The sequence below is a fragment of the Ralstonia flaminis genome (genome assembly GCF_958415495.1).
Lineage (GTDB): Bacteria > Pseudomonadota > Gammaproteobacteria > Burkholderiales > Burkholderiaceae > Ralstonia > Ralstonia flaminis.
Window position 1 is genome coordinate 1 of record NZ_CATZLL010000015.1, and the last position, 55,187, is coordinate 55,187.

General features: G+C 63.4%; 55 protein-coding genes, 1 tRNA gene and 2 riboswitches (1 of these 58 running past the window's edge). Of the genes, 26 read left to right on the forward strand and 30 right to left on the reverse strand.

Going from position 1 to position 55,187, the window contains the following annotated elements; all coding sequences use genetic code 11:
* Positions 1–453 (forward strand): hypothetical protein (locus R2N11_RS20430; protein ID WP_316682199.1); only part of this gene is annotated, 453 nt, incomplete at its 5' end.
* Positions 454–497: 44 nt separating this feature from the next.
* Here R2N11_RS20430 and R2N11_RS20435 read toward each other — a convergent pair.
* Positions 498–1,646, reverse strand: a complete 1,149-nt coding sequence (locus R2N11_RS20435; RefSeq protein WP_199031066.1) for an NAD(P)H-dependent flavin oxidoreductase — start codon at positions 1,644–1,646, stop codon at positions 498–500.
* Between the two features lie 215 nt (positions 1,647–1,861).
* A riboswitch (TPP riboswitch) is annotated at positions 1,862–1,963 on the forward strand.
* 92 nt (positions 1,964–2,055) lie between these two features.
* Here R2N11_RS20435 and thiC point away from each other — a divergent pair.
* The 6 genes from thiC to R2N11_RS20465 all read left to right on the forward strand — a co-directional run bounded on the left by thiC (position 2,056) and on the right by R2N11_RS20465 (position 7,926).
* Positions 2,056–3,951, forward strand: coding sequence for a phosphomethylpyrimidine synthase ThiC (gene thiC, locus R2N11_RS20440; RefSeq protein ID WP_233176988.1), 1,896 nt, complete (start codon positions 2,056–2,058; stop codon positions 3,949–3,951).
* A gap of 13 nt (positions 3,952–3,964) precedes the next feature.
* Positions 3,965–5,110 (forward strand): FAD-dependent oxidoreductase, encoded by a 1,146-nt coding sequence (locus R2N11_RS20445; RefSeq protein WP_316682200.1) that lies wholly within the window; start codon positions 3,965–3,967, stop codon positions 5,108–5,110.
* A complete protein-coding gene (thiS, locus tag R2N11_RS20450; RefSeq protein WP_199031064.1) occupies positions 5,107–5,322 on the forward strand; it encodes a sulfur carrier protein ThiS in 216 nt (71 codons plus the stop codon). The genes R2N11_RS20445 and thiS overlap by 4 nt, the downstream gene beginning before the upstream one ends.
* 9 nt (positions 5,323–5,331) lie before the next feature.
* On the forward strand, positions 5,332–6,168 hold the full coding sequence (locus tag R2N11_RS20455) for a thiazole synthase (RefSeq protein ID WP_199031063.1): 837 nt from the start codon (positions 5,332–5,334) through the stop codon (positions 6,166–6,168).
* A complete protein-coding gene (locus R2N11_RS20460; RefSeq protein ID WP_199031062.1) occupies positions 6,165–7,319 on the forward strand; it encodes a thiamine phosphate synthase in 1,155 nt (384 codons plus the stop codon). The genes R2N11_RS20455 and R2N11_RS20460 overlap by 4 nt, the downstream gene beginning before the upstream one ends.
* Before the next feature lie 127 nt (positions 7,320–7,446).
* Entirely contained in the window at positions 7,447–7,926 is a 480-nt protein-coding gene (locus R2N11_RS20465; protein WP_199031061.1) for a VOC family protein, read from the forward strand.
* Positions 7,927–7,991: 65 nt separating this feature from the next.
* Here the strand turns inward: R2N11_RS20465 and R2N11_RS20470 are convergent, their stop codons facing one another.
* The 9 genes from R2N11_RS20470 to R2N11_RS20510 all read right to left on the reverse strand — a co-directional run bounded on the left by R2N11_RS20470 (position 7,992) and on the right by R2N11_RS20510 (position 17,976).
* On the reverse strand, positions 7,992–8,345 hold the full coding sequence (locus R2N11_RS20470; protein ID WP_316682201.1) for a DUF4369 domain-containing protein: 354 nt from the start codon (positions 8,343–8,345) through the stop codon (positions 7,992–7,994).
* Between the two features lie 14 nt (positions 8,346–8,359).
* Positions 8,360–9,271, reverse strand: a complete 912-nt coding sequence (thiD, locus tag R2N11_RS20475) for a bifunctional hydroxymethylpyrimidine kinase/phosphomethylpyrimidine kinase (protein WP_316682202.1) — start codon at positions 9,269–9,271, stop codon at positions 8,360–8,362.
* A gap of 128 nt (positions 9,272–9,399) precedes the next feature.
* A complete protein-coding gene (locus R2N11_RS20480; RefSeq protein ID WP_316682203.1) occupies positions 9,400–10,620 on the reverse strand; it encodes an MFS transporter in 1,221 nt (406 codons plus the stop codon).
* A 1-nt stretch (position 10,621) separates the two neighbouring features.
* Positions 10,622–12,193 carry a carbamoyltransferase C-terminal domain-containing protein gene (locus R2N11_RS20485; RefSeq protein ID WP_316682204.1) on the reverse strand — a complete coding sequence of 524 codons (1,572 nt, stop codon included), beginning with the start codon at positions 12,191–12,193 and terminating at the stop codon, positions 10,622–10,624.
* Position 12,194: 1 nt separating this feature from the next.
* Complete coding sequence (locus tag R2N11_RS20490; RefSeq protein ID WP_316682205.1) at positions 12,195–13,292, reverse strand: SagB/ThcOx family dehydrogenase; 1,098 nt, start codon at positions 13,290–13,292, stop codon at positions 12,195–12,197.
* 71 nt (positions 13,293–13,363) lie between these two features.
* On the reverse strand, positions 13,364–13,525 hold the full coding sequence (locus tag R2N11_RS20495) for a hypothetical protein (protein WP_316682206.1): 162 nt from the start codon (positions 13,523–13,525) through the stop codon (positions 13,364–13,366).
* 795 nt (positions 13,526–14,320) lie between these two features.
* Positions 14,321–15,016, reverse strand: a complete 696-nt coding sequence (locus R2N11_RS20500; protein WP_316682207.1) for a hypothetical protein — start codon at positions 15,014–15,016, stop codon at positions 14,321–14,323.
* 81 nt (positions 15,017–15,097) lie between these two features.
* Positions 15,098–16,492 (reverse strand): alkaline phosphatase, encoded by a 1,395-nt coding sequence (locus R2N11_RS20505; RefSeq protein ID WP_199031057.1) that lies wholly within the window; start codon positions 16,490–16,492, stop codon positions 15,098–15,100.
* A gap of 17 nt (positions 16,493–16,509) precedes the next feature.
* On the reverse strand, positions 16,510–17,976 hold the full coding sequence (locus R2N11_RS20510) for an alkaline phosphatase (RefSeq protein WP_316682209.1): 1,467 nt from the start codon (positions 17,974–17,976) through the stop codon (positions 16,510–16,512).
* Between the two features lie 213 nt (positions 17,977–18,189).
* Here R2N11_RS20510 and R2N11_RS20515 point away from each other — a divergent pair, with 213 nt between their 5' ends.
* Positions 18,190–18,939, forward strand: coding sequence for an AAA family ATPase (locus R2N11_RS20515; protein WP_316682210.1), 750 nt, complete (start codon positions 18,190–18,192; stop codon positions 18,937–18,939).
* A gap of 38 nt (positions 18,940–18,977) precedes the next feature.
* On the opposite strand, the gene R2N11_RS20520 is transcribed toward R2N11_RS20515, so the two are convergent.
* A complete protein-coding gene (locus tag R2N11_RS20520) occupies positions 18,978–19,250 on the reverse strand; it encodes a hypothetical protein (RefSeq protein ID WP_199031054.1) in 273 nt (90 codons plus the stop codon).
* 265 nt (positions 19,251–19,515) lie between these two features.
* On the opposite strand from R2N11_RS20520, the gene R2N11_RS20525 reads away from it, so the two are divergent.
* Genes R2N11_RS20525 through R2N11_RS20540 form a run of 4 tightly spaced genes read left to right on the forward strand, consistent with a single transcriptional unit; the run spans position 19,516 to position 21,602 of the window.
* Positions 19,516–19,851 (forward strand): hypothetical protein, encoded by a 336-nt coding sequence (locus R2N11_RS20525; protein WP_199031053.1) that lies wholly within the window; start codon positions 19,516–19,518, stop codon positions 19,849–19,851.
* 18 nt (positions 19,852–19,869) lie between these two features.
* Positions 19,870–20,421, forward strand: a complete 552-nt coding sequence (locus tag R2N11_RS20530) for a PAAR domain-containing protein (RefSeq protein ID WP_316682211.1) — start codon at positions 19,870–19,872, stop codon at positions 20,419–20,421.
* 3 nt (positions 20,422–20,424) lie between these two features.
* Complete coding sequence (locus tag R2N11_RS20535) at positions 20,425–21,153, forward strand: M35 family metalloendopeptidase (protein WP_199031051.1); 729 nt, start codon at positions 20,425–20,427, stop codon at positions 21,151–21,153.
* Positions 21,141–21,602, forward strand: a complete 462-nt coding sequence (locus R2N11_RS20540; protein WP_199031050.1) for a hypothetical protein — start codon at positions 21,141–21,143, stop codon at positions 21,600–21,602. Before R2N11_RS20535 ends, R2N11_RS20540 begins: the two co-directional genes overlap by 13 nt.
* Before the next feature lie 40 nt (positions 21,603–21,642).
* On the opposite strand, the gene R2N11_RS20545 is transcribed toward R2N11_RS20540, so the two are convergent.
* Positions 21,643–21,969: a hypothetical protein gene (locus tag R2N11_RS20545; RefSeq protein ID WP_199031049.1), complete on the reverse strand. Its 327-nt coding sequence runs from the start codon at positions 21,967–21,969 to the stop codon at positions 21,643–21,645.
* A gap of 23 nt (positions 21,970–21,992) precedes the next feature.
* On the opposite strand from R2N11_RS20545, the gene R2N11_RS20550 reads away from it, so the two are divergent.
* From R2N11_RS20550 to R2N11_RS20570, 5 genes are all read left to right on the forward strand, one after another.
* On the forward strand, positions 21,993–22,766 hold the full coding sequence (locus R2N11_RS20550; protein WP_199031048.1) for a hypothetical protein: 774 nt from the start codon (positions 21,993–21,995) through the stop codon (positions 22,764–22,766).
* A gap of 177 nt (positions 22,767–22,943) precedes the next feature.
* Positions 22,944–23,018, forward strand: a riboswitch (S-adenosyl-L-homocysteine riboswitch).
* A gap of 121 nt (positions 23,019–23,139) precedes the next feature.
* Positions 23,140–24,564, forward strand: a complete 1,425-nt coding sequence (gene ahcY / locus R2N11_RS20555; RefSeq protein ID WP_199031047.1) for an adenosylhomocysteinase — start codon at positions 23,140–23,142, stop codon at positions 24,562–24,564.
* A gap of 64 nt (positions 24,565–24,628) precedes the next feature.
* A complete protein-coding gene (locus tag R2N11_RS20560; RefSeq protein WP_199031046.1) occupies positions 24,629–24,976 on the forward strand; it encodes a phage holin family protein in 348 nt (115 codons plus the stop codon).
* 10 nt (positions 24,977–24,986) lie between these two features.
* Positions 24,987–25,817 carry a methylenetetrahydrofolate reductase [NAD(P)H] gene (gene metF, locus R2N11_RS20565; protein ID WP_199031045.1) on the forward strand — a complete coding sequence of 277 codons (831 nt, stop codon included), beginning with the start codon at positions 24,987–24,989 and terminating at the stop codon, positions 25,815–25,817.
* A gap of 32 nt (positions 25,818–25,849) precedes the next feature.
* Positions 25,850–26,311: a TfoX/Sxy family protein gene (locus R2N11_RS20570; protein WP_199031044.1), complete on the forward strand. Its 462-nt coding sequence runs from the start codon at positions 25,850–25,852 to the stop codon at positions 26,309–26,311.
* A gap of 4 nt (positions 26,312–26,315) precedes the next feature.
* Here R2N11_RS20570 and R2N11_RS20575 read toward each other — a convergent pair whose 3' ends face one another.
* Positions 26,316–26,930: a pyridoxamine 5'-phosphate oxidase family protein gene (locus R2N11_RS20575; RefSeq protein ID WP_199031043.1), complete on the reverse strand. Its 615-nt coding sequence runs from the start codon at positions 26,928–26,930 to the stop codon at positions 26,316–26,318.
* A gap of 19 nt (positions 26,931–26,949) precedes the next feature.
* Positions 26,950–27,555, reverse strand: coding sequence for a 5-formyltetrahydrofolate cyclo-ligase (locus R2N11_RS20580; RefSeq protein ID WP_316682212.1), 606 nt, complete (start codon positions 27,553–27,555; stop codon positions 26,950–26,952).
* A 42-nt stretch (positions 27,556–27,597) separates the two neighbouring features.
* Here R2N11_RS20580 and R2N11_RS20585 point away from each other — a divergent pair, with 42 nt between their 5' ends.
* The 4 genes from R2N11_RS20585 to R2N11_RS20600 all read left to right on the forward strand — a co-directional run bounded on the left by R2N11_RS20585 (position 27,598) and on the right by R2N11_RS20600 (position 32,966).
* Positions 27,598–29,559 (forward strand): lytic transglycosylase domain-containing protein, encoded by a 1,962-nt coding sequence (locus R2N11_RS20585; protein ID WP_316682213.1) that lies wholly within the window; start codon positions 27,598–27,600, stop codon positions 29,557–29,559.
* A 208-nt stretch (positions 29,560–29,767) separates the two neighbouring features.
* Positions 29,768–30,772, forward strand: coding sequence for a complex I NDUFA9 subunit family protein (locus R2N11_RS20590; RefSeq protein ID WP_199031040.1), 1,005 nt, complete (start codon positions 29,768–29,770; stop codon positions 30,770–30,772).
* A gap of 218 nt (positions 30,773–30,990) precedes the next feature.
* Positions 30,991–31,680, forward strand: a complete 690-nt coding sequence (locus tag R2N11_RS20595) for a glutathione S-transferase family protein (RefSeq protein ID WP_199031039.1) — start codon at positions 30,991–30,993, stop codon at positions 31,678–31,680.
* Entirely contained in the window at positions 31,677–32,966 is a 1,290-nt protein-coding gene (locus R2N11_RS20600) for a multifunctional CCA addition/repair protein (RefSeq protein ID WP_316682214.1), read from the forward strand. The genes R2N11_RS20595 and R2N11_RS20600 overlap by 4 nt, the downstream gene beginning before the upstream one ends.
* Before the next feature lie 6 nt (positions 32,967–32,972).
* On the opposite strand, the gene R2N11_RS20605 is transcribed toward R2N11_RS20600, so the two are convergent.
* Positions 32,973–33,530: a TetR/AcrR family transcriptional regulator gene (locus R2N11_RS20605; RefSeq protein ID WP_316682215.1), complete on the reverse strand. Its 558-nt coding sequence runs from the start codon at positions 33,528–33,530 to the stop codon at positions 32,973–32,975.
* An 89-nt stretch (positions 33,531–33,619) separates the two neighbouring features.
* Between R2N11_RS20605 and R2N11_RS20610 the strand changes: the two genes are divergently transcribed.
* Positions 33,620–34,957, forward strand: coding sequence for a protoporphyrinogen/coproporphyrinogen oxidase (locus tag R2N11_RS20610; protein WP_316682216.1), 1,338 nt, complete (start codon positions 33,620–33,622; stop codon positions 34,955–34,957).
* A gap of 24 nt (positions 34,958–34,981) precedes the next feature.
* Here the strand turns inward: R2N11_RS20610 and R2N11_RS20615 are convergent, their stop codons facing one another.
* The 15 genes from R2N11_RS20615 to def all read right to left on the reverse strand — a co-directional run bounded on the left by R2N11_RS20615 (position 34,982) and on the right by def (position 50,752).
* Entirely contained in the window at positions 34,982–35,887 is a 906-nt protein-coding gene (locus R2N11_RS20615; protein ID WP_316682217.1) for a glutamate/aspartate ABC transporter substrate-binding protein, read from the reverse strand.
* Positions 35,888–35,968: 81 nt separating this feature from the next.
* Positions 35,969–36,811 carry a beta-keto acid cleavage family enzyme gene (locus R2N11_RS20620; protein WP_199032855.1) on the reverse strand — a complete coding sequence of 281 codons (843 nt, stop codon included), beginning with the start codon at positions 36,809–36,811 and terminating at the stop codon, positions 35,969–35,971.
* The gene (locus R2N11_RS20625; RefSeq protein WP_199032856.1) at positions 36,808–38,163 is read right to left on the reverse strand and encodes an aspartate aminotransferase family protein; all 1,356 of its coding nucleotides are present in this window, start codon (positions 38,161–38,163) and stop codon (positions 36,808–36,810) included. Before R2N11_RS20625 ends, R2N11_RS20620 begins: the two co-directional genes overlap by 4 nt.
* 16 nt (positions 38,164–38,179) lie before the next feature.
* Positions 38,180–39,100: a MurR/RpiR family transcriptional regulator gene (locus R2N11_RS20630; RefSeq protein WP_316682218.1), complete on the reverse strand. Its 921-nt coding sequence runs from the start codon at positions 39,098–39,100 to the stop codon at positions 38,180–38,182.
* Positions 39,101–39,282: 182 nt separating this feature from the next.
* Positions 39,283–39,588 (reverse strand): hypothetical protein, encoded by a 306-nt coding sequence (locus R2N11_RS20635; protein WP_039597220.1) that lies wholly within the window; start codon positions 39,586–39,588, stop codon positions 39,283–39,285.
* A 286-nt stretch (positions 39,589–39,874) separates the two neighbouring features.
* A tRNA-Phe gene (locus R2N11_RS20640) sits at positions 39,875–39,950 on the reverse strand.
* A gap of 71 nt (positions 39,951–40,021) precedes the next feature.
* On the reverse strand, positions 40,022–40,735 hold the full coding sequence (locus tag R2N11_RS20645; protein WP_199032859.1) for a response regulator: 714 nt from the start codon (positions 40,733–40,735) through the stop codon (positions 40,022–40,024).
* A 36-nt stretch (positions 40,736–40,771) separates the two neighbouring features.
* Positions 40,772–43,219 (reverse strand): ATP-binding protein, encoded by a 2,448-nt coding sequence (locus R2N11_RS20650; RefSeq protein ID WP_316682219.1) that lies wholly within the window; start codon positions 43,217–43,219, stop codon positions 40,772–40,774.
* Entirely contained in the window at positions 43,216–43,986 is a 771-nt protein-coding gene (locus tag R2N11_RS20655) for a DUF4390 domain-containing protein (RefSeq protein WP_199033044.1), read from the reverse strand. The genes R2N11_RS20650 and R2N11_RS20655 overlap by 4 nt, the downstream gene beginning before the upstream one ends.
* A gap of 13 nt (positions 43,987–43,999) precedes the next feature.
* The gene (rsmB, locus tag R2N11_RS20660) at positions 44,000–45,331 is read right to left on the reverse strand and encodes a 16S rRNA (cytosine(967)-C(5))-methyltransferase RsmB (RefSeq protein WP_316682220.1); all 1,332 of its coding nucleotides are present in this window, start codon (positions 45,329–45,331) and stop codon (positions 44,000–44,002) included.
* Positions 45,332–45,446: 115 nt separating this feature from the next.
* Positions 45,447–46,307: a zinc metalloprotease HtpX gene (gene htpX / locus R2N11_RS20665; RefSeq protein ID WP_199033045.1), complete on the reverse strand. Its 861-nt coding sequence runs from the start codon at positions 46,305–46,307 to the stop codon at positions 45,447–45,449.
* A gap of 120 nt (positions 46,308–46,427) precedes the next feature.
* Positions 46,428–47,093 (reverse strand): LysE family translocator, encoded by a 666-nt coding sequence (locus R2N11_RS20670; RefSeq protein WP_199033046.1) that lies wholly within the window; start codon positions 47,091–47,093, stop codon positions 46,428–46,430.
* A gap of 50 nt (positions 47,094–47,143) precedes the next feature.
* Positions 47,144–48,139, reverse strand: a complete 996-nt coding sequence (gene fmt, locus R2N11_RS20675) for a methionyl-tRNA formyltransferase (protein ID WP_316682221.1) — start codon at positions 48,137–48,139, stop codon at positions 47,144–47,146.
* Between the two features lie 62 nt (positions 48,140–48,201).
* Entirely contained in the window at positions 48,202–50,226 is a 2,025-nt protein-coding gene (locus tag R2N11_RS20680; RefSeq protein WP_316682222.1) for a glycosyltransferase family 39 protein, read from the reverse strand.
* Between the two features lie 10 nt (positions 50,227–50,236).
* Positions 50,237–50,752, reverse strand: coding sequence for a peptide deformylase (def, locus tag R2N11_RS20685; RefSeq protein ID WP_199032882.1), 516 nt, complete (start codon positions 50,750–50,752; stop codon positions 50,237–50,239).
* A gap of 262 nt (positions 50,753–51,014) precedes the next feature.
* Between def and R2N11_RS20690 the strand changes: the two genes are divergently transcribed.
* The 4 genes from R2N11_RS20690 to R2N11_RS20705 all read left to right on the forward strand — a co-directional run.
* Positions 51,015–52,199: a LysM peptidoglycan-binding domain-containing protein gene (locus tag R2N11_RS20690; RefSeq protein WP_316682287.1), complete on the forward strand. Its 1,185-nt coding sequence runs from the start codon at positions 51,015–51,017 to the stop codon at positions 52,197–52,199.
* 22 nt (positions 52,200–52,221) lie between these two features.
* Positions 52,222–53,430 carry a DNA-processing protein DprA gene (dprA, locus tag R2N11_RS20695; RefSeq protein WP_316682223.1) on the forward strand — a complete coding sequence of 403 codons (1,209 nt, stop codon included), beginning with the start codon at positions 52,222–52,224 and terminating at the stop codon, positions 53,428–53,430.
* Positions 53,431–53,480: 50 nt separating this feature from the next.
* Complete coding sequence (locus R2N11_RS20700; protein WP_316682224.1) at positions 53,481–53,870, forward strand: thioredoxin family protein; 390 nt, start codon at positions 53,481–53,483, stop codon at positions 53,868–53,870.
* A 242-nt stretch (positions 53,871–54,112) separates the two neighbouring features.
* Positions 54,113–55,187: the beginning of a DNA topoisomerase III gene (locus R2N11_RS20705; RefSeq protein WP_316682225.1), read on the forward strand. It continues 1,568 nt past the right edge of the window; 1,075 of the gene's 2,643 nt are visible here — the first part of the coding sequence; it begins with the start codon at positions 54,113–54,115; its stop codon lies off the right edge, out of view.

The following is a 55,187-nucleotide window of genomic DNA, read 5'->3' on the forward strand; positions in this document are numbered from 1 at the left end:
AGTAAGCAAAAGAAAGGCGCGCCCGAGATGGCGACCCCCTCCTTGAATTTTCATAACCGGGCGGAGACGGGAAAAACTCGCTGCGCTCAAACAGTTTCCCGTCATATTTCCGCCCGCTTACGAAAATTCAAGGCGCCATCAAGGGCAGGAAAGTCAAAGGCCAAACCGGCGGAATACAACGGCGAGCGCCAAAGCACGTTGATCGTGAGATGCGCGCAGCGGCACCCAAGACGAAGTCGTGCGCTGGCAAGAGATTGTTTGCTTTTCCGCTGCCCTATGCGGCGCCTTGAATTTCTGTTGCAAGGAGGAAAAAGGAAGGGAAACTATTTGAGCGCAGCGAGTTTTTCCCTTCCCCTCCTTGGGGAGTGTCAGGATTTCCGTGTTCAAGGAATCTTTCGCCGCATCGGGCGCGCTTTTCTTTGCTTACTTTCTTTGGCAAGACAAAGAAAGTGAGTCAGCCCCGGCAGGGGATGAAACAAGGGATGAACCGCAACGGTTCAACTTACCGCTGGTTTTTCCCCAGTCAGCAAGTAATGCATCAACTCCCGCACAGGCCGAATCGCCTCCCCAAACGGCAGTTTCCCGGCCCCGCGGAAAAACAACCCCCGCTCCACATCCCCCCGCAGCGCCTGCGCCAACTTCAGGTCAATACAGAACTGCCCCACCTTCCCAATACCGTCACGCAGCCCGCACGTCTGCAAGCAATCGAACCCCTGCAAACAATCCCGCACCTTGGCCTTCGCCTGCAAGGCACTCTCGCGTGAGAGATAGCGCGACAACCACGGCGTCATCACTGCCCGTGCCGGCAAGCCCGCCACGCTGACGAACTCCGCGATATCGCCATCCTCCGCACCCGTGAGCACACGCTTGAAGCGCGGGTGCGCATCGCCCTCTTCCGTCACGGCAAACGCTGTGCCGAGCTGCACCGCTGCGGCACCCTTGTCGAGCCAGTGCCGCACCTTGGCGTGCGAGTCGATGCCGCCCGCCAGGATGATCGGAATCTGCTCCGCCGCCAGCCCCAGCTTGACGAACAGCTCGCGGCATTCATCGAGCACACGCGCGAACGAGAAACGCTCATCGCGCAGGTCTTCAATGCGCGCCGCGCCCAGGTGCCCACCCGCGTGCGACGGGTGCTCGATCACTACCGCATCCGGCAACCGCGCCTTCTTCATCCACCGCTTGAGCACCACGCCCACGCCGCGCGCGTCGGAAAGAATTGGGATGAGCGCCACCTTCGGGTACTCCGCCGTCATCTCCGGCAGATCGAGCGGCAGGCCCGCGCCCATGACGATCGCATCCGCACCGCTCTCGCACGCCTGCCGCACGAGTGCTGCGTGTGATTCCACGGCCTTCATCACGTTCACGGCGATCAGGCCGTTGCCTTGCGCGCCCTCGCGTGCGGCCCGAATCTCCCGATCCAGCGCGATGAGGTTGGCGGTGTTGATGGCCTCCTTGTCATGCGATTTCTCCGTCGCAGCGACGAGATCCGCATGGTGATGCCGCAAGTCGATACTGGCGATGGTGCCGACGCCGCCTTCGCGTGCGACAGCGCCGGCCAGCCGGTGCGCCGAAATACCCACGCCCATACCGCCCTGCACGATGGGTACGAGGCTGCGCCCCGCGAGTGTGAACCGACGTTCCAGCATGACAACTCCCTGCGGCCTTGCCGCAACGCAATAGAAAAGGGATTGAGCGTCGCATAGGTGAAACGCGGCGGGGTTGCGCGAGATCAAGGCAGGCCGCGCCGGTGCATGCCGCCGCACATTGCGCGGCGGTTTGGACTGAAATGACGGCCCGATTGTCCCTCCAGGGGAATTCTTGCTGGCAACGTCGGCGGCCCTGTGCTTAAATTCAGCCTCGTTGGATGAAACAGGGGTGCCGTACGGATGGGCCGTGCGGCTGAGAGAGTCCCTTCGCACCCGATCCGGTTCGTACCGGCGTGGGAAGTTTCAGAACACCGCGTAGTCTCTGGCAGCCCACCCTTCTGGGTCACGCCACCTCTCCCGGTTTCGTCCACCGCCTGCTCCACCAGGCCACAGAATCAAGGACGAGACCATGCCCCAAGCCAAAAACGCCCCCGCCGCATCTTTCGACTCGCTGCAGACCGAGCTCGACCAGAAGTTCGCCTATCCGGCCTCCAGCAAGACCTACATCGCCGGCAGCCGCCCGGACGTGCGCGTGCCGATGCGCACCATCAAGCAGACCGCCACCCGCACCGACAAGGGCGAGATGCTGAACCCGCCGATCCCGGTGTACGACACCTCGGGCCCGTACTCCGACCCGGACGTGCACATCGACCTGAAGGCTGGCCTCGCCCCGCTGCGCGCCAAGTGGATCGACGAGCGTGGCGACACGGAAATCCTCTCCGGCCTGTCGTCGGAATACGGCCGCACGCGTGCCAATGACCCCGCCACCGCCCACCTGCGCTTTGCACAGCTGACCAACCCGCGCCGCGCCAAGCCGGGTGCCAACGTGAGCCAGATGCACTACGCGCGCCGCGGCATCATCACGCCGGAAATGGAATACGTTGCGCTGCGCGAATCGCTGAACCTGCAGGCGCTGCAAGACAAGCCCGAGTACCGTCAGCTGCTCAAGCAGCATCAGGGCTTCTCATACGGCGCCAATCTGCCGCAACGCCCGGAAGACATCACGCCGGAATTCGTGCGTGCAGAAATTGCCGCCGGTCGCGCCATCATCCCCGCCAACATCAACCACACCGAGCTGGAGCCGATGGCCATCGGCCGCAACTTCCGCGTGAAGATCAACGGCAACCTCGGCAACTCGGCGGTCACCTCGTCGCTGGCGGAAGAAGTGGAAAAGATGGTGTGGGCGATCCGCTGGGGCGCCGACACGATCATGGACTTGTCCACCGGCAAGCACATCCACGAGACGCGCGAATGGATCCTGCGCAACTCGCCGGTGCCCATCGGCACGGTGCCCATCTATCAAGCGCTGGACAAGACCGGCGGCGTGGCCGAAGACCTGACGTGGGAGATGTTCCGCGACACGCTCATCGAGCAGGCCGAGCAAGGCGTGGATTACTTCACCATCCACGCGGGCGTGCTGCTGCGCTACGTGCCGCTCACCGCCGACCGCATCACGGGCATCGTCTCGCGCGGCGGTTCCATCATGGCCAAGTGGTGCCTGGCGCATCACAAGGAAAACTTCCTCTACACGCACTTCGACGAGATCTGCGAAATCATGAAGGCGTACGACGTGTCGTTCAGCCTGGGTGATGGTCTGCGTCCGGGTTGCATTGCCGACTCGAACGACGCCGCGCAATTCGGCGAGCTGCACACGCTGGGTGAACTCACCAAGAAAGCGTGGGAGCACGACGTGCAGGTGATGATCGAGGGCCCGGGCCACGTGCCGCTGCAGCGCGTGCAGGCCAACATGGACGAAGAGCTGAAGCACTGCTTCGAAGCTCCGTTCTACACGCTGGGCCCGCTGGTGACCGACATCGCCCCCGGCTACGACCACATCACCAGCGGCATCGGCGCGGCCAACATCGGTTGGTACGGCACGGCCATGCTCTGCTACGTCACGCCCAAGGAACACCTGGGCCTGCCCGACAAGGAAGACGTGCGCGAAGGCATCATCACCTACAAGATTGCTGCGCATGCGGCTGACTTGGCTAAGGGCTGGCCGGGTGCGCAGCTGCGTGACAACGCGCTGTCCAAGGCACGCTTCGAATTCCGTTGGGAAGACCAGTTCAACCTCGGCCTCGACCCGGAAAAGGCTCGCGCCTTCCACGACGAGACGCTGCCGGCCGAAGGCGCAAAGATCGCCCACTTCTGCTCGATGTGCGGCCCCAAGTTCTGCTCGATGAAGATCACGCAGGAAGTGCGCGACTACGCGGCCACGCTTGACGCCAACGCCACCACCGCCGTGAGCGGGATGGAAGAGAAGTCGATCGAGTTCCGCAAGAGCGGCAGCAAGATCTACAGCTAAACCAACCGGTGCAATGCCAACTTCCACGTCTTTTGATGTAACGATCCTCGGTGGCGGCCTCGCTGGCCGCCTGTGTGCTTGGCAACTTGCACAGGCCGGTGTGCCGGCTGCACGCATTGCCGTGGTGGAGCGCGGCGCGCGCGACGGCAGCAGTGCCGCCGCGCACGTGGCTGCCGCCATGCTGGCGCCGCTGGCCGAAGCTGCCGTGGCCGATCGTTTTGTCGTTGACTTGGGGTTGGCAAGCCTGGCGCTGTGGCGCGAGTGGCTGCCGAAGCTGCGCACGCCGGTGTTCTTCCAGGAGGCCGGCACGCTGGTCGTCTGGCATGCGGCGGACCGTGGCGAGGCATCGCTGTTTGCTTCTCGCGTGCGCGCCATTGCACCGCCTGAACGTGTTGCCGCCGACTTGCGCGCGGTGGATGCCGCAGGCATCGGCACGCTGGAGCCGCTGCTCGCGCAGCGCTTCACGCAGGGGCTGTATCTGGCGGGCGAGGGCCAGCTTGATAACCGCACCCTGCTCGGCGCGCTGGCAACGGAGTTGGAAGCGCTCGGCGTGCAACTGCGCTGGAACACGGAGATCGTCGATCCGCGCCCGGAAGCACTCGCGGCGAGCGGCCTCGGCGCCCGTCTCGTGCTCGATTGCCGTGGCCTTGGCGCCAAGCCGCAATGGCCGCGCCTGCGCGGTCTGCGTGGTGAGGTCGCGCGCATCCACGCGCCCGACGTGTCGCTCACGCGGCCGGTGCGCATGCTGCATCCGCGCTACCCGCTGTACATCGCGCCCAAGCCCGGCAACGTCTACGTGATCGGCGCGACGGAAATCGAATCCGACGACATGTCGCCCGCCAGCGTGCGCTCCACGCTGGAGTTGCTGTCTGCGGCCTATGCCGTGCACCCTGCCTTTGGCGAGGCGCGCGTGCTGGAACTGAACACGCAGTGCCGCCCGACGCTGCCAGACCACCGCCCAGCGTTGCGCTGGGATGGCGCTGGCACGCTGTCGGTGAATGGCCTGTACCGGCATGGCTACATGATCGCGCCGGCCGTCACCCAAGCTGCGGTGGCCGTTGCGCGTGATCTGCTGGATGGCCGTGCCCTCGATGCACACGACAGTGAATGGCCCGAGCTGTTCACTGCAAGCGCATCGCCTGAACCTGTTTTGTCATGACGCTGAACGTCACCCTCAACGACCTGTCGCTCGCGCTGCCCGCCGGCAGCACGCTGGCTGACGCCATCGGTGCTGCCGCGCCGCAGCTGCAGATCGCCCCACCGTTTGCCGCCTCCGTGAATGGCGACTTCGTGCCCAAGGCGCGCCATGCGCAGCACGCGCTCAACATGGGCGATCGCATTGCACTCGTGCAGCCTGTCGTGGGCGGCTAGGAGTTCTTGATGACCACTACGAATCTTTCCGCGCTCGCCGGTCAAGCTGATCCGCTGCGCCTGTACGACGAGACCTTCGCCTCGCGCCTGCTGCTGGGCACCGCGCGCTATCCGTCGCCGCAATCGCTGGAAGACGCGGTGCGCGTATCCAACCCGGCCATGCTCACTGTGGCGCTGCGCCGCCAGAGCGCTGGCTCGCCCGAAGGCGGCGCGGGCTTCTGGAAGATGCTGCGCGCGCTGGGCGTGCCCGTGTTGCCAAACACCGCCGGCTGCTATTCCGCCGACGAGGCCTACACCCTCGCGCAGATGTCGCGCGAAGTGTTCGAGACCGACTGGATCAAGCTCGAAGTCATCGGCGACGATTACACGCTGCAGCCCGACACGCTCGCGCTGCCGGCCGCTGCCGAGCGCCTCATCCGCGATGGCTTCAAGGTGCTGCCGTACTGCACCGAAGACCTCGTCCTGTGCCGCCGCCTGCTCGACGTCGGCTGCCAGGCGCTGATGCCGTGGGCCGCGCCCATCGGCACCGGCCGTGGCCCCACCAACCCGTACGGCCTGCGCCTGCTGCGCGAGCGCCTGCCCGACGTACCGCTCATCGTCGATGCGGGCCTGGGTGTGCCCTCGCACGCCACGCAGGTGATGGAGTGGGGCTATGACGCGGTGCTGCTGAACACCGCCGTCGCGCAAGCGGGTGATCCGGTGGCGATGGCGCAGGCGTTTGCCATGGCGACGCAGGCCGGTCGCCTTGCACGCCTGTCGGGTCCGATGCCGGAGCGCGATGTGGCGCAGGCCAGCACGCCGGTGGTTGGCCTGCCGTTCTGGCACGCGGAAGAGAGAAGCGCATGAGCCTGTCTGCATTGCGTTTCTCCACCACGTGGCCCGAGGCTGCCGCGCTTGCCGCACAGATCATCGATCGTCATGTCGAAGCCTTCGGCAGCGCGCCGCACGCCTGGAGCGTGACCGACCGCGCGGAAGAGGCAACCACGGCCGTCACAGTTCTGCTGACCACCGACGCAGCACAAGCTGACCGTGCTCGCGCAGCGGGCGCTGCCGTCGTACTCAGCGAGTCGCACGGCGCCGAGCGCATCGACACCGTGCACGACCGCCTCGGCACATACCGCTTCACGTCTGCGGCACATGGGGGCGCGCTCGACGCGCGCTTCGTCGCCATCTTCGGCGCGGCACTCGCACTGGCGTTCGAGCCGCGCGATGCGTTGTGCGTAGCCCGCGCGTGGATCGCGGAAGCCAACGCCGATGCGCTCGCCTGGCCCACGCGCTTCGATGCCCTGCCCCGCGTGCTCGAACCCGCGCTGCCGTGCCCGACCGCGCCGGACATCGCCTTTGCGCCGTGCCCAACGCAACTCGGCGTGTATGCCGTGGTGCCGGATGCGGAGTGGGTCGAACGCCTCGTTGCACTCAAGGTGCCGACCGTGCAGTTGCGCTTCAAGTCGGACGAGGCGCAAGCCGTGGCCGACCAGGTGTGCCGTGCAGAAGCCGCCGCACGCGGCAGCGACACACGCCTGTTCATCAACGACCACTGGCAAGTGGCGCTCAATGTGCACGCGCAAACGCCCAACAGCGGCATCTACGGCATCCACCTTGGGCAGGAAGACATCGACGACGCCGACCTGGTGGCGATCCGCTCCGCAGGTCTGCGCCTTGGCATCAGCACGCACGGCTTTGCCGAAATGCTGCGCGTCGCCCCCCTGAACCCGAGCTACCTCGCACTCGGCGCGGTGTTTGCCACGCCCACCAAGACCATGCCGACCGTGCCCCAGGGCCTGGGCCGCTTGTTCGCCTATGCGTCGGCCATGCGCACGCGCGTGCCGGCACCCCCGCTGGTGGCGATCGGCGGTATCGATCGGGCAGCGATGCCGCGCGTGCTGGAATCTGGCGTTGGCTGCGTGGCCGTGGTGCGTGCTGTCACGCAGGCCGACGATGTGCCTGCGGCGGTACAGGCTCTGCAAGCGACGTTCGCGGCGCACGTGCGCGTCTGAGGTAACGCAAGGGTTGCGCAACGCAGTTTGCGTCCCGCAACCGCCATCTCACTGACCTATCCTGTTCGTGCGCTGCCCAGGTCATTGCCGGGGCGGCGCATCCTCATTCACGCTGCAGGAGACAGACATGGCGGTCAAGCCCATTCCCGAGGGTTACCACAGCGTCACCCCGTACCTGAGCATCAAAGGCGCCGCACGCGCGATCGATTTCTACAGGCAGGCGTTCGGTGCCACCGAACTCTTTCGCATGGACGGCCCCAACGGCACCATCGCGCACGCCGAAATCCGCATCGGCGATTCCCCCATCATGATGTCGGATGAAGTGCCGAACATGGCCTGCGCCAGCCCCGACACGCTGCAGTGCACGTCGGTGGGGCTGATGATCTATGTGCCCAACGTCGACACCGTGTTTGCCAACGCGCTCAAGGCCGGCGGCACGGAAGTCCGCCCGGTGGTGGATCAGTTTTATGGCGACCGCTCCGGCACGCTCAAAGACCCGTTCGGCCACGTATGGACCGTGTCCACGCATGTGGAAGACGTGGAGCCCGATGAGATGGCGAAGCGCATGGAGAAGTGGGCGAAGGAGCAGGCAGGCGCATCGGCTTGAGTCTGTGAGCAGAGGAGAAAAGGCGCGGATCACGGTCCGCGCTTTTCTTTGCCCGCGCTCGATGTCTAGCGCGGCTGGCAGGTCACCAGCACGTTGGTCACATCATTGGTGGCCGTGCCGCTGGCGTTGGCCACCGCGCAATTGGCCGATGCCGGTTGTGCACTGATCGTCACCAGGTAGCTGCCGTTGAACGGCACCAGCCCACCGAACACGAACGCGCCGTTGCTGGCAATCGTTAGCGAATCGCGGCCGTTGTTGAGCAGCACGATCGACTGGCCGCCCGGCAGGCCGCTCACCGTGCCACCAATCGAAAAGTTGCTGCCGAAATCACTGACAAAGCTTGCATTGCAGGCACCCAACAGCGCGCACAGCACCGCGGGCAGGCAGCGAAGGACACGTGCGATCGGCAAGCGCTTCATGGCGGCTCCTGGGATCAGTCTTCGTCGATGTCGACTTCGAGTGCGCGCGGTGCGGCCAGTGGGCGCGGTGCAAAGCCATGGTTGAGCGGGCCCGACCCGCGTCCCAGGGCCAGGTGACGCCCCGCGCCGATGGCATGCAGCAGGTAATCGAGCGAGGCTTCGATGGCAGCTTCCAGCGCGTCGCCGCGTGCGAGGTGCGCGGCAATGGCGGCCGACAGCGTGCAGCCCGTGCCGTGCGTGTGCGGCGTGTCGATGTAGGTGTGCGCGTAGACGCGCTCTGTGCCGTCGGCGGTGACGAGGACGTCTTGCAGCACGCCGTCTTCACCGGCGGTGGCCACGTCTGCCAGGTGCCCGCCCTTGAGCAGCACGGCGCGCGGGCCCAGGGCCAGCAGGTCGCGTGCGGCGGGCAGCATGTCGTCCGCTGTGCGGACTTCGCGGCCGAGCAGTGCGCTGGCTTCCGGCAGGTTGGGCGTGACCACCAGGGCGCGCGGGAACAGCCATTTCGCCATGGCCTGCACGGTGGCATCGCTGCCGAGCTGAGCGCCGCTGGTGCTGACCATGACGGGGTCGACGACCAGGTTGGCGATCGGGTGGCGGTCCAGCGCCGAGAGAATGGCTTCCACGATCTGCGGCGTGCCCAGCATGCCGGTCTTGGCCGCATCCACGCCAATGTCGCCTGCCACGGCATCGATCTGCGCAGCCACGATGTCCGGTGTGAGCGATTCCACCGCCGTCACGCCCAGCGTGTTCTGCGCGGTGATGGCCGTGATGGCCGACATGCCGTAGCAGCCGAGCGCGGCAAACGTCTTCAGATCGGCCTGGATGCCCGCCCCACCGCCGCTGTCCGAGCCGGCGATGGTGAGCACGCGCGGCACGTGCGAGGCGGGGGCGGCAAACGCAGCGAGGGTCGGATCGGTGATCGTCATGGCGGGTGCGAGCGTTGGGGGGTGTTCGCACTATAGCGCTATCGGAGGCCAATCCGGCAGCGGACGATCTTGTCTACTCACCAGGCTGAAATGTGTCGGTCAAGCCGTTGCCCGCACGGTCCTGCGTGCTACTCCGGCTGGAGCTTCCTCGTTGAGAGCGCGCTACCGCTCACCATTGCGACGAACAGCCCAAGTGCGCCTGCACCAATAAATGTCCAAGGCGTACCAAAATGCTGCGCCACCCAAGAGCCGACCACGGGGCCACAGACCAATGCGCCAAGTTGCAAGCTGCGCCCTGTTGCCGACAAGCTGCCAAGCAGTTCTCGCGGAGATTCTTTTTGCAGGGAGATGGAATACGCCATCACGCCTCCCGCATAGCAAAACCCGTTCATTAGCCATAGGACGCACAGGACAGGCAGGCCGAGTTGGTCGCTGGTCAAAGCAAGAATGCCTGCGGCGATAACGGTCATGCTGAAGCCGCTGGCGGAAAGGAGCATGACGAGAAACTCACTTGTGCGATCTAGCAATCGTTTCAAAACGAGAGCGCACAAGATGGCACCGGCCGCGGTGAAGCTAACAATGGTTCCAAAGGCACTAGGAGGAAGGCCTTGCTCCCGAAGCAGGATCACAACGATCGAGTCATACAGACCGAGTGTGAGCGAGAGCGCTACAACCAACATGAGTGCGAGAGCCAATCGAGGCTTTTGGGATAGGGTTTCCCAAAGCACGGAGAAGTTTGGCAGCCGGCCCGTCGTTCCTCGGTCTGTTGATTGCCATCCTATTGTTGCGGCAATCCGAACCGCGCAGCCTGCGGAGGCGAGTGCGAGTATTGCTGTGAGCAGGAAACCCCCTCGCGACTGCGAGACCGTCGCCAAAGCTGCTCCAAGAAGTGGCGAGGCGATTTTTGTGCACTGATCAACGACGGAAGTGAGCGTCGTAGTGGACACAATCTGCTGGTCGGATAGCAACCGTCGAATCAGAACTTGCTCCGCAGGCACCGCCCCTAGATTGCTGATGCCTTTAAGGAATACTGCTGCGATAAAAAAAGCTTCATTTGGGGCTATTGCGAGGAGTAGAGATGTTGCGAACCTGCCGCTCGTGCTTACGAGCATGATCAGCGCGGGGGATTTTCGGTCCGCCAACATGCCGATAAAGGGGCCGAGTAACAAACCGGGCAGTCCATAGAGTGCCGCTGCCACCCCTAGTGTCCTGGGTGTGGCATCAAAATTGAATGATAGTATGGAAAAGATGAGTGTGAAATCAACCCATATCGCGACGGAGTTAAAAATACGGGACGCAAAAAATGGGGGGTAACCGCGAACCCTAAATAAGGAGCTAATTTCTTGCATGTTAGGCTGCCTGTGGACGTTGCTTTCTTAAATATAGTTTTTTGTTTGCAACAAAGCCGTCAAGTTTGTTTTCAGAAGCATATCTTGCAAGATCACTCGTTCTGTTGATGAAGCCGGTTCCGTTGAAATTAAGCGAAGTGTTGCAAAGAACGCCGTACCCGCTAACATTTTCAAAGGCCTTCAGGAGAGAGTGAATTTCGGGGTTTTGCTTTGAGTTGACTGTCTGTGGCCTAGATGAACCATCAACATGGGTTATTGCTTGAAGTTTTTTATCCTTAACTTGTGAGAAATAAAGCATGTGAGGGCTTGGTCTTCCCAGGTCAAAATAACTTCCCGATTTTTCTTCCAAGCATATTGGAGCAATTGGTCTAAATTTTTCTCGACGTTTGATATCGTTAAGTCTGTCAAGTGTATGTTTTGAGAAGGGCGCCGCGAGAATTGATCGATTTCCAAGTGCACGAGGGCCAATTTCTGCTCGACCTTGAGCCCAACCAAGAATTGCACCCTGATGCAATAAATCCGCGACCCTCCGAACCTCCATTTCAAAAAGATCAAATCCTTCGATGTTTTTGATATCGTCAAGGAAAGGTTGCCCGGAGTATACGTCCCACTGAATTTTTGCTTCTCCGGTCAGGTAATGCTGGGCATCTATTGCGGTGCCAATGGCCGCCCCAACATCGTTCGGGCACGGCGGTACAAAAACATCGGAGAAAAGGCCGCAATCCAGCCAGTTTCGGTTCCAGTCGCAATTCAAGCCACAACCACCACTGATAAGAAGGGGGGCATCATCTAAAACGAATGGACGAATTCTATCGATGAATTTTTCAAATATGGCATCCGACAATTGTTTCGCCAGTTGCTTGAACTCTGAGCTTTCAACTCCAATATTGAAGTAGGGGGAGGACTCAAAGCTTGATTTTTCTAAGCTGTCGATGGCGGAGTGAGGGGAAAGTATTGCATTTAGGAAATCGTTCTCGATATTCGTTCTCGCGCGGTCTTCCCCAAAGGCTGCTAGTGCCATGAGTTTCCCGGCGTCGCCGAGCCTGACTTGACCGCGCCGCAGCGCGAATGACGGGTCTGCTACGCCGTAAGCGAAGGCGTAGCGAATGCCAGGGTCGGACATAACGTCACATAATTTTCGTATCTGAGCGTGTTCGTCAATTCGATAAAAGGCGCCAATGTGTCCTTCCCAGACGAGGGCATAGCATGGCTGACCTTGAGGAAACGGCGAAAGTCCGTAGGCGCACATCACGTGTGAGCGCTCGTGTGAGGCTGTGATGAGTTCGATTTGTTGTCCCAAGAAGCGTAGCTTGCTTTGCCGAGGAGGGGCTGTGCCCAGATATCCCGCACCAACTGGGGCGCTTCGAGGATCAACTCCAGTTGCCCAGCCGCTCAATGCGATTGCATCCGGAATTCCATTTGCGACTGATAGTGAATCAATGATGGTCTCAACATCTATTGGTGAGTACCGAGGACGTGAATCTTTTTCTGCTTCATACGAGTACTGAAGAATGCCGTTTTCAATGCAGGCAATGTGTCCGTCGTGCCCGGGCTTGAATGAAAGAATTAGCATATCAACCTTCCCGTTGGTTTTGCCGCTGTTCCTCGAGCATGCGCTCAATTGTTTGTAGCGCCTGGGGTGCAAATGGTGTGCCGTCTCCCATTCCTGCCCCTAAAAAAAATAATACCGACTCGCGCATCTCGTCGACTTCCAACAGTTTATTAACTTCTCTATCAAGGAAATAGCTGGTGAGCCACGAGCCCAGACCTAGTTCTGTGGTAACCAATTGAAAAGTTTGAGCAAGACATCCGATATCAAGAAGTGCGACCCGATACGCACGGGAATGAGGGTACTTCCACCACATCTTGTCGAAGCGTGACGTCACGAAAATGCCATAAGCCAGATCTTTCGCGAACATCTGTGCGCAGAGCAGTTTGCCCAGCTTTTCTCCATCAATCTTGGTGGTTATTAACGTCAACTCATGAGAGAACGCTCGATAGTGATAGATGCCCGCCGTTAATCCTTCTATGTTTAGTGCTACAAGGTAAGCTTCGCTTGGTTGAAGCGAGCCTCCCGATGGAGATGTGCGCCGATATCCAACAGGAACGAGACCTGCGTCCAACATATCTTGACGCATATCCCCATGCACAGCGCCAAATGTCCAATAGAGGGAGTTGGCTACGGTTTGAAGAGGTATTGGTGAGGAGTTAAATGAGCGCGAGGTTTGTCGTGCCATTAACACATCGTATAACCCGGTACCTTTCCTGTATTTTTTATTCGGCGCGGGCAAAGAGAGCGACTCGCCTTCGCGAGCATATTTTGTTTCCGGAACCTTATCGATGATTGATGTGCAGTATTTTATATATCCTTCGTAGCTGTCGTCGTTTGGTAGATCTGCGCCCTCCTCCAGAACGATCTGCGTGCCAAGATGGAATATGTGAGATAAGCAGTCCCATCCCCATTTTTTGAAATCTCGGCTGTCGTCATCAAAAATTCCACTTCTAATGATGTCCGAGTCTATCTGGGATTCAGATGTTTCTTGATTTCTCGAGATTGCCAGTATTCTTCTGACATGTTCCTCTTCAATTTCATATTGCGAATGAGATCGGTAATCCCATAAAATTAGTCTCCCATCTATTACGCGAATGAATATTGGCGGATCTTGTTTCATCAGTATGTTGACTGCGATTGAGATTGATGCCGGGCGGTGGCGCCCATACTGCTAGGCGCCACCGTTGTACCTTACTTCAGCGGCGCACCAATGGGGTTTTGATAGGCATCATTGGATTGGAAGGAAAGGGTTGGTTCAATGGCGACTTTTTCCATTTTTGGCGCGCCAATGGGATTTTGATACGCGTCATTGGACTGGTGCGAGAGGGTGGGTTCAATTGAGATTTTTTCCATGATGATCCCCTGTATTGGTTGATGCATTGGCGCCTTGATTGGCGCGCTTTTAATTTAAACCTTGATAATCGATCTGTTATGCGGGTAAGCGCCTAACTTAAAACATTATTACATTCACCTTGGAGATATTGCTTTTCGTTGAGGGGTGGGTTGGTCCTTGACTTGCATCAGCTTGGCGCGCCGGGGTCTCGTTTGGCACGGACGGCCGTGATCGATTTTTGCCTTGTGGATTGTCCTGTCCGGGTTTGGCAATGCACTACGACTGCGACTGCATGGCGGTGTTGTGCAGATCCGCAGTAGCAGTAGTGCCATTTAGGTAGGCGTGGTTCGGTCAATGCATCGTGGCTCTATCCGTGTGACAAAGCAAAAAGGCCGCTTCGATTGATGCCGAAGCGGCCTTTTTGCTTAACTGAACGCCTTCGCCGTACTAGGAGTGATTTCCTGGGCTACTCGCCTACTGGCCCGAGGCTGCGTGAGGCCGATCCCGGTAAATGTGGCGGAAATCGGATTCGTCTGCTTAAGAAAACCTGCCGAGCGTCGCGTTAGCTTTCTTCTGGATGCGATGTTGGGTCTGGTACGTGGTAACCATGCTGGTTGGGGTTGGCTGCCAGGGCCAGTGAAGACTCCATATGTGCTGAGCTGAGCGTATGCATAGGGCTGCCGTGCAGAGTTTCCTGCTGCCCGATGGGAGCGTTGTAGTTCTGACCAATGGCCCCCGTGTTTGCCTACTGATGAGGCCGAAATGCTAGGGGGCAAACACCTCAAGCGCCTCAATCACCTCCTGAAGTACCGCCTTCAATCCATCAAATCGGTGTAATCAGCGGCGGTGTAGCGCCGGGCGCGCACCCACGGCGCGGCGGCCGGGGCGGGCAGCGGCGTCACGCGCGTGAGCTTGCGCTGCGAGCCGCTGGCGTTGCGCGATTCCACGCGGCGCGGGTATTGGCCGGCCACATCCCATTCCACGGTGACGGTGCGTTCTCCCTGGGCCGAGCGGTAGGTCTGCACGCCGTTGCGCACCGGACCGTCGGCGCGCATGCCCTTGAGCGCGGCTGGGTCGAGCAGGTGATACGCCGTCGCCCACGAGCCGTCGAAGCCGATGTTGGCGTATTCCGCGGGCAGCACGTTGTAGCTCTTCTGCTGCGAAACGCTCACCACGCGCACCGTCAGCACGCCCTTGGCGTCGCGCTCGATCCAGCGCGGGGCGGTATCGGTGTCGGCGTGCTTGTGGCCGGCGTGGGCGTTGGTGTTGTCGTGTTCTGCATGGGCCGATGCGGGCGGCAGCTCGCGCGCAATCCACACGCGGTCTCCCTGGCGGTAGACGCGCTCGGCAAAGCGCATGTCGCGCTGGATGCCGTCGGTGCCGAGCGACGACAGTTGATGTTCAACACGGAGTGCGGTCAGCGGCGCGGATGCCGCCGGGCCGGCGGCTTGTGCGGTCGCAGCGAGCGCGGCCAGCGCGAACGAAAACAGAAGGCGGGCAGATCGGGTCATACGAATTCGAAATCGGGAAAGCAGAAACGAAAAAAGCGCATGCCGATTGCCTCGGCATGCGCGTCAATGGAAACGCCGGAATCAGAGGCCCATGGCCGTCTTGACCACGCCGAACACTTTCGTGTTGTCCAGCGTGCCCTTCAGCGGTGCGCTGCCCGGACCAGAGGAGAACAGCATCACATCACCGCCGCCGTGCGTTTCCGAGCCGGGCGTGCCGAGCTGCACGCCCACTTCCTGCAGGTAGTCGTCCGCCGTGGTGTCGACGGCCGCTACGTTGTCGCGCGTGGCCTTGCGCGGGGTGCCGCCGTTGCCGAACACCAGCGTGGTGTATGGCAGGCCGTCGGCGGCCAGTTGTGGCTGGCCCGTCTTGATGTCGTTCGACACACCCAGGATCGGGTTGCCCTTGCGCGGGTAACCGTTGATTGTCATCGTGTGATCGTGGTCGGCCGTGACGACGATCAGCGTGTTGGACAGATCCGCAATCGACAGGGCGCGCTTGATGGCCTCGTCAAACGCACCGGCATCTTCCAGCGCGCGCTTGGCGTTGGTGCCGTGCAGTGCGTGGTCGATGCGGCCGCCTTCCACCATCAGGAAGTAGCCCTTGCCGTTTTTCTGCAGCACGCGCATGGCCTTCTCGGTCATGTCGGCCAGGCTGGGCTCGTCCACGCTGTTCTTCTTGCGGTCCAGCTCGTAGTTCATGTGATCCAGGTTGAACAGGCCGAGCAGCTTGTTCGTCGTAGCCGGGTTGATGGCGGCGAGCCCGGTGCCGGTGGTCACGTAGGTGTAGCCGGCGGTCTGGAACTGGGCGGTCAGGTCGGTGGTGTCCGTGCGCTTGCTGCCGGTGGTGCCCTGCGGCAGGTAGTGGCGGCGGCCACCGCCCAACAGTACGTCCAGGCCATCCTTGAGCGCGGCGTTGTACAGCGCGTTGCCCGGCGTGCCTTGCGCGGCGATTTGGTTCTCGCCGTCGCGGTGGCAGATGTGCGAGTACGTGGCAGCCGGTGTGGCGTGCGTGACACGCGTGGTCGTCACGGCGCCCACCGATTTGCCGGCGGCCTTGGCGAGTTCCAGCAGCGTGACGGCCGGCGTGCCGTTGTTGGCGGGGCACGTGGTGTCGGCACCGTTCACGTAGGCCTTGCCGGTGCCATCGCTGGCTTTGGTGTCTTGCGACATGGAGATGACTTCGTTGTTCATCTTCACGCCGGTCATGTAGGCCGACATCGACGGGGCGCTGTCGGTGGTCTGCGCATCGTTGGAGTACGTCTTGATGCGCGCGGTGCGCTTGAGCGTTTCCATCGTGAGCTTGCCGCTCTCGCCCACCTTGTAGATGCGCGTGGCGGTGACGGTGGTCGGGCCCATGCCGTCGCCCAGGAAGAAGATCACGTTCTTGGCTTCACCGGCGGCGTGCGCTTGGGGCAAGGCACCGGCGGCCAGCGCCAGCAGACTGGCGCGGAGGATACGGTTCGATTGCTTGTTCATGTTCGCCTCTGCCTCTTTTACAGACCCACGGCCTGTTTGATGAGGCCGAAGACCTCGGTGTTATCCATCGTGCCGGTGAAACGCTCGGCGCCCATGCCGCGTGCGCCGATGAAGACATCGGTGCCGCCGTGCGTCTCGCCACCCGGCGCGACCGGTATGACGGCTTCCTGGTGGTAGGTCGGGCCGTACACCGTGGCGTCGTCCAGCGCGCCGCGATTGGGCAGGCGGCTCTCGCCAGTGCCGAAGCCGATGATGGTGAACGGCTTGCCGCCGGAGTCGAGCGCGTTGGCGCCGGTCACATAGCTCTTGAGCAGGCCCAGCACGCCGGGGTTGCTGTCGCTGCTCGGGCCGGTGCGCTTGGCGTAACCGTTGAGCACCAGCGTGTGGTCGTGGTCAGCCGTCACGACGATCAGCGTGTTCTTCAGCCCCGGGTCGATCGTGTTGAGCTTGTCGATCGCGCCGCGAATGGCCGAATCAAACGCCACCGTGTCCTGCAGTGCCTTGCGTGCAGTCGTTTCGTGCAGCGCGTGGTCGATACGGCCGCCTTCCACCATCAGGAAGAAGCCCTTCTTCTTGGCGGCGAGCACGTCGATGGCCTTGTTGGTCATCTCGCCCAGGCTTGGCTCCTTGGTGGCGTCGCGATCGAGGTCATACGACATGTGGCTGCTGGTGAACAGGCCCGCCACCTTCTTGCTGCTGGCGGCTAGCGCGTCGAACTCTGCACGGGTGCTGGCGTAGCTGTAGCCGGCGTCTTGCAGTTCCTTCGTGAGGTTGCGGCCATCGGTGCGCACGCCGCCCTTGGTTTTGTCCGACAGGAAGTGCTTGCTGCCGCCGCCGAAGATCACGTCCACGCCGTCGCCCAGCGCAGCGTTGTAGCCCTTGCCGCCCGGCGTCAGTTGCGCGGCGATGGTGTTCTCGCCATCGCGGTGGCAGATGTGCGAGTACGTGGCCGCCGGCGTGGCGTGCGTGATGCGCGTGGTGGTGACCACGCCCGTGCCGTAGCCGGCTGCCTTCATCAGTTCGAGCAGCGTGGTGACGGGCTTGCCGTTGCCGCTCGGGCAGGTGCTGTCGGCGCCTGACAGGTAGTCCTTGCCGCCCGCGTCATAGGCCATCGTGTCCGGCGACATGGAGATGACTTCGTTATTCATCTTCACGCCGGTCATGTAGGCCGACATCGACGGCGCCGAGTCGGTCACCTGTGCGTTGTTCGAGAAGGTGCGCACGAAGCCGGTTTCCGGCAGCGTGTCCATGGTCAGTTCACCGTCTTCACCCACCTTGTAGATGCGTGCGGCGGTCATGGTGGTCAAGCCCATGCCATCGCCCAGGAAGAACACGACGTTCTTGGTCGGTCCGGTGGACGGGGTGGTCGGCTTGCCATCTGGCTCGGCGCTGCCGGTGGTGGATGTGCCATCACTGCCGCATGCCGTCATGGCGATGGCGGCCGCGATAGCGGCGGCGTATTTCGTGAATTTATGGTTGTGCATCGTTGGCTCCCTGAACGATGCCCGGCACTTTGGTGCCCGCGTGTTGCACGTCTGTGATGCGGGTGCGCCGCTTCCTAACCCGATCGCAAGGTTCAAATATGACAACGCATTGACACCGCCCAATGGAGCGGGCTATGGCCTTGCGCTTGCCTGAGCAGTGGACCCATCACTCCACGCTACGATGCTTGTTATCGCTCGCACCTGCGTATGCCCATGCTCACTCGCCAATTCGTCAGCCACGTCACGCTACGGCGCGACACCATCACCACCTTCGACGCGTATCCGTTCAGCCTGCCCGCCGTGCGCGCACTCGACACGCTGGCGCTGCACCCGAAGATGACCTTCCTGGTGGGCGAGAACGGCTCAGGCAAATCGACCCTGATGGAAGCGATGGCCGTGGCGATGGGGTTCAACGCCGAGGGTGGCTCGCGCAACTTCAACTTCAGCACGCATGCCTCGCACTCGGCGTTGCACAACCACCTGCGCATCGCCAGGGGCTTCCGCAGGCCGCGCACCGAGTTCTTCCTGCGCGCAGAAAGCTTCTTCAACGTGGCAACCAACATCCAGCGCATGGATGAAGAGCCCGGCCCGGGCGGGAGCGTGATCGCCTCCTACGGCGGTAAATCCCTGCACGCGCAGTCGCACGGCGAGTCCTTCATGGCGCTGCTGATGCACCGCTTTGGCAGCAATGGCCTCTACCTGCTCGACGAACCGGAGGCCGCGCTCTCGCCGCAGCGGCAACTGGCGGTGCTGGCGCGCATCCATGCGCTGGTGCGGCAGGAAAGCCAGTTCATCATCGCCACGCATTCGCCCATCCTGATGGCCTATCCCGATGCCTACATCTACCAGTGTGATGGTGAGGGCATCCGACGTATTGCGTACGAAGAAACCGAACACTTTCAGGTGACGCGGGATTTCCTTGCAAATCCGCAGCGGATGCTGAACATCCTGCTCGAAGAGTGAATATCTCCGCCCGTCTCGGAGATACGTCCTTCTTATCGTTACTGGCTTTCGCCAGCTCGCTCTACGGCGGTGAGCACTTCCCACGTTTCAGGGTTCACCTGACAACCTTCTAGGGTCATCAGCACGTATGCGCCGATGGCATCGAGAAAGCCGCGCCTGAACTCCGGCGGATGGATGCCGGCGTAGGCCAACTCCCAACGCAGCGCATCCGGCGTGTATTGCCCGTGTCTACGCACGTCGCTTTGTGTGCGGCGGAGGAAGTCGCGCGCAGCGAGTGCGCCTGTCAGGTAGATGCATCGCTTGGAAGTCATCGGCACCCTCCTGATGAGATGGGAAAAGCTCGACGACCTAAGGGTGGGGATGGGTAGGACGCGGGGCGATACCCGCTGATGGCGGTAGCCATGTGGCCTCCGGGAAGTAGGTTCGCGGGAGGCTCGCCGCTCGCTGCTAAACGAGGGTGGCGGGCCTGACGACGGCGTTAGCAGACCGGTCCCTACTTCCCGATTCAACCGGCAGACCTTTCGGTCTCACCGCCCGGCCCGCCATGAAAACAATAGGCGTGCGCAAGCACCGGACATGAAAACGCCGCGCGAAAAGGCGGCTGTCCGTCGGGAAAACGTAGGGAAGACATGGGCTGCTAAACCCGGTCACCGCCGAAGCGATGACACGTGGATTATAGCTGCCCCACTTGCTCGAAATCGTTTCAAATTTAAAGCGCAATCTTTTGCCATTAAAGACGCGCGAAATCAGAAACTGCCGATTGAGGCTGTCGCTGATTTGCCTCCCAATGAAGCACTTTCCATCTTGCGGAGGCAGACTTGGTATTTTTCCGAACGCAATCTGTGCGTGCTGGCGGGCGTTGGTGCGCACACCCTGATCTGCATTTGCGCCGAATCTCCACCAAAGCGCTGATGGCTGGAGGCCGGCAAGATGCCTGACGTCCGCTATGCGCTGAAGAACTACGACAAGACGACCACTGGCGGCGTGCTCATATCAACCACGCAAGGCATGACGCACCACGGCCAGCCCGTGGGTGTCGAGGGCGACTTCGCCACGTGCCCAGCATGCAAGGGAGGTGGTCCGGTCTTCAATGACTGCAATCCGAATTTCGGGGTGTTGGGAAAGCAAATTCTGGTGAGCGGCGCGCGTGTCTATTGCAAGTGCCAAAAGAGACCAGTGGTCATTCCCTCGCAGAGCGATTTCACCATCGAGGTTGTCAGCAGCGCCAACCCCAGCCGAGCCGGTGATTCGTTTGGGCAGCCTCTTATGGCAGGAGATTCGACGCGAGATGGCGAATCGGAATACGCCGATCGCTATGCGTTCATTGACGAGCGCAGCGGCAGGCCCATCGCCGACGCTGCGTATGCGATCAAACGGGCAAGCGGTGCCGTCGAACATGGCACCACCGATTCCGCGGGGCGTACGCACCGGCTCTCAACCACGGCCCAGGCGGAAACCATCGCCATCTATTTGGAGGACTGATTGATGGCGGAACACATTGCCACCCCCGACGGGCGGCGCCTTAAGAAAATCGAGCAACGCGCGACGACAGCGACCAGCGATAGTAGCGACAAGGCGGTCTATGCCAACGCACCGCGCGTTTGCTACAACATGCCGAACGAAGAATTCTTTCCGCTGATGATGCGATTGCGGGACAAGGCTGTGCTTTTGATGGGAGATCGTTTGGCTGAACTGGTGCGCTGGAACGCCGCGGATCGCGACAAGGTACTGCTGTGGTTTGGTGACGACTCCGAAACAGTCCGGCAGACGCTGAATGATGGCCTGACTCGCATGCGGGGAATCATGCGTGGGTTGACTGAAAAGAGTTTCGTTAAATTCTCGCCAGAGGGCGTTCGTGCTGCGGGGTGTTTGCCACGAGGGAAGGAGGGGGATGCACCGGCGGCTGCCAGCGTTTGCAAAGAGGATGGAACTTATACCGTGTTCATCGGCAGTGAATTCTGCGACAAAGACCCGGATGAGATAACTCTCCATGGGGTGCCAAAAGACGTCGAGTCAAAGCTCACAATCTTCATCCATGAGGTTTCGCACTTTCCAGCAGCGATGAATGCTGAGGACCACTTCTACGGGATGATGCCTTCTCGCGTTCGAGCCAAGGCCCGAGATGAATTTTGTCTGAGCAACTCTGACAGCATTGCTTACTACGTAGCAAATATTCCCAATTGGACCTATAGGCCACCCGCATGGAAACCATGAAGAAGCTACTCTTAGCGCTCTTTCTTGTACTCAGTTTCTCGGCAAAAGCATGCCATCCGCCTTTCATGAATATTGATGTGACATTCGAGCCCAACGCAACGCGGCCGGATGCTGCCGGGATGGCGAAGCTGGAGCAGTGGCGCGTCGACACACGACGAGCGTTCCCTGCAGGCTTCCAAGTCTTCATGACGCTTTGGGAGAACGATTCAATGGGGAGCTCCGAGGATGTTGCTCGCGCGCGAGCGGCATTCGTGACCAAATTTCTGATAACGACGAATGTGAATTCATCAGACATATATCCACCGGAGATCCGGCCTATAGGTATAGGGTCGGGAAGATTCAAGAGTGAAGAGGCAGGGATCAATACGATGGAAATAGGCATCAATCCACGTTGCCCTCATGTGTGTTGCGACCCAATGCTGGGAGGCCCCAGCCACACGAACTTCTAGTGCTTCTGTAGCGACCATCTCACTGATGTTTGCCACGCACTCACCAATGCCGATGGCCCATCCCGATGCCGCCACCTGCCGGTGTGATGGTGAAGGCGTCTGGCGTATCGCATATGAGGAAATCGAGAATTTTCAGGTGACGCCGGATTTCTTGGTCAATCCGCGACGGATGCTGACGGTACTCTCGGATGACTGATTCAACGTTAAGCGTTGCCCACGCTTTTCTTCTTTCGGTTGTCTTGTTTTGCGAGGTGTTTCGAGTCGCTAGCAAGAAGCCTGTATTTTGATTTAGTAACGTTGCCCCGATTTTTGTGATTGCCATGGATAATGCTGCGCAGATCCGGCCAGCAAAAGCGTTGGCGGCCATACAGCACCGTAATTGAACGCGAAATGATGAAACCAACAAGAATGCGATGGATATTGGCCCGCCTCATGGCGGCCCTGGGTGTGATGGTTGTCGCGGGGTGTGCGACGCAACCGCCAGCCGCGGTGTCGGAGCAGCGTGCCGATTCCGCGCGGCTTGGCACCCAGTGGGGAGAGGGGATCGAATCCCGCCTGCAAACGGTCGATCTCCGGCGTTTGAGCAATGAGCCGGTGGTTCAGCACACGTTGTCTTACTCAGAGGCCAGCGGGAAGGGCAATGCCGTTCGGGAAATCATGCTCGGCAAAGGAAGAATTGGATTAACCGTTCTTCATGACGGGCATGCGCCCTGGTCGATTTACCTGGATGGCGCCAACGCCCACCTTCAAGGAAAGAAAGGTGAGCGTTATGTGTTGCAGTATCGCAATTACTCGAAGCAGAGCATCTACGAGATCGTTACGACGGTGGATGGGCTGGGCGTGATGAGTGGCCGGGCGGGGAGCATCAAGAGTGCGGGTTATGTTCTCAAACCGGGTGAGGTTCTCCAGGTCGAGGGGTTCCGGAAGAGCCGCGAGGAAGTAGCAGCGTTCCGTTTTGCCGAGGTGGACGACGCCTACGCGGCCAACAGCAAATACGGGGCGGCCTCGAATGTTGGCGTGATTGGTACCGCCGTGTTTGAACTCTACGATCCCAACAAAAAGGACAAACCGGCGCCGGCAGACACCCCGAACGCATTCCCCGGCGACGGCAAGTCAGGGGACGATCCTCGCTATGCGACTCCGCCTGAGTACAGGAAGGGTTGATCGCCCCATGCGCCGTTGTTGAGCCGTCGAGGTGGCTAAATTACGACGCTGAGGATGAGGCCGGTTTGGGTGAAAGCCTTGACCGGCCTTGTTTTCGTTCTGTCGGTCGCCTCATGCATCACATGGTGGGCTCGTGTTGGCCTGCCGCAGATTCATCGAATCCGCTACAATCCAGCCCATTCCGAGGAGCGTTGCAACGGACCAGCACAGTCTGGCCGCCAGGCTCGGAAGTTCAAACGGCGCTCGCAGTATCGTGGCTGACACGATGGCGAGAACGCATCTATCCGGGGCCGGTGCATTGAAGTGCATTGGCGCCCCGTCTCAGCAGTTATCTCTCCAGCGTGCGGTTACTCATCCTTTTCGGAGTGATCCAATGAACGCTGTCACCGATCTGAAACACGACTACCTCGTCGCCGACATCAAGCTGGCCGACTGGGGCCGCAAGGAAATCGCCATTGCCGAGACCGAAATGCCCGGTCTGATGGCCATCCGCGAGGAGTTTGCCGCCAGCCAGCCGCTCAAGGGCGCGCGCATTGCCGGCTCGCTGCACATGACCATCCAGACCGCCGTGCTGATCGAGACGCTCAAGGCACTCGGCGCCGATGTGCGCTGGGCCTCGTGCAACATCTTCTCGACGCAAGACCACGCTGCTGCCGCGATTGCCGTGTCGGGCACGCCGGTGTTTGCGTACAAGGGCGAATCGCTCAAGGAATACTGGGACTTCACGCACCGCATCTTCGAGTGGGCCGATGGCGGTACGCCCAACATGATTCTGGACGACGGCGGCGACGCGACGATCCTGCTGCACCTGGGCGCCAAGGCTGAGAAAGACGCCTCCGTCATCAGCAAGCCGACCAGCGAGGAAGAAACCTTCCTGTTCGCCGCCATCAAGGAAAAGCTGGCGAAGGACGCCACCTTCTACAGCCGCAACCTCGACGCCATCAAGGGTGTGACCGAAGAAACCACCACGGGCGTGCACCGCCTGTACCAGATGGCCCAGCGCGGCGAGTTGCGCTTCCCGGCCATCAACGTGAACGACTCGGTTACCAAGAGCAAGTTCGACAACCTGTACGGCTGCCGTGAATCGCTGGTCGACGGCATCAAGCGCGCCACCGACGTGATGATCGCCGGCAAGGTGGCCGTGGTGGCCGGCTACGGCGACGTGGGCAAGGGCTCGGCACAGGCGCTGCGCGCGCTGTCGGCGCAAGTGTGGGTGACGGAAATCGACCCGATCTGCGCACTGCAGGCCGCCATGGAAGGCTACCGCGTGGTCACCATGGACTACGCTGCCGAGCACGGCGACATCTTCGTGACCTGCACGGGCAACTACCACGTCATCACGCACGACCACATGGCCAAGATGAAGGACCAGGCCATCGTCTGCAACATTGGCCACTTCGACAACGAGATCGATATCGCCTCGGTGGAGAAGTACCAGTGGGAAGAGATCAAGCCGCAGGTCGATCACGTGATCTTCCCCGACGGTAAAAAGATCATCATCCTGGCCAAGGGCCGCCTGGTGAACCTGGGCTGCGCCACGGGCCACCCGTCGTACGTGATGAGCAGCTCGTTCGCCAACCAGACCATCGCGCAGATCGAGCTGTGGACCGAAGCGCAGAAGGGCTCGAACAAGTACCCGGTGGGCGTGTACACGCTGCCCAAGCACCTGGACGAGAAGGTCGCGCGCCTGCAGCTCAAGAAGCTCAATGCGCAACTGACCGAGCTGACCGACCAGCAGGCCGCGTACATCGGCGTGAGCAAGCAAGGCCCGTACAAGGCTGATCACTACCGCTATTGATCGGCTGTCAGCCGTATCCGCCGGCGGCACTTTCCGCCGCCGGCATTCAACCCGAGGACTCCCCATGAGACTGCTCGCTGTCTGGGTCATCAACGCGCTGGCGTTGCTGCTTGTCGCTTACCTGCTCAAAGGCATTCACGTCGCCGGTTTCACTTCCGCGCTGATTGCGGCGCTTGTGCTGGGTCTCGTCAATACGCTGATCCGTCCGGTCCTGGTCATCCTCACCCTGCCAGTGACGATCCTCACGCTCGGGCTGTTCATCTTCATCATCAACGCGCTGCTGTTCATGTTCGTCGGCAACGTGCTGTCGGGCTTCCAGGTGGCCAGCTTTGGCTCGGCGCTGCTGGGCTCCGTGCTGTACAGCGTGATTTCGTGGCTGCTGTCCAGCTTGCTGCTGGGCGAGCGCCGCTAATGGGTCTTCCATGAACGATCGTCAATTCAGTTTCGAATTCTTTCCGCCCAAGACGGCGGAAGGCGCCGAGAAGTTGCGCAACACGCGTGCGCAGCTCTCACCGCTCAAACCGCGCTTCATTTCCGTGACGTTTGGCGCCGGCGGTACTACGCAGCAGGGCACGCTCGACGCCGTGGTAGAAATCCAGCGCGAAGGCATCGAGGCCGCACCGCACCTGTCGTGCGTGGGCTCGTCACGCGAGAGCATTCGCGCGATCCTCAACACGTATCGCGAACACGGCATTCGCCGCATCGTTGCGCTGCGCGGCGACATGCCCTCGGGCATGGGCGAGATCGGTGAATTCCGCTTCGCCAACGAGCTGGTCGAATTCATCCGCCAGGAAACCGGCGACGCCTTCCACATTGAAGTGGCCGCGTATCCGGAGTACCACCCGCAGGCACGCTCGCCCAAGCACGATCTGGACAACTTCGCCCGCAAGGTGAAGGCGGGTGCCAACTCCGCTATCACGCAGTACTTCTTCAATGCGGATGCGTACTTCCAGTTTGTTGCCGACGCGCACAAGCTGGGCGTGGACGTGCCCATCGTGCCCGGCATCATGCCGATCACGAATTCATCGCAGCTGATGCGCTTTTCCGAGATGTGCGGCGCCGAGATTCCGCGCTGGGTGGCCAAGCGCCTGGAGAGCTTTGGCGACGACCGCGAATCGATCCGTGCCTTCGGCCTGGATGTGGTGACAGCGCTGTGTGATCGTCTGCTGCAAGGCGGGGCGCCGGGTCTGCACTTCTACACGCTCAACGCTGCCGGCGCCACGCGCGCCATCTGGCAGCGCCTCGGCCTGTAAGCGGCAAGAGAAGACAGGACAAGGAGATCGTCATGGCAGCCGCACCTGATCCACTGGTCGCCTGGTTGCTTGACGAACTCCGACCGCTCGCCGCGCAGATCGGCGAGATCCGCGCCCGCCGGATGTTCGGCGGTGCGGCCCTGTATTACGACGACATTGTCTTCTCGCTGGTGATCGACAGCACCTGCTACCTGCGCGTGGATGACGCCACGCGGGCGCGCTTTCTTGCGGAAAAGTCGGTGCCGTTCAGCTACGACCGCGAGGGCCGCACCATCAGCATGAAGGGGTATCTGAGCACGCCGGCCGATGCGCTTGATGGCGGCCAGCCACTGCGTGATTGGGTGCGACTGGCGATCGAAGCTGCGCTGCGCGAGGCGAATGCGAAGGCGGCCAAGCCGAAGCGCGCCGCCACAAAGACAACGGCGACCAAGAAGGCCGCCGCCAAGAAAACCGCTGTAAAGACTGTCGCCGCAAAGAAAGCGGCCAAGCGCTGAGCGTTTAGTACAGCGTTGTTTTCAGCCGCTCGGGCAATTCGCGGTCGTAGGCGTCCCCATCAAACGCGCCGCCGCTGATGTGCTGCAGGATCTTGCCTGCGGTAGGCAGCGCGGGCTTCGCTTCCTGTGCACCACGCTCCCACAGCTTGGAGCGCACCACCGCCTTCGAGCAGTGGAAGTACACCGACTGCACCTTCACGATGATCACGCTGCGCGGCAGCTTGCCCTGCACGGCAGCCGCGGCAAGCAACTCCGGATCGGTCGAGATCGTTGCCGTGCCGTTCACGCGCAGGGTCTCGCCCGCGCCCGGCACGATGAAGAGCACGGACACGCGCCCGTCTTCCACGATGTTGCGCAGGTTGTCGATACGGTTGTTGCCCGGCCGGTCGGGAATGACCAGCGTACGTTCGTTGAGGATGCGCACAAAGCCCGGCGCATCACCTTTGGGCGACGCATCCGTGCCCGCGGCTCCCACTGACGACAGCACGATAAACGGCGAGGCTTCCACGAACGCGCGGTAGTCCTCGTTCAGGTGGTCGATCTCCTTCAGGACGGAGCGCGGGTTCGGCGTGCCGTAGATGGCTTCGAGTTGCGCAACGGTCGTCAGCGTGTGGGTCATGGGGGCTCTCAGGATCGGTTTAAAACACGCCGCACTCGGTGACGATGCAGTCGAGTGCGATGTCGTGCGGTTGTGGCGCGATGGATTCCACCCGGTTCACCTCGAACGCTACGCCAATGGTGTGCGGGCGGTGGCCGGCGGCATGCAATGCAGCGAGCGTGCGGTCGTAGAAGCCGCCACCGTAGCCGATGCGATAGCGCTGCGTATCAAAGCCGACGCAAGGAATCAGCAGGGCATCGGGCGTTTCCATCTCACCCGCGCGGGGGATGGGAATGTTGTACGCGCCCAGCGTCATTTCACAATCGGGCGCCCATCGCCGAAACTGCAAGGGCGAAAACTTGTCAGTCACCACGGGCAGCAGCGCGTGGCGCGTGGCATCCGCCGTCAGCCAGTGGCCCAGCACGGTCAACGCATCGAACTCGCCCTGCGTTGGCCAGTAGGCGGCCAGGCGTTTGACGGGCAGCGTCTGCAGCAGGTCGGCCAGGTGGTGCGCCAGCGCGGCGTCATGTGCGACGCGCTCGGGCAGCGTGGCACGCGCATCGAGCAGCATGGTGCGCAGGGTACGGCGAGATTCGATCGGCGTGGTCGGGTTTGCCGGATCGTGCGGGTTCCCTAAGGCTGACATGGGATAATTCAGCGACCTAACAGTGATTGGATGGGGTAGGAGATGGCATTGAAGGGCAAGGCAGTATATCGCGCAGTGGCGCTGGCTTTTGCAGGGGTGATCGGCATCGGCGCGGTGGGTCCGCTGAGTCCCGTTGGGGTGGCCGCACCGGCCAAGCGGCAGGCGCCGCAAGGCATTCCGGCCAATCCGGACGACGCCTTCGTCGAGTTGCGTAACGCTGCGCGGCGCAACGACGTGTCGCGTAGCTGGGAGCTGGCCGACAGCCTGGCCGACTACCCGATCCCATCCTACGTGCAGTATTTCCGCATCAAGCCGCAGTTGTTCGACGCCAGCGGCTATGCGCGCACGGATGCGCCGGAAGACGAGATCCGCTCGTTCCTGCAGCGCTACCAGGGCGATGCGATTGCCGACCGTTTGCGCAACGACTGGCTGCTCGTGCTCGGCAAGAAGCGTGACTGGGCCACCTTTGATGTCGAGTACCCGAAATTTGTGCTGAAGGACGACACGCAGGTCGAGTGTTATGCCCTGCTCTCGCGCGCGATGAAGGGCCAGAACGTGGCCGCCGACGCACGCAACACACTGTCCGACCCGAAGGGCTATGGCGAAGGTTGCGTTGACCTGATCGGCTATCTGGTCCAGGCCAACCAGTTCACGCGGGCGGACGTGGCCTTTGCGGCGCGACTGTCGCTGGAGCAGAACCTGGTGACGCAGGCGTCGCGCATTGCGGCCGTGCTGCCCGAGGGCGATCGCGTGGACAACGACACGCTGGCCAACGTCACGCGCATGGCGCGCAACGACCCGTCGCAGGCAACGGCATATCTGCTGGCGCAAAGCGGCGGCCTCTCGCGTGAGGAGCAAGGTGCGGGCTGGGGTGTGATCGGCCAGTATGCGGCCAAGAAGCAGACTCCCGATGCGCTCGATGCCTACCGCCGCCAACTGACGCTGGGCGGCGATGCCTGGCTGTCCGACGATTCGCAGGAATGGCGCGTACGTACCGCCCTGCGCGCGGGCGATTGGAAGATGGTGCGCCAGGCCATCGACAAGATGCGCCCCACCCTGCGCGATCGGGATCCGGCCTGGACATACTGGTACGGCCGCGCGCTCAAGGCGGATGGGCGCAACGACGATGCCAAGCAGCGGTTCCAGTCCATCGCGGGGCAGTTCAATTTCTACGGACAGCTTGCGCAGGAAGAGCTTGGCCAGCGCATCACCGTGCCGCCCAAAACCACCGTGACGGATGCGGAGATCGATGTGATGGGCCGCAACCACCCAGGCTTCGGTCGGGCCAAGCGCCTGTATGACCTGAACCTGCGCTTCGAGGGCAACCGCGAGTGGAACTGGGAGCTGCGCAACATGAGCGACCGCGAGCTGATCGCGGCGGCGGAATATGGCCGCAAGCTCGGCCTGCTCGACCGCACTGTCAACTCGGCCGACAAGACCCGCGCCGAACATGACTTCTCGCTGCGCTTCCCCACGCCGTTCCTCAACGTGGTGCAGCGCAATGCCGATGCCGTCGGTCTGGACATTGCCTGGGCCTATGGCCTGATCCGCCAGGAGTCGCGCTTCATCATGGATGCACGTTCGTCGGTGGGGGCGTCAGGCCTGATGCAGGTGATGCCGGAAACCGCCAAACGCGTGGCCAAGAAGATCGGCCTGCCGGGCTTCCGACCCTCGCAGATGAGCGACATCGATACCAACGTGCTGCTGGGCACGAGCTACCTGTCGATGATCCTGACGGATCTCGACAGCTCGATGACGCTGGCGACTGCCGGCTACAACGCAGGCCCCGGCCGCCCGAAGCGCTGGCGCTCGACGCTCACGCGCCCGGTGGAAGGCGCGATCTTCGCCGAGACCATTCCCTTCAATGAGACGCGTACGTATGTGAAGAACGTGCTGTCCAACGCCACGTATTACAGCGCGCTGATGACCGGCCGCCCGCAGTCCCTGAAGGATCGCCTGGGCAAAGTCGGGCCGGAGGCGGTGACGCCGGACGACCTGCCGTAAGCCACGTACACAAGCGACGCAAACAAGCGACGACATCGTCATAAAAACGCCCGCAGCGATGCGGGCGTTTTGCATGGGGGCGGGCGTTCTGGCGGTCACAACGGTGCCGCCCGCAGCACATCGCACCGTTGCGCCTTGGGGGCGGTCGCCTTCGGGATGTATTGTGGTGGAGCCCCCTCTCCCCCTTCTCCCGTCTTGGAGATGCATCATGCACACCTCCAATCTGCTCGTTTTTGGTGGCACCGGTTTCATCGGCACGCAGTTGCTTTCGCGACTGGTGACGGAGACCTTTGCCGCGCCCGGCCTGCCCGAGGGCCGCGTGATCGTGCCGACGCGCGACGCCGAGTCCGCCCGGGCGCACAACCTGACGTTGCTGCCACGCGTGGATGTGATGGACGCCGACATCTACGCTGACGACGCCCTCGACGCACTGTTCCTGGCCCTTACGGAGCGCGGTGGCCAGCACTGCGCGGTCATCAACCTCGTTGGTGTACTGCAGGACGAGCGCGTGATGCCTTACGGCCCCGCATTCCAGCGCGTGCATGTGGATCTGCCCCGTCGCATTGTCGCTGCGTGCCGCCGACATGGCGTAAGCCGGCTATTGCACATGAGCGCGCTGGGCGCTGACCCGGCTGGCCCGTCGATGTACCAACGCAGCAAGGGCGACGGCGAGCGCGTGGTCATGAACAGCGAGCTGGACTGGACGGTGTTTCGCCCATCCGTGGTGTTCGGCCCGCAGGATCACTTTCTCAACCTGTTCGCGCGCATGCAGCGCATGGCGCCGTTCGTGCCGCTGGCCTGCGCTGACGCACGCTTCCAGCCCGTCTACGTGGATGATGTGGCCGCAGCCTTCGTCAACGCGCTCGACAATGCGAGCACCTTCCGGCGTGCGTATCCGCTGGTCGGCCCCCGTGTGTACACGCTGGCCGAGTTGATGCGCTTTGCCGGGCGTGCCAGCGGCCACCGGCGCTGGATCGTGCCGCTGCCCGAGGGGCTGGGCCGTATGCAGGCGGCGCTGTTCGAGCACCTGCCCGGCGCGCCCATCTCGCGCGACAACCTGGATTCCATGCGGGTCGACAATGTCAGCGCGGAGCCCATCGCACCGGAACTCGGTATCCATCCACTCGGCATGGAGGCGGTGATGCTGCCCGCCCTTGCCGGATTCGGCCCGAACGCTGGCCTGAGTGCCGCGCGCGCCAGGGCGCATCGTTAGCGGTGCCCGCAATGGGGTGCGCCCCGTTTGTGAGGCCATCTAACAACCGTAGCCAATCCGTTTCATTTTGTCGCGCTGCAGCGCAGGGCTAGAATGACTTGCTCGCCCCACGCTGCAGCCTCTTTCTCCACCGCCAAACACAAGAGCGTTCTGGCGCGCCGGCGTGACATACGCGAACTCCCACAATAATTGCAGTGCACTCTCCAAGGACGGGAATCATGAAACTGGTCATCGGCAACAAGAACTATTCGTCGTGGTCGCTACGCCCATGGCTGCTGGCCAAGCAGGCCGGCATCCCGTTCGAGGAGATTCGCGTGCGCCTGCTGAGCGAAAGCTTTGCCGCCGACGTGGCGCGCCATTCGCCGGCCGGCCGCGTGCCGGTGTTGGTGGACGGCGACATGAACGTGTGGGATTCACTCGCGATCTGCGAGACGCTGGCCGAGCGCTTCCCGCGCGCGCAACTGTGGCCGGCCGACCCGAAGGCCCGCGCGCACGCCCGCTCGATCTGCGCCGAGATGCACTCGGGTTTCAACAATCTGCGCAGCAACATGCCGATGAACGTGACGGCCGTGCTGCCCGGCATGGGCTGGAACGTGGCCGTGCAGCGTGATATCGACCGCATCGCGCAGATGTGGACCGAACTGCGCCAGAAGTACGCATCGGAAGGCCCGTTCCTGTTTGGTCACTTCACGGTGGCAGACGCGTTCTATGCGCCGGTGGTCAGCCGCTTCGCCACCTACGGCGTGCGCTTGCCCGATGTCGCCAAGGCCTACGCCGACCACATCCTCAACCTGCCCGCCATGCAGGAGTGGATCGACGGCGCGCGTGCCGAGCACGACTTCCTCGCCGACGACGAGCCGTATCGCACCACGCCGGACGAGGAAACGCTGGTCGCCGCCAATCAATGACGGAACGCGCAGCACAGGCGGAGCAGGCTGTCCTTGATCCGGCCACGCACGGGCTTCAGGTGTATGCCGTGGGCGGCGCCATTCGTGACGCGCTGCTCGGGCTGCCAGTGCAGGACCGGGACTACGTCGTCGTCGGCGCCACGCCGGAAGACCTGGAGGCGCGCGGCTTTCGCGCCGTCGGCAAGGACTTCCCAGTCTTCCTGCACCCGCGCACGCAGGCCGAGTACGCGCTTGCCCGCACCGAGCGCAAGACGGCGGCCGGCTACAAGGGCTTCTCGGTCTACTACGCGCCCGACGTCAAACTCGAAGACGACCTGATCCGCCGTGACCTGACCGTCAATGCGATGGCGCAACGCGTGGCGGAAGACGGCACGCTGGCCGGCCCGGTCATCGATCCGTACGGCGGACAGGCGGATCTGGCCGCGCGCACGTTCCGGCATGTGTCCGATGCCTTTGTGGAAGATCCGGTGCGCATCCTGCGCCTGGCGCGCTTTGCCGCCCGCTTTGCCGACTTCCACGTCGCGCCCGAGACCAACGCGCTGATGCGGCGCATGGTGCAGGCTGGCGAGGTGGATGCGCTGGTGCCCGAGCGCGTGTGGCAGGAAATCGCCCGCGGGCTGATGGAAGCGCACCCGCAGCGCATGTTTGCCGTGCTGCGTGACTGCGGTGCGTTGGCCCGTCTGCTGCCCGAACTCGATCGCCTATGGGGCGTGCCGCAGCGCGCCGACTATCACCCCGAGGTCGACACCGGCGTGCACACCATGATGGTGATCGAGACCGCCGCCGCCATGGGCGCCCCGCTGCCGGTGCGCTTTGCCGCGCTGGTGCATGACCTCGGCAAGGGCACCACGCCCGAAGACATCCTGCCGCGCCACATCGGCCATGAAGAACGCAGCGTGCCGATGATCGAAGTGGTTTGCCAGCGCCTGCGCGTACCGACGGATTGCCGTGACCTGGCATTGGTGGTTGCACGCGAGCACGGCAACATTCACCGCAGTGATGGGTTTGATGCGACGGCGCTGGTGCGCTTGCTGGAGCGCTGCGATGCGCTGCGCAAGCCCGAGCGGTTCCGTCTGGCGCTGCAGGCGTGCGAGGCGGACGCACGTGGCCGGCTCGGGTTTGAGGACCGCGCGTATCCGCAAACGCAACGCCTGCTGCAGGCGTTGCAGGCCGCATCGTCCATCGATGCCGGCGCCGTTGCCAAGCGCTACGCCGACAACCCGGCGCACATCAAGCAGGCCGTGCACGTGGCGCGCATCGAGGCGGTCACGCAGGCCGGCATCTAGAGAGACTCAGTTCGGCTCGGCCTGCGCGGCCAGCCGCTGCGACATCGCAAACAACTTCAGGAAAAAACCACGGAACGCCTCGGGATCGGAGCGTGCCGTGGTCTGCTGCGCGCCGATAAAGCACAGGTGTGCGATGCGGCCCCAGAATGCCGCATCGCCCGGTGCGCCGCCGTCCAGGCTGCACAGCGAGGTGGCGAAGGCCAGCCGCAGGGCATCGACACGCTGCAGGGTGTCAGCCACCAGCGGCTCGCGCATCGCCCAGGCGCGGATGGCGACTTCACGCTGCGGATGCATCGACGCGGCCACATCGAGGTAGCGCATGAGCAAGGTCTCTGCCGTGTCGCCAGGCTGGATGAGCGAAAGGATGCTGCCGGTGTAGGTGCGCTCCCACTCGGCAAGCAGGCTGCGCACGTAGTCGTCGCGGCTGGTGAAGTGGTGGTAGAACGCGCCACGTGTCACGTTCAGGCGACGGGCAAGGCGCTCCGCAGAAATGCCGACAGCCCCTTCGATGTCGAGCAACTCGAAACCGGCTTCGATCCAGTGCGCGCGGGTGGTCTTGGGCATCGTGGTGTCCTTGGGGCAAAAACTGACAGGCTGTGTAGGGTGCGCAGCCGGTCGGTATTGTAGGCGCCGTCATCTCCTTCTTCCTTGCCATGCGACATTTCATCGTTGTGGGTGCGGGCATTGCCGGGCTGAATGCTGCGCGCCATCTGCAGCGTGCCGGCTGTTCCGTCACCGTACTGGAAGCGGCGCGTTCGCCGGGCGGACGTATCCGCAGCGTGCCCTTTCACGGCCAGACCATCGAGTGCGGCGCGCAGTTCGTGTCGTCGCGCTACCGCTACGTGCTGCCGTTGCTGCAGGAGGCCGGGCTGGCCTCTCGCCTGCGCAAGACGTCGGCGGTGGCGGCCATGCAGCGCGGGCCGGTGTTCCATGCGGTGCACAGCAAGCGCCCGTGGACGCTCGGCACCAGCGGCCAGCTCACCTGGGGCGAGACCTGGCAGATGCTGCGCGGCGGCCTGGCCACCGCACGCGAATTGCGCGGTGTCGATCCGAGCCACTACGCCAGCCTCGCGGCGCTCGACGACGAGGATGCGCAGGCCTGGAGCACACGCGTGTTCGGCGAGGCCGCCGCGCGCTACGTCTTCGAGCCGATGGTCCACGGCCTGTACTTTCATCGGCTGGCCGGCACCTCACGCGCGCTGCTTGGCGCGCTCACGGCCTTCAATGGCGCTGACACGCTGACCGTGGATGACGGTTGGCAAGCGTTGCCGCGTGCGATGGCCTCGGTGCTCGATGTGCGCTACGGCGCGAATGTGGAGCAGGTCAGAGAAACGCGCGATGGCGTGCGTGTGTGTGTGAACGGGGAGTGGCTCGACGCCGATGGCGTTGTGCTTGCCACACCGGCACACATCGCGCGTGCATGGGTGTTGCAGCCCACGCTTGGAGAATCGGCCGTGCTGGATGCACGCTACGCACCGAGTGTGCACGTGGCGCTGGGGCTCCCGCCGTCCTGGTCGGCGCCCAAGGTGTTCCAGCCCGTGTATGGCGCGCTGTTTGCGCCGGTGGACGGCAGTCCGCTCGCCGCACTCACGTTCCAGCAGGGAAAGGCGCCGGGTGACGGCCCGATCGTCTGCGCGATGCTGGGCGAGCAGGTGGCTGCAGAGACCGCGCACCTGAGCGATGCGGCGCTGGTGCGCTTTGTTGTGGAGGCGATGGCCACGCACCTGCCCGGCATCGAGCGCGCAGCGGTGTCGACACATCTGCAGCGCTGGGAGGCGGCCGAGCCGCGCTCACCCGTGGGCCGGGCGCGTGCGGTTGCTGCCTACCGCAACACACTCGGGCGCGATCGTCGTGTCGTTCTGGCAGGAGACTACCTCGGCAGTCCGTGGACGGACGGTGCCGCCGAAACCGGCCACTGGGCCGCGCAGCATTTGCTGGCGGCCCGTATGCAGCAGCCGGATCACGCCGCACTGGCCCGGGCGGTTGCCTGATCGATCGGACGTGGGCGTGCCCGCTTACTCGAACGGCGTGTCGTTCGGGTTAGCGTACAGCGCCTTCAACTGATCGCTCATCTTGAAGTTGAAGTTCAGGCTCTTGGGCGGCACCGGTTTCTCAAACCACTTGGCATAGAGCGTGTTGATCTCGCCGCTCTTCATCACGCCTGTCATCGTGTCGTCCACCAGCTTCTTGAACTGAGGATCGTCCTTGCGCAGCATGAAGCCGTAGGCCTCGAACGACTGCGGTGTGCCGGTCACGACCCAGTCGGCGGGCTTCTGCGCCAGCGTGCGGGCGCCGGCCAGCAGCACGTCATCCATCATGAACGCCGCCACGCGGCCGCTCTGCAGCGTGAGGAAGGATTCGCCATAGTCCTTGCCGCTGATGACGGTCATGTCCATCTTCTTCTCGTCGTTCATCTTGCGCAGGATGCGCTCCGACGTGGTGCCCGCGTTGGTGATGACCGACTTGCCCGCCAGGTCCGGAAAGTCCTTCACGCCCGAGTTCACACCTGTTAGCAGGCGCGTGCCGGCGATGAAAAAGGTGGTCGAGAACGCCGTCTGCTGCTCGCGTGATTTCAGGTGCGTAGTGACGCCGCACTCCAGATCCACCGAGCCGTTCTGCACCAGCGACGTGCGGTTCTGCGAAGTCACAGGAATCTGCATCACCTGCAGGCCTGGCTTGCCGGTCTTTTGCTTGACCGCGTCGATCACGCGCGAGCACAGGTCCGCCGAGAAACCGATGATCTTGTTCTGACTGTCGCGGTACGAAAACGGAATCGACGATTCGCGCACGCCGATCAGGATGGTGTTGCTGTCCTGGATTTTCTTGAGCGTGCCGTCGAGCGCCTGCGCCTGTGCGCCAACAGCGAACAGGCTGGCCAGCGCCAGCGGGATGGATCGGATACAGCGGGTGGTCAAACGCATACTTCCTCCAATGGTTGTGTGACGCGGCCTTGTAGGTGGCCGTCTGGTCGGTGGTTTCGTGGTGATGAATGCGGAATAGACCTAGCGGCCGAACCAGGCGCGCAGCTCCGCAGCACTGGCCAGCGGGCGATGCAGTGCGTCGAGGTGGCCTCGCAGGTTGGTGATGAGTGCCGCGTTGTCGGGCGCGGTGCTGCCGTCGGGCAGCATCATGTTGTTCTCGAAGCCCAGGCGGGCATGGCCACCGAGCAGTGCTGCGGTGAGCGCGCAGTCGGCTTCACGCGGGCCGAATGCACACATCGCCCACGGCACGTTGGCCGTGACCTCGCCAGCGTCCGACCAGGCCCGCAGGAAGGGCAGCAGATCCGACGGATCCGAGCGCTGCCCAGCCGAGTAGCGGCCGAGCACGAACAGCACCCAGTGCGGTGTCTCGGGTAAAACACCGCGCGCACGCAGGTCGCGGTAGCGCATCACGTCGTCGGCGGAATACAGGATGTACTGGATGGCTGTGCGCGCCGCGGCAAGCTCGCCAAAGAAGCGCGCGGCTTCTGCTTCGTGCGCCGCATCCGGGACCAGTTCGCGCAGCGCGGCGGAGATCGCCTCCGGCTGCAGCGCGCGTACCGATGCCATCTGTTGTTCCGGCGTGTAGATGCCGACCGCCTCCGTCGTGATCTGGAGGACCAGCGCATCCCCCACCGCCTGCTGCACGGCGGCGATGGCCGGGCGGTAATGGTCGGGCTCCAGGCTGTGCGTACCATCGGGGCGGCGCACATGCAGATGCAGCATGGCGGCGCCGGCCTCGACACACTGGCGTGCGCAGGCGGCCAGTTCGTCGGGTGTGATCGGCAGCGCGGGGTGATCGACGTGCGTCTTGCGCGCACCATTGGGTGCAACGGCGATGGCGATGGGCTGGCTCGCTTGGCTCACCACACGGCCTCCGGTGCGTTGGCGGTGGCGGCGTCAACGGCATCGCCCAGGCGTTCGACGATGGCGTCGATGTCCTGCGCGGTGGCGATGAACGGCGGCGCGAGCAGGATGTGGTCGCCGCGCTGGCCGTCGATCGTGCCGCCCATCGGATAGACCATCAGGCCGCGTTGCATGGCTTCGGCCTTCACGCGTGCGTGCGTCTTGTGCGCGGGCGGCAGCGGTGCCTTGGTGGCCCGGTCGGCAACCAGCTCCACGCCAACGAACAGCCCGCGGCCACGCACATCGCCCACGTGTGCATGGTCGGCAAAGCGCGCGCGCAGCGCGGTGCGCAATTGCTCGCCGCGCGCCTGCACGTTGGCGAGCAGGTTTTCTTCGGCAATCACCTTCTGCACTTCCAGTGCGGCCGCACATGCCGTGGCGTGGCCGATGTAGGTGTGACCGTGCTGGAAGAATCCGCTGCCACGGGTGATGGCGTCATAGATGCGGCGGCTCACCAGCGTCGCGCCGATCGGCTGATACCCGCCGCCCAGGCCCTTGGCAATGGCAACCATGTCGGGCACCACACCGTCTTCCTCGTAGGCAAAGAGATAGCCCGTGCGGCCCATGCCGGACATGACCTCGTCGAGCAGCAACAGCACGCCGTGACGGTCACACACCGCGCGGATGCGACGGAAATAGTCGGCCACCGGTGGCACCGCGCCGGCCGTGGCACCGACCACCGTCTCGGCGACAAACGCGGCGACGTTTTCAGCGCCCAGCTCGACGATCTTCGCGTCCAGTTCATCGGCCAGGCGCTGCACGTATTGCGCGTCGGTCTCACCGCCGAGGCGCTCGCGGTAGGCGAAGCATGGCGATACGTGATGCGCGGGCACCAGCAGCGGCAGGAAGGGCTCCCGACGCCATGCGTTGCCGCCGATCGCCAGCGCACCGAGCGTGTTGCCGTGATAGCTCTGACGCCGCGCGATGAAGTACTGGCGCTGCGGTTGGCCGATCTCGACAAAGTACTGGCGCGCCAGCTTGAGCGCCGCCTCGATGGCTTCGGAGCCACCGGAAACGAAATACACGTGGTCCAGATCGCCTGGCGCTGCTGCGGTCAGGCGCGCAGCCAACGCCTCCGCCACATCTGTCGTGAAGAACGACGTATGCGCATAGGCCAGCGCCCGCACTTGCTTGCAGATGGCCTCAACCACACGCGGATGCCCGTGGCCGAGGCACGAGACGGCCGCGCCGCCGCAAGCATCCAGGTAGCGCTTGCCGTTGGAGTCGATGAGGGTCATGCCTTCGCCGCCGACGGCGGTGGGCAGTGTTTTGCGCGGGTCGCGGTGGAAGACGGAAGTGGTGGACGGTGTCATGGTCGGTCGGGGCGAGTCAGCGTGGAGTGGGGGCCACGGGTGCGGGATGCGCGACGGCCGCTTCACTGCGGCGAGCGCTGCGCACGTAGGCTTGTTGCTGTTTGAGTTGGGCGTCGCTGTCGGCCAGGTGTGCGAGTGCGGTCGGGCCGGCGTGGCGGAACCACGTCATCAGCAGCGCATCGAGCAGCGCCAGCGGCGCGGCCAGCGAATGGAAGAACGACGGAATCGCCACCGGCGCGACCAACTGCTGCCACGCAAGCTCGGCGCCGGGCGCGATCGCGCTGTCGGTCACATAGATGAGGCGCGCGCCGCGCGCATGCGCGTACTGCATCGCCTCGATCACCTCGCGCGTGTACGGGTCGAACGTCACCGCGATGACGACATCGCCTTCGCTGCAGAAACGCAGCGGATCGGCCAGGGTATTGCCGGCGCCGCTGCACAGCGTGACCTTATCGTCGAACAGCTGCGCGGCGTAGCCGAACGCGTGCGTGAGCGCGAGGCAACTGCGCGCGCCGAGCAGGTAGACGCGGCGAGCCGAACACAAGGCGCCGGCGGCGGTTTCCAGCGCGTCCAGGTTGGCTGGCGAGAACGCCGATTGCACGTGTGCACTGATGGCGGTGCCGATGCGTTCGGCATCCGATGCCCCTGCCGCATCGGTACCCTGCAGCGCGCTGGCCCGGCCGGCAAAACCGTCTGCCTGCTGGCGCAGGTGGTTTACGCAGATGTCACGCAGCGCGGCAAAGTCTTCAAAGCCCAGCGCCCGTGCGAGGCGGGAGAACGTGGCGGGTGGCAGATCGCAGCGCCGCGCCAGATCGCGCATGGAAAGCAGGGCGATGTCGCGCTGGTGGGTCTCCAGCAGCATGGCGGCACGCTGCAACTGTGGTGACAGATCTGCTGCGCGTTCGCGCAACGTCTGCATGAGGCCATCGAAGGTCATCGGCATCACGATATTGATTCAACTGTTTCGTAAACTACAGAATTGAAACAAATGGGTCAATATCGGGATCACCCCCGGGGTGGTCCAGAAAGCAAAGCGGCCACACCTAAAAAGGTGCGGCCGTGGCGGGCAAACAAAAACGGAGGCCGAAGCCTCCGTTCAGAATGTGATGAATGTGATGCTCAGGTTGCCGGGGCGTCGAGCTGTTCCATGCGGAACTGGAAGAACCCGGCAGCGATGAGGCCCAGCAGGCTCACTGCCATGAACGAGCACGCCAGGGTCATCACGGCGACCAGCGGGGTCACGCCATTCAGGATCGGCGTATGCATCAGGGCCGACAGATTGCCGCCAACCCACATGGTCGCGATCAGCGCCATCAGGCAAGTTAGCGCTGCGGCATTGCGCAACCACGTCAACCGCGTCTTGCGGCTGATGCCGTCGAAAGCGTGGAAATGGAAGTGGTGGTGACCGGTGCCAACGAGTGCCATGGAGAATCTCCTTGTGCCTGCCGTTTGATAGCGTTGAGTCACTATACCGAGACCTGCGACAGTTTGGCGCAGTTTGCGGCGTTAGGTATACCCTAAGCTGCGGCGCGTCAAGAGATTCTGGAACAATTTTTGTGTCTGCGACGTTCCGTCACAGATCTGCGGCTGGCGCGGTGTTCCGGCAACTGGAGGGTCTTAGGAAGACTCGCCCGGAAATAAAAAAAGACCTCGTTGAGAGGTCTTTTTTGTTGCTCCGCAGAATCGATGCAACTTGCGGAGCGAAGAATTTTGGTGGCCTGGGGCGGAATCGAACCACCGACACGCGGATTTTCAATCCGCTGCTCTACCAACTGAGCTACCGGGCCAGAACAGAAAGGCGAGTATGGCAGGGTTTGCCCCCTGTCGTCAAGCCCTGTTGAAAAAGAAAGCGATCGAATCAGGTGGTCGGCTCGCCCTTGTTGCGTGAGAGCTCGACGCCCAATTGCTTGAGCTTGCGGTACAGGTGCGTGCGCTCCAGGCCAGTTTTCTCGGCCACGCGGGTCATGCTGCCGCCTTCGCGCTGCAGGTGGTATTCAAAGTAGGCGCGCTCGAACAGGTCGCGTGCTTCGCGCAGCGGCATGTCAAAGGAGAACTGCATGCCGCCGCCCTCGGCTGCGCGCACCGGTGCGCCGTTGACGTCGGCGCGGTCGATCGTGGCTGGTGCACCCGCAATTGCGGCATTCGGTGCGGCGCCAGTCACGCCCGCAGTCGGCGCTGCCAACGGGGAAGCCGCGCGCGGTTTCTCCTTGCTGCGCGACAGGCCCTGCTCCACTGCGGTCAGCAGCTTCTGTAGCGCGATGGGCTTCTCAAGGAAATTCAGCGCGCCGATCTTGGTCGCTTCCACCGCAGTGTCGATGGTTGCGTGGCCCGACATCATGATGACGGGCATGGTCAGCAGGCCCTGCGATGCCCACTCTTTGAGCAGCGTGACGCCGTCGGTATCTGGCATCCAGATATCGAGCAGGACGAGATCGGGCGTTGCATTTGCGCGGTGCTCGCGCGCGCGCTGCGCGTTCTCGGCGACTTCGACAACGTGCCCTTCGTCTCCGAGGATTTCGGAGAGCAACTCCCGTATACCCATTTCGTCGTCGACAACGAGGATGGTGGCCATGCTTTTCCTCTATGTGCGGCGGGATTGCCGTCCGCGTCAGGCAAGTTTTACGAACAGTATGGAAACCTGGGCGCCGACGGTGTCGGTGCCCGATTGACCCGATTGGCGGTTGCGCAATTCGATGCGCGCCCCGTGCTCGTCCATGATCTTCTTCACCATGGCCAAGCCCAATCCTGTGCCCTTGGATTTGGTCGTGACGTACGGCTCGAAGGCGCGGCTGAGGATGCGGGATGAGAACCCACTGCCGTTGTCCGCGATCGCAAGCCGCACGGCTTGCCGCCGCGCGCCCGAGGCGTCGTCGTATTCTACCGTGTCAGTTTGCAACATGACATGTGCGGCAGGTCTTCCGGCGCTTTCGTTCTCGGCCACCGCGTCCTGCGCGTTCTGCAGCAGGTTGTGGATGACCTGACGCAACTGCGTTGGGTCGCCCTTGATCAACGGCAATCCCTCGCCCAACTTGACCTCGATGACCGGGTGATCGTGCTGGCTTGGGTGATCGATGCCGTACAGGTGCAGCACTTCGGAGGCAAGCCCGTTGAGGTCCAGATCCTGCAGCACGGCTGGCGGTGTGCGCGCGTAGTCGCGGAAGTCGTCCACCATACGCTTCATCGCCGCGACCTGGTTGACGATGGTGGTGGCGCCACGGCGCAGCACTTCGGCATCGGCGTCGGTGAGCTTGGGCGAGAGCTTCATCTCCAGGCGCTCGGCCGAGAGCTGGATGGGCGTGAGCGGGTTCTTGATCTCGTGCGCGAGACGGCGCGCGACTTCACCCCATGCGACCGAACGCTGCGCCGAGATCACGTCGGAGATGTCATCGAACACCACCACGTAACCGCGCTCCGTGCCGTGCGCACCCACCGATGGCCCCGGCAGCCGCGTGCCGCGTACCAGCAGCGTGAGCGGCTCGTCTTCATCTTCAAGCGGAATCTCCACCTGCTTTTGCCAGTGCGCTGCAGCGCCGCCGGCTGCGGTACTCGCGTCTTGCTCTGCGAAAGCCTGCTCGACAACCTGATCAAAGGCTGACAGCGGCACGATGCTGGCCAGCCCCTGCCCGACCCACGCGCCGAATGGCTGCTTGAAGATGCGCTCGGCACCCGGGTTGGCGGTCAGCAAAACAAAGCGATGGTCGAACACGAAGACGCCCGCGGTCAGGTTGGTCAGCACGCTCTCAAGATAGGCTTTCGATTGCTCGAGTGCTGCGCGATTCTGCTCCACAGCGCGGCGCGCGTCGGCAAGTTGGCGCGTCATCTGGTTGAACTGCTGCGTCAGCACGCCGAGCTCGTCGCGCGTATGCAGCTCGCGCTTGGGTGAGAGATCGCCTTCGGCGACCTCACGTGTGCCTTGCAGCAGCATTAGCAGTGGTCGTGCCAGCTGCGCGCCCAGCAGCAGTGCCAGCATCACTGCAATGAACACGGCGAGGAACAGCGTCAGCGTGAGCGTGCCGATATACATCTTGCGCAGGCCGGTGCGGCCGAGCGCTTTCTCCTGATATTCCTGGTAGGCGCGCTGCACGGCATCGGCGTTGCGGGCGAGCGCTTGCGGCACCGGCTGCACGAGTTGCAGGAAGCGCTCTTCGCGGCCGGTTTCGCCGATCAGGCCAAAGCCGCGCGAAGTGCCGCTGTTGCCGTCTTCGGCTCGGCGGTCGGCCAGCAGACCCGTGCCGGCCCATTTGCGCGCCGGCGAGCTTGACCCGAGCGGGGATTCTTCGCGCGAGGCCGTGCCCAGGGCTACCACGACGCGCAATTGGTAGAGATCGTTGTGACGGTTGTTGCTGCGTGTGGAGGGCGTGGGGCCGGTATCGCCATCAGAGTCGCTGCCACCCTCAAGGCTGGCATAGCCGCCTGGCGCGCGCGCCTGTTCCAGGATCGCCTGGTCCGGCAGGCTCGGTACGAGCGTGTCGTAGGTGCTCGATGCGGTGGCGACCACGCGGCCGCTGGCGGTGAAGATGGTCGCCTCCTGCACGCCAAACTGTTCGCGCAGGCGGTTGAGCGTGATAGCGGTGGCCGAGGCCGAACCGTCGCCCACCTGCTCGGCAATCAGTCGCCCCTTGTTCTGCAGGTCGGCCAGCGCGCTGTCCATGGTCGTGCGACCGAGGTTCAGCCCCGCCTCCAGCGCCGATTCGACCTTCACGTCGAACCACGACTCGATACTGCGCGAGACGAACTGCAGCGATACCAGGTAGATCAGCACGCCCGGCAGCACGCCCACCACGCCGAAGAACACGGCCAGCTTGGTCATCAGCCGCGTACCGAACTTGCCGCGCCGTGCGCGCAGCGCCAGCGCCAGCATCAGCCCGCCGATGATCACCACCAGCAGCACGCCGATGACGAGGTTGACCTTGTAGAGCAGCGTGAAGTACCGGTCGAAGAATTCGGTGTTGGCCGAGGCGGCGGCCAGCAGCCCCACCAGCACAATCGCCAGAAAGACGATCGTGCCCGCCACCACCTGATATAGGAGTCGCTTGTAGCTGCGATCGAAGATCATTTGGCGGGCGCCAGCAGCGAACCTGCGTTGCCGGGGCCGGCGCTCATGCCCCAGCCAGGATTGGGTGACAGGCCGGGCACAGGTGTTGACGACGTGGGTGCGCTGGCAGCAGGTGCAGAGACTGGCGGCACAGGCTGCGGCGCCGGCGGGGGCGATGCAGGTTCGTTCGGCACCAGGAAGTTGAACTGCTTCCATTCGGAAGCGAGGTTCCAGTCGCGCGTGTTGACGGCGTTGATCTGGAATGGCTTGGGCAATTGCGTCACGTCCAGGCGCATGCGTACCTGGGCCTGCACGGTCTCACCAGTCTTGACGGCGCCGCGTTCGAACACACGCCAGCCGCGCACGTGCTGCATGAAGTCGACCGCGTCTTTCAGGCGAGAGAATGGCACTTGCAGGCCGCCAGTCGATACACGGTACTGGCGCGTCAGCGGGTGATACGACAGGCGTACCACGCGCGTGGCACTGACAGCGTGGTCGTCGAACCAGTACCAACGCGGGCGGATCAGCTCGAACTCGACGAGGAAATACAGCGCGATGCCCTTGTTGACCGCGTCTTCGAGGTTGCTGGGTAGATCAAAGTCGAAATCGGCGGTGAGGTTCCAGCCACCATCGGAATATTCCAGCTGGGCGCGGTTGACTTCGATGGTTTGTGCGGACGGCGCTGTCGGCCACAGCAGGCACAGCATGCCCAATACGACAAGCCGGTGCAGCATCTGCCGGAATCGGGCGGGCAGCAACTGGAGCGATGGGCGGAGGAAGACAGTCACAACGGTCGTCGCATCAGGGCCGTTTCTGGAACACCGCGTAAAAGAAGCCGTCGTGGTCGAGCGGCAGTGGCGAGACACCCGAGATGAAACCGCCGGTTTGCGCCGTGTCTGGCGCGACGGGCAGCAACTGGCCGGGCGCGTGCAATCGTATCGCATCTTCGAGATGGCTTTCAAACCATCGGGCCTGCGTTTCGCCCTCCGTCGGGAAAATCGAACACGTGACATAAACCAGCTTGCCACCGGGCGCGAGGCATGCCCACAGGGCGTGCACGATGTCGCGCTGCAGGGTGGCTAGTGCCTTGAGATCGGCCGGCCGGCGCAGCCAGCGGATGTCCGGATGGCGGCGCACGATGCCGGCGGCCGAGCACGGAACGTCGGCGAGGATGCGGTCGAACGGGCGGCCGTCCCACCAGGTGCCGGGCTGGGCGGCATCGCCCACGCAAACGGTAGCGGTCTGGGATAGGCGCGCAAGATTCTCGTTGATGCGCACGGCGCGTGTGGCATCGGATTCGAGTGCCACCACGTCCAGGTTGTCGGCCAGTTCCAGCAGATGGCCGGTCTTGCCGCCGGGCGCGGCGCATGCGTCCAGCACGCGCTGGCCCGGTGCCACGTCGAGCAGTACTGCAGCCAGTTGCGCGCCGGCGTCCTGCACCGAGACGTCGCCTTCTGTAAAGCCGGGAAGCTCGTTCACCGGGGCGGCGCGCGCCAGGCGCACGGCCTGCTCGCCGATGCGCTCGGCATCGATGCCCGCTTCTTCCAGCTGGGCGAGGTAGGCGTCGAGTGCAATGCGGCGTGGGTTCACGCGCAGCACCATCGGCGGGCGACGGTTGCCGGCAGCGAGGATGCCCTGCCATGTATCGGGATAGGCGCTGCGCACGGCGTCGATCCACCATTGCGGGTAGTTTGTGGCGGCCACCGGGTCGGCCTGCATCGCCGCGACGAGTTCACCTTGTTCGCGCAGGAAGCGCCGCAGCACGCCGTTGATCATGCCCTTGCCATGCGCGAGCTTCGGGTCGGCTGAGGCGGCGCGCACCGTCTGATCGACTACGGTGAAAGGGGCATACGGTGGCGGATCATCCAGCAACTGGGCGAGTGCCACGCGCAGCAGATTGGCGGCGCCTTCGGCCGGTGGGCGCGGGATCAACGTGCGGATCAGCCAGTCGGTACTGCCGAGCCAGCGCGTGGCGCGGTAGGCAAGATCCTGTACGGCACCACGCACCGGCGCCGGCTGGCCCTGGCAAGCCGCGTCGATGGCCTGCGGCAGCGCCGTGCCCTGCCGCAGCTTGCCCATCGCAACGGCGGCAAGTGACAAGGCGTGGGCGAGAGAGTCGGGCGGCAGACGCATCGGAGCAGCGGAAATCAGGCGGGTCGGGATGGGGCGATACAAATGCAACGAGCCCGCGATGGGCGGGCTCGTGCGGAGAGCAGAAGTATAAAGGAAGCGCTCGGTTGCTCTGCCTTTAGCTCGGATACTGCCCTGTCTGCGCCATCTGCATCAGACGTGCGATGCGCTCTTCCGTGGCCGGGTGCGTGCTGAACAGGTTGGCCAGGCCGCCGCCGTGCAGCGGGTTCATGATCATCATCTGCGCAGTGGCCGGGTGGGCCTCGGCAGCGGCAAACGGAATGCCGGCGGCGTACCGGTGGATCTTGTCCAGCGCCGACGCCAATGCCTGCGGGTCGCCGCTGATCTGCGCGCCGCCGCGGTCGGCTTCGAATTCACGCGCGCGGGAAATCGCCATCTGGATCATCGCCGCTGCCAGCGGGGCAAGGATCGCCACGGCAATCCCGGCGATCGGGTTGGCCGGACGGCCCTCGCTGTCGCGCCCGCCGAAGAACACCGCAAAGTTGGCCAGCGCCGAGATCGCACCGGCCATGGTGGCCGAGATGGTGGAGATCAGGATGTCGCGGTGCTGCACGTGTGCCAGCTCGTGCGCCATCACGCCGCGCAGTTCGCGCTCGGAGAGGATGTTGAGAATGCCGGTGGTGGCGGCCACCGCTGCGTGCTCGGGGTTACGGCCGGTGGCGAACGCGTTGGGCTGGGCTTCGTCGATCAGGTAGACGCGCGGCATCGGCAGGCCGGCGCGGCCCGCCAGCTCCTGCACCATGCGATAGAACTGCGGCGCGCTGGTCTCGTTGACTTCCTGCGCGTTGTACATGCGCAGGACCATCTTGTCGGAGAACCAGTACGAGAAGAAATTCATGCCCAGCGCAAACAGCAGCGCCAGCATCATCCCGCTGCGTCCGCCGATCATGCCGCCGATGACGATGAACAGCGCGGTGATCGCTGCCATCAGCATGAAGGTCTTGATCCAGTTGAACATGGGGGCGTGGCTCCTGTGGGTCTTGGGTTTTATGAGACTCTTAGATCGCGATAATCGCTGAAAATTCAAGGGTTTGTGCGATGTTTGCGCGATACTTTGCCGCAGATGATGCTTGCGTCGTCAACGAGTGGTGAACGCCAGCCGCGCACCCAGCCCGATGAACGCCGTACCCACCACGCGATCGAGCCAACGCTTGATGCCGGGCTTGCCTGCCACGCTGCGCGTGACGCTGGCGGCCACCCACGCGACCATGCTGTTCCATACCGTCGACATGGCGATGAACACCACACCCAGCGCCAGGAACGCTGCCGCCTTGTGGCTGGCATGCGGATCGACGAACTGCGGGAAGAACGACAGGAAGAACAGCACCACCTTTGGATTCAGCACGTTGGTGAGAAAGCCCTGCATGAACAGCGCCTTGAGTGGGCGTGGGCGCTTGGCAGCGGCGGCCTGCTCGGCAGTTTCGGCCTTGGCGGGGGTGTCGTCGCGCTCGGGCGGTGCCAGCAGCATGCGGCCACCCAGGTAGATCAGGTAGGCCGCCCCCACCACCTTGATCACCGTGAAGGCCACGGTAGACGCCGCCAGCAGCGCCGTCAAACCGAAGGCCACTGCCAGCACGTGCACGCAGCATCCGGCCGACACCCCCAGCGCCGACATCAGCCCCGCCACACGCCCCTGCGACACGCTGCGCCCGACGATGTAGGCCGTGTCCGGCCCCGGCGTCACATTCAGCAGGAACACCGCCAGCATGAAGAGCGGCAGGTTGATGATGCCCAGCGTGGTCATGACGATGTCCTTTCTACGTTCTCTATATAGATTGGGATGATTGTGGCGGTTCAGGCGCGCGAGGCGAAGCGCTGTCCCGGCTGGATCGCCAGGCCCTGCAGGAATTCGCGAGCGGGCAGGCGCTTGCCGCCCGGCTTCTGCAACTGTGTCACGCGCAGCGCGCCGGCGCCACAGGCAATCGTCACGCCATCGGCGTTGGCGGCGAGCACCGTGCCGGGCTCGGCATCGGCCGGCCTGTCGGCCAGCGCTTCGGCCTGCCAGAATTTGATTGTTACGCCATCGAGTGTGGCCGATGCGCCCGGAAACGGATTGAACGCATGTACCTGGCGCAACAGTGCGGCAGACTGGCGCGACCAATCGAGCGCGGCTTCGTCCTTGGCGATCTTCTCGGCGTAGGTCACGCCCTCTGCAGGTTGCGGCGTGGCAGGCAGCTTGCGGCCGTCTTGCGCCAGCCTGGTCAGTGCCTCCACCACCATGCGCCCGCCAAGTGCGGCCAGCGTATCGTGCAGCGTGCCCGTCGTGTCCGCCAGGCCGATGGGTACGCGTTCCATGCTGATCATGTCGCCGGTGTCGAGGCCCGCATCCATCTGCATGAGCGTGATGCCCGATTCCGCATCGCCGGCTTCGATAGCGCGGTGGATGGGCGCCGCACCCCGCCAGCGCGGTAGCAGCGAGGCGTGGATGTTGATGCAGCCAAAGCGCGGCAGGTCGAGTACTTCCTGCGGCAGGATCAGGCCGTAAGCGGCCACCACCATCACGTCGGGGCGCTGCGCGGCCAGTGCGTCGATGGCGTCGGCGGCTTCCTGCGGATACTTGCCCGTGCGGCGCAGCGACGGCGGCTGCAGGATCGGCCCGAACCCTTGCCCGAGATGCGACAAGGCGTATTGCTTGACGGGACTCGCTTGCAATTGCATGCCGCGCCCGGCCGGGCGATCCGGCTGGCTCAATACGGCAACGATGGGGAAGCCGGCCTGGTGGATCGCCGCCAGGGCGATCTGCGCAAATTCAGGCGTGCCGGCAAACGCTACGCGAAGGGAGGGCGTCATGGGGCGAGAGGGGAAAAACGCGCTACACGGCAGCGTAGCGCATTGAGCTTAGCGGCTGCCGCCTAACGGTGGCCGCGATAGGGTGTGTCGGTCAGCGGGACGATGGGCTCGGGCGAGGGCAGCGTCTCGGATACGCCATTGCTGCGGCGTTGGAAAAGCGAGAAGGTTTCGTTGGTGTCGCCGGGGCGGCCGCCGCGCCACACCATTTCCCAGCTGTCGCCCTGTGGACGGCGTCGACTGTGCTCCGGTCTTTTTTCGAGCACCAGCATCAGGTCGCAGGTGCGTGCGGTCGGGTTCGGGCGGTGATCATCGCCGGCACCACTGTGGCCTAGCAACCACTTGACCGGGCGCACGCCGGTTTCGTAGTGCATCAATGCGCGTTCGCTCTCGCCCATGCCGCGCGTAGCCACGCAGATCTGCGCGGATTCCAGCATCGGCTTGATCGCCTGGAACAAGGGGCGGTAGCTGCGGGCATCGTCCACCCAGGGCATCAGCAGTGTGCCGAGCAGGCCCCACACCATGCCAAGACCTGCGGCCCACGCCACCACGCCCGAACGCGCCGGACGCAGCCACACACAGATCGCCCACAGCGCCGTGATGCTTGCTGCCGCCAGCACCGCAATCGGATGCAGCAGCATGTCGTACGGCAGCGGTAACACCCGGCCCAGCGCCTTGGCCAGCCAGCCTGGCAGCGACTGCCCGCCATTGGTCACGAGCGTGGCCCACACGGCCCAGACCACGAGCCCAAGCATGCCGAACAGCGTGACCGATACCACCCAGGCACGCGCACGCCATGCGGGCGGAATCAGCAGCAGCATCGGCGCACCCAATAGAACCAGCGCCGGTTGCAGCGGCATCAGATACACATCGCGCAGCACCGCCGAGCGCAGCACCACGGCAATCGTCACGAGCACGAACAGCGCCACAACCAGGTGCCCCTGGTATGGCAACAGCCAAGCTGCCCGCGCACCTCGTCCGCGCTGGCGCACCAGTTTGTAGAGCGAGATCCCCAGCACCGCCAGCGCCGGCCACACCGCTGGCGTGCCAGTCAGCAGGATCGAGCGGATGGTGGTAACGAGCGATCCCTTCTCACCGCCCAGGTGCGAAAACCCGAAGAAGCGGCCAAGGTTGTTGACCCAGAACCATTCGATGAACAGGTCCGGTGATTCATGCCAGAAGATGGCCGGCCAGATCATCAGCCAAGGCAGCGCCGCCAGCAGCGATAACGCGTAGAAGCGCCATGCCTGACGATTGCGGAAGTCCGGCAGCAGCGCCATTGCGGCCAACAGTGTCAGCGCGAACAGCCCCGGCACAAGCACGCCCTTGCCAAGGAATGCCACGCCGATACCCGTGCCGAACCACAGGGCCGGACGCAGTACGTCGACGCCGTGTACGCCGCCCGCCTCGCTCGCCTTCACATAGCGCACCAAGCCATACAGTGCGACGGCGGTGCCGGCCAGTTGCGGCACGTCGGCAATGAATTTGTGGACATGCTCGGCCAGCCCGACACAGCCGGCGAACAGCAACAGTGCGCCCAGTGCGTAGTCGCGCAACGCCGCGCCACCGGCATCCAGCCCAGCGATTCGGCGTTCTGCCAGTGTCTGGCCGGGGCGCCCACGTGCCAGTTGCGCCCCAACGCGCATGCGCCAGTCACGTGCCTCGCCGCGCAGCAGGCGTGCGGTGCGCCAGACCGCTAGGCAGGTCAGCGCCATCCAGAACAGCGCGGCCAAACGTACCGCTTCGTGGGGCGGCAGATCCGGCACGGCCAGCACAGCCAGTGCGCCAGTCCAGTACATCAGCGGCGGCTTCTCGACGAAGGGCTCGAAGGCGACATTGGGGATGACCCAATCGCCGCGTTCAATGATGTTGAGCACCACACCGAACGAGTACGGTTCGTCGGCTTTCCACGGCGCGCGCCAGAACGTGCCCGCCACAAAGTACGCGCACACCATCAGCACGACGACCACGCGCCAGTGCCGCACCAACAGGGCCGTGAAACTGCGGGCGCGCCTGTCCGGGCCTGTGTCGGCGGGTGCGGTCGACATCAGCGGGAGGGGGTGGGCGCGCGCGTCGGCGTCAGGTGGCATGAACGCGGGATCAGCGCTGGTGCTCCAGATCGCGCTGATGCTTCTTGAGCTTCGATCGAATGCGCGTTTGCTTGAGCGGGGAGAGGTATTCGACAAACACCTTGCCCATCAGGTGATCCATTTCGTGCTGGATGCACACGGCCAGCAGGCCATCGGCCTCCAGTTCGAACGTTTCGCCCTTCTCGTTCAGTGCACGCACGCGCACGCGGCCCGGGCGCTCAACCTTGTCGTAGATCTCGGGCACGGACAGGCAGCCCTCGTCCCAGACCTTGCGTTCATCGCTGGCCCAGACGATCTCGGGATTGATGAACACGCGCAATTCATCGCGCGTCTCCGACACGTCAATGGTGATCACGCGCTCGTGCACGTCGACCTGCGTGGCGGCTAAGCCCACGCCCGGCGCCTCGTACATGGTCTCGGCCATGTCGGTGACCAGTTTGCGGATGCGATCGTCGACTTCGGCGACCGGTTTGGCGACTTTGTGCAGCCGCGGATCAGGGTATTGCAGGATATTCAGTAGGGCCATGATGCTTGGCAACAACGGTTGCGGAAGGCCACGCTAACGAGGGGTTGCCTTCAATTGCGATCGCTTGGAATGTCATGCAGAATCGGGGGCGCTATCCGCCACATGGCTTAGGAAAAAGCCTGACGAATGCTCGATGCCATACCCCTCTAGCTGCGACGCACGAAGCGCGCAGCGGCGACGGTCAGGCGTCGCGCAGGCACTGACCAAGCACGCGGACCACTCGCCGATTCTTCATAGAATAATGCGCCATCGTAACACACCGATGCTCTCCAAGTCCGCCACGCAATCCCCCACGAAAGCGCGCCAGTCTTACGTTTGCGCCTTGTCTGCGGTTGCCGCGGCAACGCTGTTTTGCGTAGGTGCCGCACATGCTGCCGAGCGCACTGTCTCTCCGGCGCAACAAGCGCAGGCCACTGTGGCCGCGCAAGCCGGTATCCCTGAATCCGAACTCGCCGCCAACGCGCCTTCGCAATACACGGTGCGCAGTGGCGATACGCTGTGGGCGATCTCCGGTAAGTATCTCAAGCGGCCGTATCGCTGGCCGGAACTGTGGGGCATGAACCGCGAGCAGATCCGCAACCCGCATCTGATCTATCCGGGCCAGGTGCTCTATCTGCATCACGCCAACGGCCGCGCCTGGTTGTCGAGCTCGCCGGCCTCGGCGGACGGCAGCACGGTGCGCCTGTCGCCGCATGCCCGCGTGTCGGGCCAGGACGGCGACGCCATCTCCAGCATTCCCGCCTCGGTCATCGAGCCGTTCCTGACGCAGCCGATCGTGGTGGATGAAGAGACGCTGGCGACGCCGGCGCGCATCTTTGAGCTGCCGGAAGGTCGTGTCTATCTGGGCAAGGGCGAGAGCGCCTATGCTCGCGGCCTGCCCGATGGCGCAGCCGGTCAGGCTGGCACCGAGTGGCAAGCTTATCGTCCGGTCAAGCCGCTCAAGGACCCGGTCACCGGCAACGTGCTCGGCTATGAGGCCGACTTCCTGGGTACGCTGCGCGTGGTGCGCGCGGCCACCGGTCCGCAGGCCGTGACCAAGATGGAAGCGCTGACGTCCAAGGAAGAAATGGATGTCGGCACGCAACTGATGCCACTGCCGCCGCGCGTGCCGATGCGCTATGTACCGCATGCGCCGGAAGGCAATGTGCATGGCGTGGTTGCCAAGGTGACGGGCGGTGTGCGCTTTGGCGGTTCGGATCAGGTGGTGGTGCTGAACATCGGCAGCCAGCAGGGGTTAGAGCCCGGCCACGTGCTGGCACTGTCGCGTGCCGGCAAGGTCGTCAAGGATCGGACTGCCGGCGGTGAAGCCGTGCAACTGCCGGAAGAGCGTTACGGCTTGGTCTTCGTGTTCCGTGTGTTCCCGCACGTGGCCTACGCGCTGGTGACTGACTCGTCGAACACCGTGGAGGTGGGCGATGCTGTCGATAATCCGATGATGCAACCTTGATCACGCTGACCGCAGTCCTGATTTGACCGATGCCTCAGAGGTCGCGGCGAGTGCCGCGACCGACTCCATTGATTCCCTCTCCTGCACACGCGATTCCGTAGAGCTGGCCGCGTGGTTGCGTCTGACAGAAACCCCCGGTGTTGGCCCCGTTGCCGCACGTCAGTTGCTGGCGGCATTCGGTTTGCCGCAGGATATCTTCGCCCAACCGTATTCCGCGCTCGCCAGGGTGTTGCCCGAGCGGCAGGCACGCGCGCTACTTGCTGCGCCGGGCGAGGCGCTGGCTGCGCTTGTCGAGCGTACCGTCACGTGGGCAAACGAGCCCGGCAACGCCGTCTTTACGCTGGCCGATCGTGGCTATCCTCCCCGCCTGCTGGAACTGACGGATCCGCCGACCGTGCTGTACGCCAAGGGCGATGTGTCGCTGCTGCGTGCGGCGGCGGTGGGCGTGGTGGGCGCGCGCAGCGCCACGGCGGCTGGCATCGACAATGCGCGGGCGTTTGCGCAGGCGCTGTCTGCGGCGAGCGTGACGGTCGTTTCTGGTCTGGCGCTGGGCATTGATGCGGCGGCGCATGAGGGCGCGTTGAGCGGGCCCGGTAGCACCATCGCCGTGGTGGGTACGGGGCTCGATATTGTTTACCCGGCGCGCAACCGAGCACTGGCGCACCGCATTGCCGAGGCGGGGATCATCATCTCCGAATACCCGCTGGGGATGGGCGCGCGTGCTGAAAATTTCCCGCGCCGCAACCGCCTGATCGCCGGTCTCGCGCGCGGGCTGCTGGTGGTCGAGGCGGCAGCGCAGTCCGGCTCGCTCATCACCGCGAGGCTGGCCGCCGAGCAGGGACGCGATGTGTTTGCCATCCCGGGCTCGATCCACTCGCCGCTGGCCAAGGGCTGCCATCTGCTGATCAAGCAGGGTGCCAAGCTGGTGGAAACCGCCGCCGACATCCTCGATGAACTGGGCTGGGGGCAGGCCGCTGCGCCAGTCAAGCGCGCCTCACGCGCTGCGCCGGCCAAAGGTGCCGCCGTTGCGCAAGCACCCGCCGCGCGCCTTGCGCCAAGTGCAGCTGAAACCACGTTGCTCGATGCGCTCGGTTTTGATCCCGTCGATCTGGATACCTTGTGCGAGCGCACCGGCCAGGCCGCGGCTGCATTGTCTGCGCAGCTTCTGGCGCTGGAACTGGACGGCCGCGTGGAGCGCCAGCCCGGTGGGCGCTTCCTGCGGCTTCCTTGAAAGCGTGCCTACAATAGTCGCGACCTATTCGCCGCACACAGCCGCTGTTTATGCCAATGCTCTCGCCTGACACTGACGCCACTACGCTGCATACGCGCATGCGGACAGGGCAGTTGCTGGTCGCGTGCCTGTGCGCCGAGTGGTGTGGCACCTGCCGCAGCTATCGCACGACATTCACCGAGCTGGCGGTGCGGCATCCGGAATGCTGCTTCGTCTGGGTGGACGTGGAAGACCATGCCGACGCCTTGGGCGATTTCGACGTCGAAAACTTCCCCACCCTGCTGATTCAACGCATGGATGAAACCGGCGATGTGTTGTTTTTCGGCCCCGTCTTGCCCCATGCCGGCGTGGTGGAAGGCATGCTTTCGCGTGATTTGCGCGCCGCACCAGCCGTGACGGCGGCACCCGACTTGCGTGGCTGGTTGCTGCAATTGGCTTGATTGTGCGCCTTGACAATGCAAGGCGAAGTCTGCGTCACTCTATTGCACCTGAAAAGGAACCGCGCTTATGATTGGCGGCCAAATTTGGGGCAGACTGCCTGAATGTGCGCTTTGATAGGCGCCGGCAGCACTTGAAGTCGGCACGCGTTGCCATAAGACTCTACAAAACCCACGCGAACGGCCGCTAATAGAAAGCGACCTCTTGTTTACCTGATTGCTTGCGATCGCCAGGATCCGCTCACATGTCCAAGGCCCTCATCATTGCCGAAAAACCGTCGGTCGCCGCTGATATCGCGCGCGCGCTGGGTGGCTTCACCAAGCACGACGAGTACTTTGAGAGCGACGATTACGTCCTCTCCTCGGCGGTTGGCCACCTGGTCGAGATCGCCGCCCCCGACGAATACGAAGTCAAACGCGGCAAATGGAGCTTCAACCATCTGCCGGTGATTCCGCCGCACTTTGACCTGCGCCCGATCGCCAAATCCGAATCACGCCTGAAGGTGCTCACGCGCCTGATCAAGCGCAAGGACGTGACCGGCCTGATCAACGCCTGTGACGCGGGGCGCGAAGGTGAATTGATCTTCCGCCTGATTGCGCAGCACGCGAACACGAAGCTGCCGGTGCAGCGTCTGTGGCTGCAGTCGATGACGCCGCAGTCCATCCGCGACGGCTTTACCAAGCTGCGCAGCAATGAAGACATGATGCCGCTGGCCGATGCTGCCCGCTGCCGTTCCGAGGCCGACTGGCTGGTCGGCATCAACGGCACGCGCGCCATGACGGCCTTCAACAGCAAGGGCGGCGGCTTCTTCCTGACCACCGTAGGCCGCGTGCAGACGCCGACGCTGTCGATCGTGGTGGAGCGCGAAGAGAAGATCAAACGCTTCGTGCCGCGCGATTACTGGGAAGTGCGCGCCGAGTTCATCGCCGCGGCGGGCCTGTACGAAGGCCGCTGGTTCGACCCGGAATTCAAGAAGGACGAGTTCGACCCCGAGCGTCGTGATTCGCGGCTGTGGAGCGAGGCCGAGGCCAAGAGCATCGTCGCTGCGTGCCGCGACAAGACGGGCACCGTCACAGAGGAATCCAAACCGTCGACGCAGATGTCGCCAGCGCTGTTCGACCTGACGAGCCTGCAGCGCGAGGCCAACGGCCGCTTCGGTTTCTCGGCCAAGAACACGCTGGGCCTGGCGCAGGCGCTGTATGAAAAGCACAAGGTGCTGACCTACCCGCGTACCGATTCGCGCGCGCTGCCCGAAGACTACATGGGCACGGTCAAGCAGACGCTCGACATGCTGGGCGAGAGCTCGCCCAACTACCTGA

What these genes read in the sequence shown, in the direction of transcription:
- R2N11_RS20515 (WP_316682210.1), top strand. Translation starts at nt 18,190, where the DNA reads ATGCTCACTCGCCAATTCGTCAGCCACGTCACGCTACGGCGCGACACC.
- R2N11_RS20690 (WP_316682287.1), top strand. Translation starts at nt 51,015, where the DNA reads ATGCTCTCCAAGTCCGCCACGCAATCCCCCACGAAAGCGCGCCAGTCT.
- R2N11_RS20585 (WP_316682213.1), top strand. Translation starts at nt 27,598, where the DNA reads ATGGCATTGAAGGGCAAGGCAGTATATCGCGCAGTGGCGCTGGCTTTT.
- R2N11_RS20455 (WP_199031063.1), top strand. Translation starts at nt 5,332, where the DNA reads ATGACCACTACGAATCTTTCCGCGCTCGCCGGTCAAGCTGATCCGCTG.
- R2N11_RS20445 (WP_316682200.1), top strand. Translation starts at nt 3,965, where the DNA reads ATGCCAACTTCCACGTCTTTTGATGTAACGATCCTCGGTGGCGGCCTC.
- R2N11_RS20435 (WP_199031066.1), bottom strand. Translation starts at nt 1,646, where the DNA reads ATGCTGGAACGTCGGTTCACACTCGCGGGGCGCAGCCTCGTACCCATC.
- R2N11_RS20470 (WP_316682201.1), bottom strand. Translation starts at nt 8,345, where the DNA reads ATGAAGCGCTTGCCGATCGCACGTGTCCTTCGCTGCCTGCCCGCGGTG.
- R2N11_RS20500 (WP_316682207.1), bottom strand. Translation starts at nt 15,016, where the DNA reads ATGACCCGATCTGCCCGCCTTCTGTTTTCGTTCGCGCTGGCCGCGCTC.
- R2N11_RS20615 (WP_316682217.1), bottom strand. Translation starts at nt 35,887, where the DNA reads ATGCGTTTGACCACCCGCTGTATCCGATCCATCCCGCTGGCGCTGGCC.
- R2N11_RS20610 (WP_316682216.1), top strand. Translation starts at nt 33,620, where the DNA reads ATGCGACATTTCATCGTTGTGGGTGCGGGCATTGCCGGGCTGAATGCT.
- R2N11_RS20540 (WP_199031050.1), top strand. Translation starts at nt 21,141, where the DNA reads ATGGAAACCATGAAGAAGCTACTCTTAGCGCTCTTTCTTGTACTCAGT.
- rsmB (WP_316682220.1), bottom strand. Translation starts at nt 45,331, where the DNA reads ATGCGTCTGCCGCCCGACTCTCTCGCCCACGCCTTGTCACTTGCCGCC.
- R2N11_RS20495 (WP_316682206.1), bottom strand. Translation starts at nt 13,525, where the DNA reads ATGGAAAAAATCTCAATTGAACCCACCCTCTCGCACCAGTCCAATGAC.
- R2N11_RS20530 (WP_316682211.1), top strand. Translation starts at nt 19,870, where the DNA reads ATGCCTGACGTCCGCTATGCGCTGAAGAACTACGACAAGACGACCACT.
- R2N11_RS20605 (WP_316682215.1), bottom strand. Translation starts at nt 33,530, where the DNA reads ATGCCCAAGACCACCCGCGCGCACTGGATCGAAGCCGGTTTCGAGTTG.
- R2N11_RS20645 (WP_199032859.1), bottom strand. Translation starts at nt 40,735, where the DNA reads ATGGCCACCATCCTCGTTGTCGACGACGAAATGGGTATACGGGAGTTG.
- R2N11_RS20595 (WP_199031039.1), top strand. Translation starts at nt 30,991, where the DNA reads ATGAAACTGGTCATCGGCAACAAGAACTATTCGTCGTGGTCGCTACGC.
- R2N11_RS20625 (WP_199032856.1), bottom strand. Translation starts at nt 38,163, where the DNA reads ATGACACCGTCCACCACTTCCGTCTTCCACCGCGACCCGCGCAAAACA.
- R2N11_RS20460 (WP_199031062.1), top strand. Translation starts at nt 6,165, where the DNA reads ATGAGCCTGTCTGCATTGCGTTTCTCCACCACGTGGCCCGAGGCTGCC.
- metF (WP_199031045.1), top strand. Translation starts at nt 24,987, where the DNA reads ATGAACGATCGTCAATTCAGTTTCGAATTCTTTCCGCCCAAGACGGCG.
- R2N11_RS20490 (WP_316682205.1), bottom strand. Translation starts at nt 13,292, where the DNA reads ATGAAACAAGATCCGCCAATATTCATTCGCGTAATAGATGGGAGACTA.
- R2N11_RS20465 (WP_199031061.1), top strand. Translation starts at nt 7,447, where the DNA reads ATGGCGGTCAAGCCCATTCCCGAGGGTTACCACAGCGTCACCCCGTAC.
- R2N11_RS20485 (WP_316682204.1), bottom strand. Translation starts at nt 12,193, where the DNA reads ATGCTAATTCTTTCATTCAAGCCCGGGCACGACGGACACATTGCCTGC.
- R2N11_RS20580 (WP_316682212.1), bottom strand. Translation starts at nt 27,555, where the DNA reads ATGTCAGCCTTAGGGAACCCGCACGATCCGGCAAACCCGACCACGCCG.
- thiS (WP_199031064.1), top strand. Translation starts at nt 5,107, where the DNA reads ATGACGCTGAACGTCACCCTCAACGACCTGTCGCTCGCGCTGCCCGCC.
- htpX (WP_199033045.1), bottom strand. Translation starts at nt 46,307, where the DNA reads ATGTTCAACTGGATCAAGACCTTCATGCTGATGGCAGCGATCACCGCG.
- def (WP_199032882.1), bottom strand. Translation starts at nt 50,752, where the DNA reads ATGGCCCTACTGAATATCCTGCAATACCCTGATCCGCGGCTGCACAAA.
- R2N11_RS20570 (WP_199031044.1), top strand. Translation starts at nt 25,850, where the DNA reads ATGGCAGCCGCACCTGATCCACTGGTCGCCTGGTTGCTTGACGAACTC.
- R2N11_RS20510 (WP_316682209.1), bottom strand. Translation starts at nt 17,976, where the DNA reads ATGCACAACCATAAATTCACGAAATACGCCGCCGCTATCGCGGCCGCC.
- R2N11_RS20670 (WP_199033046.1), bottom strand. Translation starts at nt 47,093, where the DNA reads ATGACCACGCTGGGCATCATCAACCTGCCGCTCTTCATGCTGGCGGTG.
- R2N11_RS20525 (WP_199031053.1), top strand. Translation starts at nt 19,516, where the DNA reads ATGAAAACGCCGCGCGAAAAGGCGGCTGTCCGTCGGGAAAACGTAGGG.
- R2N11_RS20600 (WP_316682214.1), top strand. Translation starts at nt 31,677, where the DNA reads ATGACGGAACGCGCAGCACAGGCGGAGCAGGCTGTCCTTGATCCGGCC.
- thiC (WP_233176988.1), top strand. Translation starts at nt 2,056, where the DNA reads ATGCCCCAAGCCAAAAACGCCCCCGCCGCATCTTTCGACTCGCTGCAG.
- fmt (WP_316682221.1), bottom strand. Translation starts at nt 48,139, where the DNA reads ATGACGCCCTCCCTTCGCGTAGCGTTTGCCGGCACGCCTGAATTTGCG.
- R2N11_RS20575 (WP_199031043.1), bottom strand. Translation starts at nt 26,930, where the DNA reads ATGACCCACACGCTGACGACCGTTGCGCAACTCGAAGCCATCTACGGC.
- R2N11_RS20545 (WP_199031049.1), bottom strand. Translation starts at nt 21,969, where the DNA reads ATGGCCGCCAACGCTTTTGCTGGCCGGATCTGCGCAGCATTATCCATG.
- R2N11_RS20680 (WP_316682222.1), bottom strand. Translation starts at nt 50,226, where the DNA reads ATGCCACCTGACGCCGACGCGCGCGCCCACCCCCTCCCGCTGATGTCG.
- R2N11_RS20505 (WP_199031057.1), bottom strand. Translation starts at nt 16,492, where the DNA reads ATGAACAAGCAATCGAACCGTATCCTCCGCGCCAGTCTGCTGGCGCTG.
- R2N11_RS20650 (WP_316682219.1), bottom strand. Translation starts at nt 43,219, where the DNA reads ATGATCTTCGATCGCAGCTACAAGCGACTCCTATATCAGGTGGTGGCG.
- R2N11_RS20480 (WP_316682203.1), bottom strand. Translation starts at nt 10,620, where the DNA reads ATGCAAGAAATTAGCTCCTTATTTAGGGTTCGCGGTTACCCCCCATTT.
- R2N11_RS20520 (WP_199031054.1), bottom strand. Translation starts at nt 19,250, where the DNA reads ATGACTTCCAAGCGATGCATCTACCTGACAGGCGCACTCGCTGCGCGC.
- R2N11_RS20700 (WP_316682224.1), top strand. Translation starts at nt 53,481, where the DNA reads ATGCCAATGCTCTCGCCTGACACTGACGCCACTACGCTGCATACGCGC.
- R2N11_RS20535 (WP_199031051.1), top strand. Translation starts at nt 20,425, where the DNA reads ATGGCGGAACACATTGCCACCCCCGACGGGCGGCGCCTTAAGAAAATC.
- R2N11_RS20590 (WP_199031040.1), top strand. Translation starts at nt 29,768, where the DNA reads ATGCACACCTCCAATCTGCTCGTTTTTGGTGGCACCGGTTTCATCGGC.
- ahcY (WP_199031047.1), top strand. Translation starts at nt 23,140, where the DNA reads ATGAACGCTGTCACCGATCTGAAACACGACTACCTCGTCGCCGACATC.
- R2N11_RS20630 (WP_316682218.1), bottom strand. Translation starts at nt 39,100, where the DNA reads ATGACCTTCGATGGCCTCATGCAGACGTTGCGCGAACGCGCAGCAGAT.
- R2N11_RS20550 (WP_199031048.1), top strand. Translation starts at nt 21,993, where the DNA reads ATGATGAAACCAACAAGAATGCGATGGATATTGGCCCGCCTCATGGCG.
- R2N11_RS20635 (WP_039597220.1), bottom strand. Translation starts at nt 39,588, where the DNA reads ATGGCACTCGTTGGCACCGGTCACCACCACTTCCATTTCCACGCTTTC.
- R2N11_RS20560 (WP_199031046.1), top strand. Translation starts at nt 24,629, where the DNA reads ATGAGACTGCTCGCTGTCTGGGTCATCAACGCGCTGGCGTTGCTGCTT.
- thiD (WP_316682202.1), bottom strand. Translation starts at nt 9,271, where the DNA reads ATGACGATCACCGATCCGACCCTCGCTGCGTTTGCCGCCCCCGCCTCG.